The following is a 55,984-nucleotide window of genomic DNA, read 5'->3' as shown; positions in this document are numbered from 1 at the left end:
GCGCAGGGCGAAGCCGCCGAGGCCGCCGCCCGCGCCCGGCTTAGGTGGCGGCGTGATCTGCAGGACGAGGACGAGGTCGCCGTCTTCGGGGTTCCAGGTGAACTGCTCGCCGCCGAACCAGAGCTGGTCGCCGCCGATGCCGCCCATGTTGTACTGACCCCAGGTCCCGAGCTCCTCGTCATTCAACTGGAAGCTGAGTCGAAACGTTTTGCCATCCAGGGTTCCGAGGACGCCGCGGTCCATCAGGAGCTGGCTGATGCTCACGGGGCCGCTGAAGGCGCCGCGGGAGAACGTCTGGCGGTACTGGCCGTTCTCGTCGAAGCAGGTGGACTTGCCGCAGTCGGTGGTCCAGCCGACGTTGAGCACCGTGGCCGCCTGGACCTGCGAGGCCCCCAGCGTCATGGCCGCCATCGCGGCGGCGGCGATCAGAAACGTGCGCATACCCCGGCCCCATCCGTGGCGAATGTCGGGACACCTACGCAACAGAGAGTAGAGTCCACAAGCACTCGCCCCAGGGGCGCGATCAGCTCACCCGTGTTAGGGGAAAATTAACCATACCTAAGGTGGTAGGCCGTCCGACGCCGCAGCATCGCCCCCGCCGCGCCGAAGCCGAGGATCATCAGCGCCCAGGCGCCGGGTTCCGGGATGGCCGCCACGGACGGCTGGTTGATCGCCGGCTTGATCAGGGGCCGGCCCTGGACGATGTCGGTGAAGCCGCCGCCGTCCACGTCAGCCCCGCCGCCGCCCGCGGCCCAACCACCGCCGCCGCCGCCGCCGAAGCCGCCGCCGCCCGCGCCGGGCTTTTCCGGCACGACCAGATCGAGGCGCACCGTGAGGTCGCCGGCCGCCGCGTTCCAGGCCACCGCCTGGCCGCCCAGCGTCACGACGTCGCCGCCCAGCGCCGCCAGCGAAAACTTGCCCCAGCTGACCTCGGTCCCGTCCGCGAGGATGAAGGTCACCCTCACGGCGGTGTGGTCCACGGCGCCGGCGGTCACCGACTTGGCGATCTGCAGCTGGGAGACGTCGAACGTCCCGGCCCGCTGCGACGCCGAGAACGTCTGGGTGTAGCTCTTCTTGGCGCCGGCGAAGCAGCCGGCCGGACCGCAGAGGCTGGACGCTCCGACGGTCAGGAAGGTCGCGGCCTGCGCCGTGACAGGGGCCGCGGCGGCGAAGGCCGTGGCTGCGAGAAGCGCGATGGCTCCGGATCGATGCATTCAATAGCCCCACGAACGGAGTAGAGCCCCCGACCTGCCCCCAACCCGCCGGGAGGGGGTTTGGTTGCAGCGCGGCGCGCGCGTGGGATGATTTTTGTTCGGCGGCGCACACGCCGCCCGCTGCGCTGCAGCGGGCGGGCGCGGTCGAGACCTCAGCGTCGGGGGCTCAGCTCGCGGCGCGGGCGGCCGCGGCGGCGTCGCCGGCGTCGGCCTCGGCGCGGGCCTTGGCCATGTCCTTGGGCAGGGTGATGGCGGCCAGCAGGTAGTGCGCGCCGGCCCAGGCATAGATCAGCAGGTTCGACACCAGTCCGGCCCGCGTGCCCTCAGCCATGGCCGACTTGCAGGCCTCAGCCAGGGCGGGATCCGAGCCCTTGGGCGCCGTGCCGCCCGGGCAGGACGCGATGAATTCGCCGGCCATGCCCTTGGCCGCGAAGGCCGCGCGGGCGAACTGGTCGATGCACCAGCCGCAGAAGGGGGGCCCGAAGCCCAGCGCGATCAGGTTGAGCACGAACCACAGCAAGGCCACGGCCGTGGCGCGCATGCGGATGTCCATGACGTTCTGCACCACGCCGAGCGTGGGGCCCAGGTAGGTGTAGTGCAGGATCCCCGGGATCAGCAGGATGGCCCAGGCCAGCTGATAGTCGTCGCGGGTGTAGGCCAGGATGTAGAGGGGCGTCGCCAGGATCAGGCCGATCCCCGGCACCAGGGCGTACCAGCGGGCCGACCGCTTGGACGCCCAATCGGTCAAGAAGCCGCCCAGCAGGGTGCCGGCGCCGTTCGAAACCATGGCGATCACGCCGGTGGCCAGGCCCACGAGCGCCAGGCCCAGGCCGAACTCGCGGATGAAGTAGGGGGCCGCGTAGGCGCCGGTGCCGTAGCCGGCGAAGCTGGCGACGGTAATGCCGGCGGCCATGTGGAACATCCCCCACGAGCCGAACAGGCGCTTGGCCACCGCCAGCATCGAGGCCGGCTTGGCCGCGTCGTTGGGGGCGCCGGCCTCGGAGGCCTCGCGACCGAGGGCCCCCGGCGTTTCATCGCCCACCGCCGCTTGGGGCGACGACGCGCCCTGAGCCTTGGCGTCGGCCAGCTGGCGGTCGGCCCAGCCGCGGGGCGGTTCCTTGACGAAGAGCTTGATCGCGATGGCGATGAGGATGCCGGGCGCGCCCACGATCATGAAGGCGGCCTGCCAGGAGACCTCCTGGGCGATCCAGCCGCCGGCCACGGCCCCGAACCCGGCGCCCAGCGGAATCCCGAACGAATAGATCGAGAGCGCCGAGGCCCGCTTCTGGGGCTCGTAGTAGTCGCTGATCAGTGAGTGGGCCGGGGGCGTCAGCCCCGCCTCGCCCACGCCCACGCCCACCCGGTAGAGCAGCAGTTGCAGGTAGGTCGTCGCCGTCCCGCACAGCGCGGTGAAGCCGCACCAGATCACGATGGCGATCGAGATGATGTTGACGCGGTTGTACCGGTCGGCCAGCCGCGCGATCGGGATGCCCAGCGTGGTGTAAAGAAGCGCGAACGCCAGCCCAGTGAGCCAGCCCAGCTGGGTGTCGGTGAGCTGCAGGTCCTCTTTGATCGCCTGTCCGATCGTATTGATGATCGTGCGGTCGATGAAGTTGAAGGTGTAGGCGATCACCAGCAGACCCAGCACCGCACTGCGGTAGGCCGGCGTGAAGCTGGGCGCCCCGGTGGCGGGCGCCGTGGCGGGCGCGGCCGCGGGTTTCGACGACATGAGACTGGTTTCCCCCGGGGTGCGCGCCGCGCGTCTTGGTTGTTGCGCCGGAGGTTAGGCGGCGCCGGGCGCGTTGGGTAGGGGGACGGTGGGTGAACCGCGTGCGTGGGGAGGGGGCCAGTGGGCGCGGCGACGGCGGGCGGTGATGGGCGGCGTCGTCCATCGATGAATCGCGATATGTCGGGAAGGCGGCGGCGGGGCGTTGCGTGAGGGCCTAGCCTCAGCCGCACTTCGCGGGGAGGCGAGGCTTGGCGACTTACTATCTCTACCGTCTGCACCCGAACGGCCGCTTCGCCGGGCGCGACGAGCTGAAAGCCGAGGACGACGCCGAAGCCGTGGCCCTGGCCGAGCGGGCCCGGCGCGGGGAGGCGATGGAACTGTGGCAGGGGCCGCGGAAGGTGCGGGTGTTCGAGCGGGGGTGAGGGGCAGACTCGCGCTACCGGTCGTCTATGCGCCAGAAGCTGACACGGGCATCTGGGCCGAAAGCGGATCCTCCCAATGTCCGCGATGGGGGGAAAGCGAACCTCAGAGACCTTCGCGAGTGAGACGCGACATAGGGACTGGCTCCGGATCATGCCTACTGGCGTTGAGGCGAGTTGCCCCGGTCACGATCTCTCTTCGGACTTCGCAAGCGTCACGGCGTCAATTCCGCAATCGCCAGAAGTGGGCCGCGCTTATCTGCGCCCCCCAGTAGCGTACAACCCGCCAGCCTCAGTTTGCTTTCGCGCAAGAAGGATTGCAGCCGCGCTTCCGGATCTGCGGAAAAGTCGATCCCAAACCGCAAACCTTCGCCTGATTTCTCCATGTATCCGGCGGTGGCCTTTGATCCCCACTCCAAAGTCCGCGTCGCATAGAAGTCGGCGATCACCACACTCGTGGGGGCCATGTGGGCCCGGATGGCCTCCAAAGTATCCCGCACCTGGCGCGTGGTCAGGTACAGGGTGACGCCCTCCCAAAGGAAAATCGTCTTCCTTGTCTGATCGTATCCCGCTGCCCTGAGCGCATCGAGCCAATTAGGATCGGCAAAATCCACCTCCACGTAGCGAACCCGCGCCACATCGATACCGGCTGCCTTCAGACCTTCACGCTTCAACGCAAGATCGGCTGGGCGATCCAGTTCATAAATTGCCAGATCGCGATTGAGCAACGGCCCATAGGCCCGCGTATCGAGCCCCGCGCCGAGGAAGACGAACTGCTCAGCGCCTTCAAGACTATGCGCGATGGCGTCATCGATGGCGAGTGTTCGCATCACGACCATGCCGGCGACACCGGTGCGCTCGGGCGGCGAGACCACGGGATAGAGAAACGGCGTGCGACAGACCCAGCGCGTTAGCCAAAGCGGTAAACAAAAGAGCCAGAGCCCAAAGGTGCTATCATTTGGGATGTGTCCAGCAAGCCGCCGCGCGGCCTTGTCGCGTCGCAGACCGAACACGTCCATCGTCCATCGCGCGTTCAGGACTTCGACAGCCGTCCACGAAACGCCGAGCCTTCGGCTGACGCCAACTTGCCCTAGTCCGACAAGGATCACGCCAAGCAAGCTGAGAGGGAGCCAGACAATCTGCAGGGGGATGTACAAGAGGTAGGCGAGCAGTTTCACGTCGTTGGCCTCAGTTCACGATAGACCATGAAGCGGGCTAAGGGTCGCAGCTCGGCGTGACAATTACGAGCGTCGGCAACGGGTCGAAAGCGGTCCTTAGCTCCAAGCCCGCAAGCGGACGCTCCGAGTGTCAGCGATGAGTCATCAACGGTCGTACGGCCCGCCATCCCAGCGACCTTGAACGTACTAGAACGAACGGCGGCAGGTGTTGAGGTCTGACATCGTGGCGCCGTCGGGGCCTTGAAATCCAAGCGCCCGAGCTTGCTCCGCCCATCGGCCGCATCAAGGACGGCCCTGGCGGGCCGCCGCGGGCGCGGCCGCGCGGCGGCGCGGTCCTTGACCCGGCCGCTGGCGGAGCCGTTGGCTGCCCGTGGACTTAAGGCGATTTGTGCGCGGGGCGCCCGGCCCACGACCGGCTCGTAGCGGACAGGGCTTTGGGCTGCCACGGGCTGGTGCGTTGCCTTGGCTCGCCCCGTCCACCACCGGCTCTTGGGCCTGCGGTCTCGGCCGGCCCTCCCGCGGCGTCACGGGGGAGGTCGGGAGGATGGAGACGCGATGTCTATCCCGAGGGCTGCGAAGCCGTTGGAGCGTTGGGCGCGGCCGGCGTGGCCGCGCCCTCGGGCTTCAGTTCCAGCGTCCGGCCCCTTCGAGCCCCTCGGGTCCGTTCGTGTAGGAAACCACGCCGGTGCGGCCCTTCCACTCGCCCTTGGTGCCCGTGAGCAGGCCCCAGCAGTTGGCGCCCGTCTTTTCCGGGCGAGTCTGGCAGCTGAAGTTCTGTTCGTAGTTCTCGGACACGCAGATTCCTGACTGCGGGAATTGCGCGCCCGGAGGATTTCGCCAGGTCGCACATTTGGCGGCCACGCTGTCCTTGCGCCCGCTCGCGTAAGTGACCTCGGCGCGCGAGTTGGTCATCTGGACGCCCTGATAGTTCGCCCCCTCGGCCGGGACCCGGAGGCTGTCGATCGCCGTACCGGTCGTCTTGAAGGTGAAGTTCTCGGCCGCGTTCGCAGCGCAGGGCGCGATGGCGAGCGCCATCACGAAGGCTAGCGTTTTCATGGTTTTCCTTCCCACGGGCTGGCTGATTGAATTCTTGTGTTGCCGCCCAACGGTGAAGCTATGCCTCAGACCAGGATAGTCAATGCAATAGAATCCAGGGTGTACTCAGCGCTCTGATATCAAAAATATATAGGGTCGGACTCGTCCATCGACATTCTGAAGATGACCGTGGCGGGATATTTTCTTGAGAAAGTGTCCGGATTTCGCGTGTCTATACTAGGTTGATCCTAGCGGCCGTCCCAGAGTCCGGCTTCCTCGGGCGACTCAACGGCGGCCCTCGCGCACCGCCGGTGGCTCGCCCCCTTGCTCCTGGGGGGAGGACATGGGCCACCGGGGGGCGGCGGCGCGATGCCTGCTCCGCCACGCAGCCGTTCGCGCTTACCCCCGTCTATCTGTCTGAATGCGCGTCACACCGATGCCGCTACAGCACGCCTCGGGCGGATCAATGAACCTATCGCCCCAAATCCGAGAACCAGCATTGCCCAAGCTGCAGGTTCGGGGACAGCGCCTGTCTGAGTGAGAAATTGTCCGGATCTGGAGGTGTACGAGACGCCGGTCGGCAATGCCCCGAAACGGAACGTGGCGGTGTGGCCGAAGTCCGCGTTGTTGAGCACAGAGAGGCCCAGCGAGATCGAGAGGCTGCTCAAGCCCTTCGGGACACGAAATGAGCCCGCCATGCCCGTCGCGTCGAAGCGGCTGAGGCGCACGAGCGCAGGGTCCGATGTCGAGGACACGGGGCCAGAGCCCCCCGTAGCGAGCATGCGGTAACTCCAGCCGCCAATCCCGCCGAGGGCCAGACTGTAAAGCGCCTGACCTCTGCTACCGGTGAAGCTGCCGTCCACATCGTACGTGAAATCGATCCATTGCGGGCTGTCGGTCTGAGCATCGAACCTCAAGCTTTCGTTCATGCTTACGCCAGCCCCGGCGTTCCCGAAGGAGTCCGTCGTGAAGGCGACGGCCTTCAGCTGGCCCGTTCTTAGGTCACCCGAGGCCAGGGCATCGGCATAGCCGAAAAGGGTGCAGTGAGTGGCGCCGCCACAGGCGCCCAGGTAGCTGTAATCGACGTGCGCGCTGTTCGACGAGGCGACCGGTCCTGTCTGGCTCGGCGGGGCGACGGGACCAGGCCCGTTTGCACTCGACGAGTACGTAGCGCTAGCGGTGGTCGTGACATCTGCCATGGCGCTACCCGCGAAGCTGGTCGCAATCGCTGAGACGACCAGCCCAGCCAGCAATTTCTCCCTTGTCGCAAGATGTCGCGTCGCTCGAGCGACAGCATTCGGCTTCTTCATGATGGATGCCCCGGTCCGAAGATGACCGCGGTCGCCTTGTTTTCTGATCGTCATTGTGCCCCCCGGCCTGTCCGAGCGGGTTGTTGGACCCCGAACGGCCCACCACCCGCATGTTCTGGACGGGAGGTTCATGCGATGAACTTTCTCCGTCCATCGCCATTCGGGGGGTGCGCGAGGACCAGGAGCTTTTTGCGGGCCATCCTGACGGCCGCATAAGGGTCGGTGACTGGTAAGGGCCACCGGGGGCGGCGACACCACACCGACCCCCCGGGCGTCGCGGGTCGACTTTCCCGGGGACTGCGGCGTGCTAGGCTTTGCCTTGAAACAGGCGGAGACCGGATGTGCTCAGCGAACGACGTCGCGGCTTGCTTGTGCTGAATGGCCTGGGTCTCTTTGTCACCGCGCTGGCGGTCGGCTGGGCCTATTTCTTCTTTACGTTGGGCGCGATCGACCTGTGGCCGTTCGTCAGGGACGTGCCGGTCAGCATCGGCGGCGATCGCCGGGCGTGGAACATGGCCCATCTGGAGGCGATCACGAACGGCACCCTCCTGATCGCCATCGGCGCGGCGGGCGGCTATCTGCGATTGGGCGAGCGGGCGCAGGCGGTCCTCTTCTGGTCGGCGCTGGCCTTCGCCTGGCTCTTCACGTTGCCGGCCATCGCCAATGCGATCTTCGGGACGCGGGGGCTGGAGTTCGGCGGCGGCCCCTTCCCGGGCGACGTGACGATCAACAACATCATCTTCCTGTTCGGCTGGCCGGCGATGGTGGGCGTTCACCTGGCCGCCGTCCTGCTGGTGTGGGGCGCCTGGAGCCATCTGAGGCATCAAGGGAAGGGCGGGTCGTGAGCGCCTCGAAGATCGTCGTGCGGCGCATCCCCTTCGCGTTCGACGAACAGATCGACCCCGTCTGGCATCCGGCGCGACCCGAGTGGAGCCACATGGTCAACGGCGCCTCGCTGGCCATGCCCTATCTGGAGCCGTTTCTGATCCGGACGGTCACCGAGGCGCTGCGCCAGGTGAAGGACCCCTTGCTGGCCGCCGACGCGCGCGCCTTCATCGGCCAGGAGGGCGTCCACTTCCAGAACCACCGCCGCTACAACGAGATCCTGAAGCGCAGCTATCCGGAACTGGCCGGGGTCGAGGCCGAGATGGAGGCGGACTATGCCCGCTTCCAGGCGCGCAGCCTGCGCTGGCGGCTGGCCTACACCGCCGGGTTCGAGACCATGACCATGGGCATCACGGAGTGGCTGATCCATCAGCGCGCGCTGCTGTTCGGCGACGCCGACCGCTCCGTGGCCTCGCTGGTGCTCTGGCACATGGTGGAGGAGACCGAGCACAAGACCGTGGCGTTCGACCTCTATCAGCACCTCTGCGGCGGCTATTGGCCAAGGGTCTGGGGCACGCTGTTCGCCGCCTGGCACGTGGCGCGCGCCAGCCGCAAGGGCTATCGCGCGATGCTGAAGCGGGACGGGCGCTGGACGGACTGGAAGAGCCGGCGCGCCCTGTGGGCCATGGTCGGGCGGTTCGCGCGCCACGCCTCGCCGGCCATCCTGCGCTCGCTGTCGCCGAGCTATCACCCGAGCCGGGCGAGGGATCCGGACTGGGTGGATCGCTGGTTCGAGGCCTATCGGGGACTTCCCGAAGGGCGGATCCCGCTGCTGGACACCGCCGACCCCGAGATCCCCGCACGATTTTCGACCTGAGCGGGGAGCTTTTGGGGTTAGGAGACCTATCCCCATCACGGCGAACGTGAGCGTGTCCCCTTGAGCGGCTCTCCCGGCGAGGCGACGCCGGCGGTATGGCCCGCCGGCGCCGGACGCGTCACATCTTCATCGAGACTTCCAGGCCGAAGGTGCGCGGTTCGTTGAAGAAGCCGCCGAGGCCGGTCCGATCGCTCAGGAACTTCGCGAACACGTGTTCCTGGTTCAACAGGTTCCGCGACCAGATCGAGACGGTGGTGCGCCCCGGCCCCGTCGGCAGGTCGGCGATCGAGAGTCGCGCGTTGACCAGGAACGAGCTGTCGCCCTTCGGCTGACGGATCGTGACCGCCCGGGTTACCGGGTCGTACGCGACGTCGGTGTAGTTGGCGTAGTAGCCGTCGCCATAATTCCCATCCAGGTGGGCCACGAACCGGGCCTCGCCGAACGCCGGACGGCTGTAGTCGATGGAGAAGCTGGCGGCGTTCTCGGGCGTGTAGACCTGATAGATGGGGATCGGCACGGTGATGATCCGGCCGTTCGCCTGCGGGAAGGGGTTGAGCGTGTCGGGGATTTTCACCTTGTTGTACGCGTAGCTGCCCGACACGGTGAGTTCGTCGGTCACCGCGAAGGCGACGTCGGCCTCGAAGCCGCGCAGCTTGCCCTTGCCCGGCGCGTTGGTCGTTTCGGTGGTCGTACGCTGCGTCTGCAGCAGGGCGCCGGTGACCGGGTCGGTCTGCAGATACTGCGCGCTGAAGTCGAGCTGAATGTCCTTGTAGCGGCCGTCGTAGGCCGACACGTTGACGCGCACACGCCGGTCCATGAACTCGGCCTTCGCGCCGGCCTCGAACATCGCGACCGTCTCGGGGTCGAACGGCGCGTAGCGCAACGAACGGGAGTTGGCGCCGCCCGACTTGTAGCCCGTGCTGTACTTTCCGTAGACGAGGATGTCCTCCGAGACGTCGAAGGCCACGTTCAGGATCGGGTCGAACCGCTCCCAGGACTCGTCCAGCGGATTGGGCGAGGTGAGGCCGCCGATGATGCGGCCCGCCGAGCCCAGGGGGAAATTCACGTTGTTGATGGTGCGCATCCGGCCCTTCTTCTCGTCGCGCGTGAAGCGGCCGCCGGCGGTGATGTGCAGGGCGTCGTCCAGGAGCGGCGGGGTATAGGTCGCCTGGCCGAACGCACCATAGCTCTTGGTGGTCACTTCGCTGGCGCGGTCGATGCGCTGGGTCAGCGGGTCGATCGCCCGAGGCACGCCGTTGACGCCCACGGCGTCGGTGAAGGTGTTGGTCGCGAAGGCGCGCGCGTTGTCCGAAACCCTTTCGCGGTAGTACAGCGCGCCCAGCACGTACTTGATGCGGGGCAGGTCCCCGATGAGTTGCACCTCCTCGCTCGACTGCTGCTGCTTGAAGTAGGCGAGGCTGTAGCGCCCGTAGTCCTGGTTCAGGAAGGTCGCGCCCGTGCGGAACACGCCGGCCGACTGGGCCACCGAGCCGTTGTCCCACTGCGACTGGGTCAGGTCACGGTAGGACGTGATCGACTTGACCAGCGCATGGTCCGAGAGCTTCCAGTCCAGGGTCAGGCGATGGCCCTCGGTCCTTCCGATGCTCTCGCGTTGTGGGACCCCGAACGTGGCGTTCCTGATGCGCTTGGTGCTCGCCGTGTTGCCCGCCGCCGGGGCCAGAGCCGTCGGATAGGTGCTGGCCGCGAGAAACTGCTGATAGAGGGTCGTCGTCGCGTCATAGGCGGCGTCGTAAGCGTAATCGGCGGTGAAGTTCGCGACCGGCTCCCAGAGCAGGCGGGCGCGCAAAGCCCGCTTGTTGTAGCCGCCGAAGTCTTCCGCGGTGGCGAGCGGGTTCTTGACCCAGCCGTCACGCGCGGTGACGACGCCGTCCAGCTTGACCGAGATGTTGGCGACCCTCGGCAGATCCAGGTGCATTTCGCCCACGTAGCCGGCGAAGTTTGAGACGCCAGCCTTGGCCATGAGCCCGAACTCTCCGGTCGGCCTCTTGGTCGTGATGCTGACGGCGCCGCCTTCGGTGTTGCGACCGAACAGCGTGCCCTGCGGCCCCTTCAGCACCTCAATGCTCTCCACGTCGTAGAGCGCCGTCCCCAGACCTTGCGGGCGGCCGAGATAGACTCCGTCCACGTAGATGCCGACGCCCTGGTCCCGGGCAGGCTGGTTCGAGTCCGACAGGACCCCGATGCCGCGCACGTTCATGATCAGCGCGCCCGGCCGCGAGAAGAACGGGGCCACCTTCAGGGACGGTATCGCGCCGTCGCCCAGGTCGACGAGCGAGTAGACGTTGCGGTCTTCCAGGCCCTGCGACGTGAGAACCGAGATGGCGATCGGCGTATCCTGAAGGTTCTCGCTTCGCTTTTGCGCCGTGACCAGCAGCTCCTCGAGCGCAGGCCCCGCATCGCCGTCCGCCGCGTTGGCGTCGGCGGCCCGCGCGGGCGCGGCGGCCGTCAGGATCAGGGCTAAAGTGCTTGCAGAGGCCAGGTAGCCGTAAAGTCTCATGGTCATCCCCTCGATTTGAGGGGCAGGCGTAGCGACCGGTCTCGATCCTTTGGTGATGGTTCCCGGACGCCTGCACGAACTTGCCGCGACACACTCAAGCTTGTTTGACGGCAGGGGTGTGACGGGGGTCGCACCTGTCTGGTCGCGCGGGCCAGGCCGCCCCGATGGCCGTCAGGGAAGACGGGACAGAACCCGTTTTCGTGTGCGCGCGCTTAGCCGTCGCCCATGCGCCGCCGCCGCGGCCGAGCCCTGAGGGGCGGCGGCCGTGCGGCGGCGACGGGCGAGGCGGCGGGTGCGAGACCGCCTCGCCTAGAGCGCGTTGGGCGAACGCGGAAACCGGTTTCGCCCCAGAACGCACTCTAAATCAAAGGGCTCGAGCCTCCAGTCCTGGAGATCGATCCAAACCGGCGCAGGCTCTACCCCACCGGCTCCAGGGGCGGCTGGTTCAGCGCCTCGCGGTAGTTGCGGTGGAAGTGGTGCAGGGCCGGCTCGTTGCGGCCGAGGATGACCTCCTTGAGCTGGCCGCTCTCTGCGGTGCGCTGCTGCAGCGCGCCCATCACGTAGTCTTCCTGGGCGATGGTGCTCTTGAAGACCTCGAACGAGGCCTGGAGGCTGGGGCCGCGGCGGTCGTTGGAGGGATCGTAGACGGCGCGCGGATCGACGCCGGCCGCATCGCGGGCCGCGGCCTCGGCGGCGGTCTCGGGCGAGAAGTAGAAGCTGACCTTGGTGACCGAGCGGCCCGGATGGGCGGGGTCGGGGTAGATGCGGATCAGGGTGGCGCTCTCGCTGCTGCAGATCAGCTGGATGTTCGGGAACAGGTGGTAGAGCACGAAGGTGGCGCCCACCACGCTCCACTCGGACTCGGGCAGGGTGCGCAGGCGGTCGATGCCGCGGCTGGCGGTGACGAAGCGGTGGTGGCGGCCGAACTCCTTGAAGTGGAGGTTGTTGCCGTAGAACACGCGGCCCAGCGTGTCCTTGTGCAGCTTTCCGAAGTGGTAGGTCTCGCCGAAGGTGTCGTTGGCGAACTTCCAGTTGAGGTCGCCGGGGATGGGCGTGGCGCCGGCGAAGCCGTGGCGGGCCAGGTCGAACGAGGCCAGCTCGGCCGCCAGCTCGGCGCCCAGAAGTTCGTCGACATCCAGGTGGCCGTCGGCCTGGGGATGCACCCAGAGCAGGCCGTCGCGCTCGACCGCGGGCAGGGCGATGAGGCCGTGGCACGACTTGTCGATGGCGCCGAAGTGATCCTCGTTGGGGACGGCGAGGAGGTCGCCGGTGTTGGCGTAGCTCCAGTTGTGGAAGGGACAGAGGAAGACCGATTGCTTGCCGCGCGGTTCCGAGGCCACCTTCACCGCGCGGTGGCGGCAGGCGTTGAGGAAGGCGCGGAAGACGCCGTTCCTGTCGCGCGTGGCCAGGAGCGGCGTGCCGAAGTCGTCGAGCGTGAAGAACGCGCCCGGCTCGGGCAGGTCCTGCGACAGGCCGATCAGCTGGGGGTGGTTGCGGAAGAAGGCGTCCCACTCCCGGGCCGCCTGGTCGGGGCAGACATAGGCGGCGGTGGGCACGCGGTACTGGACGCCGGCGTCGACGTTCCGGCCCTCGTCGAGCTGCTGCATGAGCTCCTTGAGGATCTCGACCTGGAGTTCGTGTCTCATAGCGTGATCTCTCTGCTGACGGGCGGGACGGCGATGGCGCTGCGCACCAGGCGGAAGATGGCGGCGATGGCGGGCGAGGACCGGGCGTCGGGCGCCGCGCGGCGGCTGGAGACCCGGACGCCCTCGTTCACCAGCATCAGCATGGCGGCCAGATCGTCGGCGAGCGCGGGCGGCGCGCCGGCGGTCCGCAGGCTGGCCTGGAAGGCGTGCTGCACCCGGTCGAGGTGGCGGCTGGCGTGGGCGGCCAGGCCGTCGTCGACCCCGGCCATCTCGAGCGAGGTGTTCACCAGCATGCAGCCCCACTGGCGCAGTTCGCCCCGCCCGCCGAACAGGTCGCCCTCGAAGAAGCCCTGCAGCGCATCGAGCGGCGGCCTCTGGGCGCAGGACCGCTCGAGCAGGGCCAGCGTGCGCTCGGCGAACAGGTCGAGGCAGACGATGAACAGGCTGCGCTTGTCGGTGAAGGCGGCGTAGAAGCTGCTGCGCCCGATGCCCATCGCCTCCAGCAGGTCGGCGAGCGAGCTGGCCTGGTAGCCCTTGCGCCAGAACAGACGCAGGGCCCGGTCCACGGCCTTGGATCGATCGAACTCCGCGGGGCGCGCCATGACTTGCAGAGTGGACCGATCGGTCCAGAATGCAAGGCCGGCCGCCGGCCTTCGCCCGCCGCGTCGCCCAACAAGACGAGAGGACACGCCATGAAAGTCTACTTCGCCCCGAACTCGCGCGCCGTGCGGACGGTCTGGCTGCTGGAGGAGATCGGCCAGCCCTATGAACTGGAGCGCTTCCAGCTGGGGCAGAAGGAGATGCGCGGCCCGGAGTACACGCGGATCAATCCGAACGGTCGGGTCCCGACCCTGATCGACGGCGATACGACGATCTCGGAGAGCACGGCCATCGCCCAGTACCTGGGCGCCAAGTACGCGCCGCACCTGATCCGGGGCCCGGACTCGCCGAACTTCGCCATGTACCTACAGTGGCTGCACTATGCCGAAGGCATGATCATGCCGCCGATCAACAACTATGTGGTCGAGACGATCCTGCTGCCGCCCGACCGCCGCAACCCGGAGATGGCGGCCCGCGCCCTGAAGCTGCTGAACCGCACGCTCGACGCCGCCGAGGCGCACATGGCGGGGCGCGAGTACATGGCCGACGAGTTCACCGTGGCCGACACGATCACGGGCCACGCGATCATGATGGCGCGGCGGATGGGCGCCGACTTCGCAAACTGCCCCAACCTGTCGGCCTATGCCGACCGCCTACAGGAACGGCCGGCGTTCAAGGCCGCCGAGGCGGCCTGACGCCCCGGGACGTCGTCGCCGAAGCTGACCGGATGGTTGCGGGGCGCAAAGGCCTCAGCCGCCGGACTGCAGGGCGGTGAAGACGGCGAGCTGGGCGGCGAAGGCGCGCTGGAAGGCGGGGCGGGCTTCGGCGCGGGCGATGTAGGCGGCCAAGGTGGGGTGGCGGGCCAGCATCGCGGGGTCGGCGCGGCGCAGGACCGTGACCATCATCAGGTCGCCGGCGCTGAAGTCGCCGTCGAGCCAGGCCGAGTCGCCGAGATGGCGGGCGAGCTGCGTGAGGCGGACGTCGATACGTTCGTCCAGCAACGGCAGGCGATCGGCGAACCAGGGCCGGTCGCGCTCGACGAGGCCGGCCATGGAGCGCTCCACGATAGGCGGTTCGACCGTGCTGAGCGCCGCGAACATCCAGGTGACGGCGCGGGCGCGGCCGTGGGAGGCGTGGGGCAGGAGGCCCGGATGCTCCTGGGCGATGTGCAGCACGATGGCGCCCGACTCGAACAGGCTGAGGCCGTCCGACTCGTAGGTGGGGATCTGGCCGAAGGGGTGGAGCGCCAGGTGCGCCGGCCCCTTCATCTCGGCGAAGGTGACGAGCCGCACGTCGTAAGGCTGGCCCACCTCTTCGAAGGCCCAGCGGACGCCCATGTCGCGGGCCAGACCGCGGCCGCGGTCCGGCGAGGCCTGGAAGGCGGTGAGGGTGGGACGCATCGTGATGGTCTCTCGGCTCTGAGCGTTCGTAGCCCAAGGACGGGCGAGCGGCGCGCGTCACGACAACACCTTCGCGCGGTTTCGCGGTGACGACGGCCCGAGGGGCGCCTAGGGTTGAATGATTCCCCTGTGAGGCGAACGCCGCAGTCCGGGGGGGCGCGGGGGTAGATTGGGCCACTAGAGAGTGGTGAGTAGGGGGGAGGCGCGGGACTTGGCCAAGATGGCGACAAGGGACGCGTTCGAGGACATGGCGCAGGAGGGGCGCGGCGACGCCGGCGCGCTGGCGCTGGGGCTTCGCCATGGCGTGACCCGCGTGGGGCTGCGGGCGCTGGCGGCCAAGGCCGTGCATGTGGCCGCCGCGGCCCCCGAGCGAATGGTCGACATCTTCGACAATGCGGCGGCCGGGTGGCTGGGCGGGGCGGTGTTTCCGCCACGCACGCGGCTGCCGGACCCGCTGCCGATCACCGAGGGGTTCTGGCGCAACCTGTGGAACATCGCGGCGCCCGCCGTGGGCGCGGGCCGGCAGGGCTATGCGCAGCAGATGATGGAGATGGCCGGCGAGTTGGACCCCCGGATCAACTCGCGCATGGCGGCGGCGGCGCTGGCGCTGCCCGGCGTGGCCGAGGCGACGGCGGGGCCGATCCCGGGGCCATTCGACGTCGAGCGTCTCGCGCAGTTCCCGCCGGCGTCGCTGGGCTATGCCCTCAGTCAGGAGATCCTGCGGCCGGGCAGTCCGGCGGCGGACGCCTACTGGACCAGCGTGATTCCCTACCTGCGCCACATGCCGGCGCCGCTGAACCACATCAACGTCCAGGTGATCCAGTGCATGCCTCTGTGGGGGCTGGTGGCAGGATACTCGCTGCGGCCGCTGGACCGGGTGGCGATGGGCGGATTCCTGATGGGCCAGGTGGGGCACCACTATTCGGCGCTGGCCAGCGCGGTGACCCTGACCGCGGCGGCGGCGCGCCGGCCCGACAACATCGAGGTGGTGCTGGACTGCCTCTTCAAGGGCTGGACGCAGGGGCGCGAGACGCAGCTGCTGCTGGGTGTGGACTGGGAGTCGCTGTTCCACCTCCGGGTGGATCAGGCGAGGACGGCGCTGAAGGTCACGGCCTTCGACTCGCCTTACGCGCAGGCCCAGCGCGCCACGCTGATGTAACTCACGCTTCGCGAACGGCGGGACGGGTCGTTCGCGAACGGCCGGCGGCGGTTTGCGTATGGGCGGATGCGGGCGGCGCGGGGGTCGGCCAGGGTGGGGTCAACACCCCGACCGGAGCTTCTCCCCGATGCGACTTCCCCTGCTTCTCGCCCTCACCCTGTGCGCCGCGCCGTTCGCGGCGAGGGCGGCCGACACCGCCAGCCTGACCGTCACCTTCACGGGCCTGGAGCCCAGGGGCGCGGTCAACTTCGTGCTGGTGAACAGCGCCGAGGCCTATGGCGACAAGGCCGCGCCGGTGGCGGCGGACCGGATCGCGGTCACCGGGGACACGGCCAGCAAGACGTTCGAGGGTCTGGCCCCCGGCCGCTACGCCGTGAAGGCGTTCCACGACGTGAACGGCGATGGGAAGATGGGGACCAACCCCTTCGGCATCCCGACCGAGCCCTACGGCTTCTCGAACAACGCCAAGGCGGCCATGGGCCCGCCCAAGTGGGACGAGGCCGCCTTCCAGGTCAACGCCGGCGCCGGCGTCCAGACCATCTCGATGGCCCGGTGAGCGCCATGGATCGCCGCCAACTGCTGGGCGCCTTCTGCGCCACCGCCGCCGCCAGCCTGATCACCCCCGAGGTCGCCCGGGCCGCGCAACCCACCTGGTCGGCCGCGTTCGCCGATTTGGACGCCGACGTGCCGAGGACGCCGATGACCCTGGTGCGCGGCCGTGCGCCGGCGGGACTGGCGGGCTCGCTGTACCGCAACGGGCCGGGGAAGTTCCGGCGTCCTGGCGGGTCGGTCGAGCACTGGTTCGACGGTGATGGCCTGATGCGCGCCTACCGGATCGCGGACGGCCGCGCGACGGTGGAGGCCCGCTTCATCGACACGCCGAAGCGCCGCGCCGACATCGCGGCGAACGCGGTGGTCACGCCGGGCTTCGGCACGCCGGCGCGGCCCGGCGCCAAGGTGGGCGACAACGACGACGTCAACGCGGCCAACATCTCGGTGATGCGGGTGGGCGGCGAGTTGTGGGCGCTGTGGGAGGCGGGCTCGCCCATCGCGGTCGACCCGGCCGACCTGTCGACCAAGGGGGTGCGCACCCTGCGGGACGACCTGAAGCACATGCCGTTCCTGGCCCACCCCAGCCGGGGGCCGGATGGCGACGTGTGGAGCCTGGGCGTCAACGGCTCGAAGGCCATCGTCTGGCGGCTGGCGGCGGACGGGACCCTGAAGGAAGCCCGGATGCTGGACATGCCGCGGGCCAGCTACATCCACGACTTCGTCACCACGCCGCGCCACCTGGTGCTCTACCTGCAGCCGTGGGTGCAGGACCGGTTCACGACACCGTACGCCGACAGCTTCTCGTGGCGGCCCGAGATGGGCAGCCAGGTCCTGGTAGTGGACAAGGCGGACTTCTCCCGGCGGCGGGTCTACGAGCTGCCGCCGGCGTTCGCGTTCCACTTCGGCGGGGCGTGGGAGGACGCGGACGGCACGATCCGGTTCGACGGCTGCTTCAGCCCCGACCCCAGCTTCGCCCGCGAGAACGGCAGATCGCTGATGACCGGGACCTACAAACGCCAGGCGCCGCCCTTGCTGGGACTGGTGACCCTGCGCCCCGACGGCAAGGCCGGCGTCGAGTCGGTGGGCGTGGCGGCCGAGTTCCCGCGCAACGGCGCGCGAACGGCCGAGCCGCGGCGCTACACGATCCACGCGGCGGGCGATGCGCCGGACGTGCCGATGTTCAACGGGCTGGCCAGCCACGACTGGAAGACCGGCAGGGCCGACGCCTTCAACTTCGGCGCGGGCATGCTGATGGAGGAGGCGGTGTTCGTGGCCCGGCCGGGCGGCTCGGGCGAGCTGGACGGCTGGCTGCTGGCGCCAGCGGTGAACACCAAGGCGGGGGCGACCGAGCTGCACGCGTTCGATGCGCGCCGGATCGCGGACGGCCCGGTCTGCACCTGGCGCGCGCCGCTGACGCTGCCGGTGAGTCTGCACGGGACGTTCGTAGGCGCCTGAACGGCTTGCGGCCCCGCCTCATGGGGGAGGCGGGGCCGCGCTCCGACCGCCGGGGTCGCCCCGGCTGCACCGAGGCCGGGACGGGCGGATCCGGATCAGGCCATCGCGCGCCGCCCGCGGGCCGCGGCGCCGGCGAGGCCGAAGCCCAGGATCATCAGCGCCCAGGCGCCGGGCTCGGGGACGGCGCCGGCGGTGTCGCGGGTCAGCGTCAGGCTGAAGCCCGTGGAATCGTTCGAGTAGTTGCCGCCGTTGTTCAGGAAGAAGGCGAGCCATTCGCCCTGCTCCAGCTCGACCGAAGCCGACTTCGTGAAGGTGAGGTTCTGAGCCGACAGGAAGGTCAGAGGCCCGCCGACAAACTGCCCGCTCGCGTTTGTGCCGCCTGCGATGCCGACGCCCGTCGGCGAGTTGTCGAGGACATTGAAGCTGACGGTGTCGTGAAGGAGACGGCGGCGCGGGCGGCGGCCGACGCGGCCCGTCGGGAACTGGCGGCGGCGCTGGCCGTGCTGGCGCGCGAACGGGACGCCAAGACGCAGTTCATCCGCGCGGCCAGCCACGATCTGCAGCGGCCGCTGCAGGCCGCCGCCCTCTATCTGGATCGTGTGAAACCCGGCGGCCGTGCGGCCGAGCAGGCGCCGTCGATCGGCTCGGTGCGGCAGGCTCTGAACGCGGCCCGCGCGCTGGTGGCTGCGATGCTGGAGCACCTGAAGTTGGAGAGCGGCGCCGTTCGACCGCAGGTGACGCGCGTCACGGCCGGCGAGGTCTTCGACCGGGTGCTGCTGACCCAGGGTCCGGCGGCCGCCCTGGCGGGCATCGGGATTTCCGTGGCAGGGCGCGGCCTGAGCCTCAGGGCCGATCCGATCCTGCTTGCGCGGGCGCTGGAGAACCTGGTGGCGAACGCCATCCGGCATTCCGGCGGGCGCCGGATCGTGATGGGCGCGCGCCTGCGCGGTGACGAGGTGGCGCTCATGGTGGTGGACGACGGCCGCGGCCTGGCGCCCGGCGACGAGGCGCGGATCTTCAGCCCGTTCCAGCAAGGCGCCCATGTGGGCGACACCGGCGGCTTCGGCCTGGGCCTGTCGTCGACATGGGGTCTGATGGCGCTCATGGAGGGGACCTGCGGCGTACAGCCGGGGCTGACCCGTGGGGCGGCGTTCTATATTCGGCTGCCGGCCGATCGGGCCGATCCTGTCGCGGGCGTCCGATGCGCGGCCTGATCTGTGACGACCACCCTCTGATGCGCCAGGCGCTGGCGGCGACCATGCGCGACCGCTGGCCGGGCGTGATCATCGACGAGGCCAGTGACTATCCGCAGGCCTGGGCGGCGGCCGAGGCGCGGCCGGATTTCTGCCTACTGGACCTGGACATGCCCGGCGCCGAGCCGGCCGAAGGCCTACGCGCTCTTAGGGCGAGGGCGCCGGGCGCGGTGGTGCTCGTGGTGACGGGGTTGACCGATCCAGCGCTGCTTGCGGCGGTCGCCGGCTGCGGCGTGACCGCGGTTCTGTCCAAGAACACCGATGCGGCGGTGCTGCTGGAGGCCATTCGCGAGGGCATCCCGCAGCTTCAGGAGCACGAGGCGCGTACGCTGCCGCCGCGCCAGCAGGAGGTGCTGGGCGGGCTCTCAAGGGGGCTGACCAACAAGGAGATCGCCATCGAACTCGGCATCTCGCCCGCCACCGTGAAGATTCACGTCTCGCGCCTGATCAGCTGGCTGGGCGCCGCTAACCGCACCGACGCCGTCGCGCGGGCGCAGCGGGGACGGGTGATCTAGCCAGCGGCCGTCCTGCGCCAGCCGCACCAGCAGCTCGCGGAGTGCGCGCCCTTCTCCCGCGAGGGAGAAGGGCGCGGACAGGCTTAGCTGACCGTGTCTTCGCGGATGGTCTTGCGGGCCATCCAGAAGCAGACGAACGCCACCATCCCGAAGCAGGAGGAGATGATGAGGGCCCAGCGGACGCCTTGGGCGGCGCCCAGGCCCAGGCCGTTGTTCAGGTAATCCGAGAGGATGCCCACAGCGAGCGGGCCGAGGCCCAGACCGACCAGGTTGATGATGAAGAGCAGGATGGCCGCGGCGGTGGCGCGCATGTGCGGCGGCACGACCGACTGGCCGGTGCCGTAGACCGGGCCGTACCAGAGGGTGCCCAGGAAGGCGTTGATCGCCAGGATGAAGAGGGCGATGGCCGCCGAGTCGATGGTGACCGCGACGATGTAGACCGGGATCGTGACCAGGCTGGCGATGGCCGGCGCCACCATGTAGGCGCGCAGGTCCTTGCGGCCGAATTTGTCGGCGATCCAGCCGCCGACCCAGGAGCCGATGGCCCCGGCCGTGCCGCTGATGAGACCCAGCGCCAGCCCCAGGAATCCCACCGACTTGAGGCCGAAGTCGTCGGCCAGGGCCGCGATCTCGGCAGGGTGATTGCGCAGGAAGAACGAGGCGGTGAAGGGCGCGTGGCCGTAGCCGATGAAGGCCTTGATGGCGGCGGCGAAGGCGATGAACCAGAAGGTGGGCCGCTTGGCGAGGTAGGCCATGGTCTGGCTGAAGGTCGCGGTCGAGGCCATGCGAACCTTCTCGGCCTGGGCCGAGAGCAGGCGCCGCGGCTCCTTCAGCGTGAAGAAGGCCAGGGCCGCGAAGATGAGCCCGGGAGCGCCGGCCACCAGGAAGGCGGTCCGCCAGCCGTAGGCGTCGGCCACGATGCCGCCCATGACGAGGCCGATGAGGCCGCCGATCGGCGTGCCCATCGAGTAGAAGGCCAGCGCCGAAGCGCGCTTCTCCTTGGGGGCGTAGTCGGCGATCAGCGAGTGGGCCGGAGGCGTGCAGCCCGCTTCGCCCACGCCGACGCCGATCCGGTAGATGATCAGCTGCCAGAAGTTGCCGGCGGTGGCGCACAGCGCGGTGAACCCGCTCCACACCGCCACGGCGGTGCCGATGATGTAGGGGCGGTTCTTGCGCTCGGCCATCCGCGCGATCGGGATCCCGAGGAACGTGTAGAAGACCGCGAATGCGAGGCCGCTCATCAGGCCCAGTTGCCAGTCGGCGAGGCCCAGGTCGTTCTTGATCGGCTCGGCCAGGATGTTGATGACTTGGCGGTCGAGGAAGTTGACGACGTAGATGCCCAGCAGCAGGAACATCGCGTAGCGCGTGTAGCCCGCCGAATAGGGCGTCCCGGCCGAAGCTTCGGGGACGGCGGGTTTCGCAGCGGACGTGGCGTCGGGCGAAACGGCTTCGGTCATGGGGGCGCGTCCTCGTTCAGCAGCTGTTGTTCTTATGATTGGTGCGACTAGATGGCGCCCGGCCCCCCGCCGCAACAGTTCAAGTGTTTCAGGTCCGCAGCAAGGAGTCGGCGATGCAATTGGTGATCGGCACGAAGAAGTGGTCGACCTGGTCGATGCGACCGTGGCTGGCGCTGAGGCGCGCCAGCCTGCCCTTCGAGGAGGTGCTGGTCGAGCTGCGCCAGGAAAACAACATGAGCGAGGCGGCGATCCGGAAACATTCGCCCTCCGGACTGGTGCCCTGCCTGAAGGATGGCGACCTCGTGGTCGTGGATTCGCTGGCGATCTGCGAGTACGCGGCCGAGAAGGCGCCGCAGCTGTGGCCCAGGGACCCCGCGGCGCGGGCGCTGGCCCGTTCGGCGGCGGCCGAGATGCACTCGGGGTTCGCCTCGTTGCGCGGCGAGTGCCCCATGGCGCTGGACGTCGAGCCCCGGCCTGTCGACATCTCGCCGGCGACCCAGGCCAACGTGCGCCGGATCGTGTCGCTGTGGACGGGGATGCTGGACCGCTTCGGCGGGCCGTTCCTGGCCGGCGACTGGTCGATCGCCGACGCCTTCTACACGCCGGTGGCGTCGCGGTTCCGGACCTATGGAATCAGGCTCAGCGACTACGGCGACGACGGCCGCTGCGGCGAGTACAGCGCGCGTCTGCTGGAGCAGCCCGAGTTCCTGGAGTGGGAAGCCGCGTCCAAGTGAGACGCTATGCTGCGCTGATGCGGGCGGTGAACGTCGGCGGCCAGGGGGCGCTGCCGATGGCGCAGCTGCGCGCGATGCTGGCCGAGCTGGGCTTCGACGATCCCCAGACCCTGCTGGCCAGCGGCAACGCCCTGGTGGGCTCGACGCTGACGCCGGCCGAGATCGAGAGGGTGTTCGAGGCCGGGATCGAGAAGACCTTCGCGTTCAAGACCGACGTCTTGGTGCGCGACGTGGACCAGCTGAAGTCGGTCATGGCGTCCAACCCGTTCCCCGAGTTTGCACGGGAGCGGCCATCGACCTTCATCGTCTACTTCCTGCGCGGGGAGGCGGACGGCGACCTCGCGGACCTGAAGCCGTTCTGCGTGTTCGGCGAGGAGGTCGCGGCGGGGCCGGGGTGTCTCTACCTCTGCTATCCGGAGGGCTCTGGGACCTCGAAGCTGTCGGGCGCCGTGATCGAGCGGAAGCTCAAGGTGCGCGGGACGGGCCGCAACTGGAACACGGTGGGCAAACTGGCGGCGAAGCTGGGCGGGTAGAGCTGACCTAGGTCGCGAACTGGTCGTCGAGGTAGCGCAGGTCGGGGGCGTCGCCGGTGTTGGCGGTGGCCTCAAGGCCCAGCCAGCGGCGCATTTGGGGGCTCAGCGAGGCTTGCGTCTCGGCCGAGAGGGCGGCGTTCCAGTTGACCTGCTGACGCAGGAACGGGCGCGTGTAGTAGCCGAACAGCAGGGCGCGATCCTGGTCGGCCGTGATGTTGGCGCCCGACGTGTGCCAGATGCGGCCTTCCATCACGATGATCGACCCGGCCTTGGCCTCGAAGGGCTTGAGGCGCCGGTTGGCGTCGGCTGGGACGTTGGCGCGGGTCTGCCAGTGGTGGCTGCCGGGGATGAACAGGGTGGCGCCGTTCTCGAACGTGACGTCGGTCAGGCACCAGATGACGTTGAGCGCCCAGGGCTGAACCCAGGGCTCGGGCACGACGAGCGACTGATCCGAATGCAGCGCCATGGATCTCGAGCCCGGGCGGGCGATGTTGGCGGTGAAGTTGGAGATCAGGAAGTCGCGGCCCAGCAACGAGCGGACCATCTCGACGGCGGTGGGGTGGGCGATCAGCTCGCGGAAGATCGCGTCCAGCTCCATCAGGAAGAAGACGCGCACGTTGCTTTCATTGGGATCCAAAACCGGCATGTAGGTGTCGACGCCGCGCCGACGGCTCTCGTCGGCCGCGGCCCAGAGGCGGTCCAGGGCCTGGCGGGCGGCGGCGGGGTCGAGGACGCCCGGGATCACGCACCAGCCGTCGTCGTGCAGCTGGGCCTTGGCGGCGGCGAGGGGGTCTTGCATGGCGGCGACCTCTCACGACGGACGGAACGGCCCGCAGGCTGCGGCGGCCGTCCCCGCGTCAGTCAAGCGGTGCGCGCCAGGCGGTTCAGGTCGGCCGCTATTCCAGATACATCGCCCGCAGCTTTGCGACGTCTGCGGGGCTGACGCCCAGCGCCTTGTCGAGATAGGCGTCGACGGAACCCCAGCGGCTTTCCACCTCGGAGAGGGCGACGTCCAGCAGAGCCCGGCGCTGGCTGTCGTAGAGCGGGCGGGGGGTCTTGTAGTTCGGGTCCTGCTGGTAGCCGGCGAACATGGCCGCGGCCGGATTGGCGCCGGCGGTCGCGGGATCGATGCGGGGCATCTCGAACTCGGGCCGCCGGTAGGTCGTCGACAGGTGGTAGTCGGCGATGATCGTCTCGCGCGAGACGCCCAGGGCCGAGAGCACCATGGCGGTGGCGAAGCCGGTGCGGTCCTGGCCGGCCGAGCAGTTGTAGGCGACCGCTCCGTCGCCTTCGAGCAGCTCCTGGAACAGGATCCTGAGCTGGGGCGCCAGAAGTTCGGGCATACGGCGGTAGACGGCGTGCATCCGATCATCGCCCGACGGGGCGGCGGCGCCCGGCAGCGTGAGGCTGGTCATCGTGTAGCCGACGGCGGCGTAGCGGACGCCGGCGATGCGGCTGGGGGCGAGGGCGCGCTCCTCGCTGGAGCGCAGGTCGACCATGTCGGCGAGGCCCAGGGCCTTGATCATCATGAGGTCGGCGTCGGTGAGCATGGCAGTGGCGCCCGAGCGGTAGATCCGCCCCCAGCGCACGGACTTGCCATCCGCGCCGGGATAGCCCCCCAGGTCGCGGAAGTTGGAGCCTTGCTGGAGCGGCAGCGCGCGCTCGGCCACGCGGGTGACCTTGCCGTCGCCGCCATCGCGCAGGAGGAAGAAGGGACGCGCGTCGGCAGGCGCGACGTACTCGGCGCGGCCGTCACGGCGGCTGGCGGCGACGAGCGTCGCCGCGGAGAGCGGCGCGTCGGCTGTCGGGGCGACATAGACATCGACGGGGTCGGGATCGGTCCAGGTGATGACCACCCGGCCCTCGGCGCGCTCGGCCTTCTGGGCGGTGATCGCGTTGGCCGGACCTGCGGCCAGCAGCAGCGCCAGGACGGTCAGGGCGGGATGTTTCATGGGCGGCGGCCTCTTCGGGAGTTCGAAGACGCTTAGGCGTGCGCGATGAGAGCGCAGCGACGGTTTCGTGATGCCCGCGTTAAGGCGCCCGAAGTTGGTGGGGCCTGGTGCGGTCAGACGCCGCCAGGTCCCGTGCGGACCTCGACGTCGCGGGGGCCCACCGGCTCGCCGCATTCCGAGCACGCGAGCACGGGATGGAAGTCGCAACCGCAGGCGCGGTGGCGGTGGAGCAGGGGCGGACCTTGCTCACCGGCGTAGTGGGTGTCGCCCCAGTGTACGATGGCCATGATCACCGGGTGCAGGCTCAGGCCCTTATCGGTGAGGCGGTACTCGTGGCGGACCGGGTTCTGCTGATACTCGTCGCGGCGCAGGACGCCCTCGTCCACCAGATGCTTCAGGCGGTCGGCGATGATGCTGCGCGAGATGCGCAGGCGGCGCTCGAAGTCGTCGAAGCGGCGGATCCCCAGGAAGCAATCGCGCAGGATCATCAGCGTCCATCGGTCGCCGATGACCGAGACCGAGCGGGCCACCGAGCACGGCTGGTCGGCGAGCTGGCTCCACTTCATTCGAACACTCCGAGGTTTGCGCAAGGGTGCGCTTGACTGGGTTCGGATTCAAGACGAACGTGGGTTCAAATTTAGAACGGAGGGGGCGCAGATGGCCGAGGACGCGAAAGCCGCGCGGGGTGTCTGCCTGGTGGTGGGGGTTGGCGACGGCCTCGGCTCGGCGCTGGCCAAGGCGTTCGCCGCCGAGGGCCACACGGTGTGCATGACCCGCCGCGCCCGCAACCTTGCCGACCTGAAGACGGTGGAGGCCCAGATCCGAGCGGCGGGCGGCGTGGCGCACGCCTATGGGGTCGACGCCCGGTCGGAGGACGAGATGGCGGCGCTGTTCGAGACCATCGAGCGGGAGGTAGGACCGCTGGAGGTGGTGGTCTTCAACATCGGCGCGAACGTGCGCTTCGGCATCCGCGAGACGACGGCGCGGGTGTTCACCAAGGTCTGGGAGATGGCCTGTTTCGCAGGCTTCCTGGCCGGGCGCGAGGCGGCCAGGGTGATGGTCCCGCGGGGGCGGGGCACGATCCTGTTCACCGGCGCCACGGCGAGCGTCCGGGGACGCGACGGGTTCGCGGCGTTCGCTTCGGCCAAGCATGGCCTGCGGGCCGTCGCCCAGAGCATGGCGCGCGAGCTGGGGCCCCTGGGAATCCACGTGGCGCATGTGGTGATCGACGGCGCCGTGGACGGCGTGTTCATCCGCAGCAACCGCGACGACGTCGACGACCTGTTGGCCGATGACGCGATCCTGCGGCCGGAGGATATCGCGAAGAGTTACGTGGCGCTCAGCCAGCAGCCGCGCTCGGCATGGACGCACGAGCTGGACGTGCGGCCCTGGAAAGAAGCCTGGTGAGGGGAACGACCATGGGAAAGACCATCGACTTCATCTTCGATTTCGGAAGCCCGAACGGCTACCTGGCCTGGAAGGTGCTGCCGGGCATCGCGGCGCGGACCGGGGCCACGCTGAACCTGATCCCCTGCCTGCTGGGCGGGATCTTCAAGGCCACCAACAACCGCTCGCCCATGGAGGCGTTCGGCGAGGTGAAGGGCAAGCTGGCCTACGAGGGCCTCGAGACGAAGCGCTTCGTCCAGAAGCACGGCCTGTCGAAGTACCGCCAGAACCCGCATTTCCCGGTCAATACGCTGCTCATCATGCGCGGCCTGATCGCCGCGCGGCGGATGGGCGTCGGCGAGGCCTATCTGGAAGCCGTTCTGAAGGCGATGTGGGAGGACGGCCAGAAGATGGACGACCCGGCCGTCGTCGCCCAGGTGCTGACGGCCGCAGGCCTCGACGCCCAGGCGCTGCTGGCGGCGACGCAGGACCCGGAGGTGAAGGCCGAGCTGGTCGCCAACACCGAGGCCGCCGTGGCCCGGGGCGTGTTCGGAGTCCCGACCTACTTCGTCGACGGCGAGATGTTCTTCGGCAAGGACCGCCTGGACCAGGTGGAAGAGGAGGCCGCGAGGGCGGTCTAGGCGCCGTCGCGTCACTCGCGTCACAGTCTTTGGAGGGCGACGGAGGGCGGACGATGGACATGGGCTCGGCGCGGGCGTTCGGACCTGACGCGATTGTGGACGCCGAGGCGTTCATCCATCCCAGCGCGCAGATCTATGGCAAGGTCAGCGTGGCGGCGGGCGCCTCGATCTGGCCCAACGTGGTGGTGCGCGCGGAGTCGCAGGAGGTGGTCATCGGTCGCCGGACCAACATCCAGGACTTCGTGATGGTCCACGTCGGGAACGGGACCGGCACGATCATCAGCGAGGACTGCTCCATCACCCACCATGTGACCCTGCACGGGTGCCGGATCGGCGACCGGGTGTTGGTGGGGATCGGGGCCACGATCATGGACGGCTGCGTGATCGGCGAGAATTCGATCGTCGCCGGCCAGACCTTCCTGAAGGAAGGCACGGTCATCCCTCCCAACTCGATCGTGATGGGGGCGCCCGGCAAGGCGGTGAAGGTGCGCAACAGCGCGGCGGCCAACGCCTTCAATGCCTGGATGTACCGAGAGAACGCCGCCGCCTATGTCCGCGGCGAGCACAGGCTGTGGGCCAGCGCGTCATTTTCGGAGGCGGCGCGTATCGAGCGTGGCCGGCTGGCGGCCCTCTACGACGGCGGCTAGAAGCGGCGGACTGGGGCCGCCCCTGGCGGTCGATGCCAGGCGAAGCGCCCGCACCGCGTGCGTCGAAGCGTCGCGGCGACCTCGTACCGCGTTCACCGCTCGTAAGGATCGCGCTGTTTACCGTGTTTTCCTGCGCTTGAATGCGCGAAGGGGGACCGCGTGACCATCCGCTCTGCCGACGACGTGGAGGGCGTGATCGCCTTTGTCGCCGCGCAAACCAGCGACGTCATTCTCCGCGCGAGCGCCGCGGGCGAGATCACCTATATCTCGCCGACCGTGCGCCGCTACGGCTACGAACCCGAGGACCTGATCGGCGGGGCCATCGGAATCCTCGTTCACCCGGACGACGCCCCCAGCCTGAACGCCAACAATCGCGCTCTGTTGCGCGGCGAGATCGATCCCAGCCTGTACCGCGAGCACCGTTACCGCACCGCCGACGGCGACTGGGTCTGGCTCGAGGGCAACCCCCACCTGGTCTTCGACGACAAGGGCCAGGTGGTCGAGATCGTGAACATCTTCCGGGATGTCACCCGGCGCAAGCAGCTGGAGGCGGCGGCCCAGGCCGAGGCGGAGCAGTTCGGAACCGCCTTTCGCGACGCGCCGATCGGGATGTCGCTCGTGGGCCTGGATGGGGCGTTCCTGCGGATCAACGAAGCCTTCTGTCGGATGGTCGGCTACAGCGAGGCCGAGCTGCTGGCGCTGGACTTCCAGAGCATCACCCATCCCGCCGACCTCGACGCCGACCTGAAGCAGCTGGCGCAACTGATCTCCGGCGAGATCGCCAGCTACCGGCTGGACAAGCGCTATATCCGCAAGGACGGCGTTGAGGTCTGGGCGCAGTTGTCTGTGTCGCTGGTTCGCGGCCCGGACGGGGAGCCGAGGCACCTCGTCTCTCAGGTGCAGGACCTGACCGAACGACGCGCCGCCGAGGAGGCGCTGCGGATCAGCGAGGCGCGCTACCGCCTGCTGGCCGAGGCCAGCGAGGATGTGACCGTTCAGCTCGATCTGCAGGGGGGGATCACCTACGTTTCGCCGGCGGCGAGGATGTACGGCTACGAGCCCGACGATCTGGTCGGGCGCGCCATGAGCGAGCTTCTGCACGCCGATGACCTGGAACAGGTGCGCGCCAACTTTGCGCTCGCCGCCGTTGGGGGCGTGGCTACGCCGCAGCAGCGGTTGGTCCGCATCAGGAGCGCTGCGGGCGAATGGGTGTGGATGGAAGGCAATCCCCGCGCCGTCCGCAATGAGCGGGGCGAAGCCACAGGCATTGTGACGACGTTGCGCAACGTCACCGAGCGCCGGGAGCAGGGCGCCCTGTTCGAAGCCGCCTTCGAGAACGCGGCCATGGGCAAGACCATGGTCGACATGGGCGGCTATATCCTGCGGGTGAACGCGGCGGCGTGCCGAATGATGGGCTACGCCCGCGACGAGTTCCAGGCGCTGCACCTGGACGCGTTGATCCACCCTGAAGAATACGGGAACGATGACTCCCGCGCGGCTCAGCTCGTCGCCGGCGAGATCGACAGCTACGAAAGCGTGCGACGCTATCGCAAGGCCAGTGGCGACTATGTCTGGGTCCGCATGACCGTGGGCCTGGTCCGTCACGCCGACGGGCGGGCCAAACATTTCATCGCGGAACTCCAGGACCTGACCGAGCGCCACGCCGCCGAGATGGCCCTGAAGGCGAGCGAGGCCCGCTACCGCCTGATCGCCGACAGCATCACCGACGTGATCATGGAGATCGGCGCGGACCAGAGGATCACATACGTCAGCCCTTCCGTGAGCTTCCTGGGTTACCAGCCCGAGGAGCTGATCGGCACGCCGTTGCACGCCTGGGTGCATCCGGAAGACCGGACGACGTTCGAAGGCGCCGCCGCCGCCCGCGAGACTGTCACGCCGATCTCGACGGACGCCCAGCAGTTCCGTCTGCGCACCGCCTCCGGCGCGTGGGCCTGGATGGAGGGCGCCCCGCGAACCGTGACCGACGACGCCGGCCGTTCGGTGACCGTCACCACGCTGCGTAACGTCACCCAGCGCCGCGAGCAGGAGGCGCTGTTCGAAACCGCATTCCAGCGCGCCGCCCTGGGCAGGAGCATCGTCGAACTGGACGGCCGCACCCTCCGCGCCAACCAAGCCGTCTGCCGCATCCTCGGCTATACCGAGGAAGAGATCACGGGGCTGGAATCGAAGGACCTGCTGCACCCCGACGACGTCGGGGCAAGCGGGGAGCAGTCCGAGCGGCTGATGGCCGGCGAGATCGAGAGCTACGACAGCGACCGCCGCCTGAAGCGCGCCGACGGCGTCTACGTCTGGGTGCGGATGACGGTGGCGCTGGTGCGGTTCGCCGATGGGACGCCCAAGCACTTCGTGATCGAGCTGGAGGATTTGACCGAGCGCCATGCGGCGGAGGCGGCGCTGAAGGCCAGCGAGGAGCGGTACCGCCTGATCGCCGAGAACACGTCTGACATGATCATCATGACGGACCTGTCGGGGAAGGCGACCTATGTCAGCCAGGCCGTTCGCCAGGCGGGCTACCGCCCCGAGGATATCGAGGGCCGGAGCTTCGCCGAGAGCGTCCACCCCGACGACCTGCCGCGCCTTTCCACCGCGTTCCAGAGCCTGGCCAAGGGCGGAAAGCATGAACGGGTGCGCTGGCGCGGCCGCGACCTGGTCTCCGGGGGCTGGGTCTGGCTGGAATCGAATCCGAGCCTGGTGCGCGATCCCGTGAGCGGCGAGGTGACCGGCTTCCTGGACGTGATCCGAAACGTCCAGCCGCAGGTCGAGCAGGAAGAGGCGCTCAACAAGGCGACCACGGCCCTGCAGCAGAGCGAGGCGCGCTATCGCCTGATCGGCGAGAACACCTCGGACATCATCGTGATGGCGCAGGCCAACGGGCGCATCGACTACATCAGCCCGTCGGTGAGCAGCATCGGCTATACGCCCGAGGACCTGATCGGGACGGCGTTCGTCAAGCAGATGCACCCGGAAGACCTGGCGCTGGTGTGGCCCGCGCTGAAGGACCTGCCGCCTGGCGCGACGGCGCCCCGCATGCGCTGGCGCGCGCAGCACAAGATCACCAAGGACTGGGTGTGGCTGGAGTCGCAGCCCACGATGCTGAAGGATCCGGAGACGGGCGGGCCGGCGGGCTTCCTGGACGTGGTGCGCGACGTCACCCGCCAGGTGGAGCAGGAAGAGGCGCTGGCCCAGGCCCGCGCCGAAGCCGAGGCGGCTGCGGCGGCCAAGAGCCAGTTCCTGGCCAACATGAGCCATGAGATCCGCACGCCGCTGACCGCCGTCCTGGGGTTCACCAGCCTGCTGGCCGAACTGCCCGAGCTGCCCGCCGCGGCGGAAGGCTACGTCGACCGTATCGCCGGCGCGGGCAAGGGCCTGCTGGCGATCGTCAACGACATCCTCGACTTCTCGAAGCTGGAGGCCGGGAAGTTCGAGATCCGGCCTCGGCCGACCGACGTGGCGGCGCTGTGCGAGGAGACGCTGCTGATGTTCGCCAACCAGGCGGAGGCGAAGGGGCTCACGTTGTCGTTCGAGCTCGGCGAGGGCCTGCCCAAGACGGCGATGCTGGACGGCGACCGGCTGCGCCAGACCCTGATCAACCTGATCGGCAACGGCATCAAGTTCACCGAGACCGGGGGCGTCACGCTGGCGGTCGCGCCGTCGGCGCGCGACGAGATCCGCATCGAAGTCCGCGACACCGGACCGGGCCTCGACGCCGAGGCGCAGGCGCGGCTGTTCCAGCGTTTCAGTCAGATCGACAGCTCGATGACCCGACGCCACGGCGGCACGGGACTGGGCCTGGCGATCTGCAAGGGCGTTGCCGAGGCTATGGGCGGCGAGATCGGCGTCGCCAGCACGCCGGGCGAGGGCGCGGTGTTCCACATGCTGCTGCCGGCCCCGGCGGTGGATGCCCCGCAGGAACACGCGCGCGACGACGCGCCGCTGACGATCGACGGCACGCGGGTGTTCCTGGTCGACGACAACGCCACGAACCGCGAACTGGCCCGGCGGATCCTCGAGGCCGCCGGCGCCGAGGTGCACGAGGCCGGCGACGGCGTCGAAGCGGTCGAGCGCCTCGCCGTGCTGCCGGTGGACGTGGTGCTCATGGACCTGCGGATGCCGCGGCTGGATGGTCGCGGCGCCCTGGCGCGGCTCAGGGTCGAGCCGGGTCCCAACCAGGGCGTGCCCGTCCTGGCGTTCACGGCGGACGCCGACCTGGCCGGCGAGCACGACCTGGATGGCTTTGACGGACTGGTGCGCAAGCCGCTACAGCCGCTTGAGATGTACGCAACTATCGCGGCGGTCACCCAGTGGCTGCCGGACGACGAGAACATGTCCTATGCAGCGCATTGAATCGCGGCCGCGTCGGGTGCTTGTGGCCGAGGACGACCCCTTCCTGCTGGAGCTGATCACGACGCGCCTGGCGATCGCCGGCTTCGATCCGCGGCCGGCCAAGGACGGGAATGTCGCACTGCAGCGGCTGGCCGAGTTCCGGCCCGAGGCCATGGTGCTGGACATCAACATGCCGATGCTGGACGGCTTCGGCGTGCTTGAATACATGCGCGCGCAGAGCCTCACCGAGAAGACGCCGACGCTGGTTCTGACGGCGCGCAACAGTCCCGAGGACGTCACCAGGGCCATCCGGCTGGGCGCGCGCGACTACCTGTCGAAGCCGTTCAAGGACGAGCAGCTGATCGCCCGTGTGGGCCGGCTGCTGGCCCGCAATCGCACTGCCTCGGCGGGGCCGCCTAAGTGACCGGAACCTGCAGCCGGCACGTGACGCCGGCGGGGTCATAGGTGATTTCGGCCGGCGCCCCCAGTTCGCTGGCCAGTCCCGCGAGCAGACGGGCGCCGAAGCCGGATGAGGTGGGGGCTGTGACCGCCGGTCCGCCTCGTTCGCGCCACAGCAATTCCATCGCCCGGTTCCCAGACGGCGACCAGACCAGCTCGACGTGGCCCTCGGACGACGAGAGCGCGCCGTACTTCACCGCATTGGTCGCCAGCTCGTGCAACGCCATCGAGAGCGCCAGGGCCACGTTCGGGGCGAGTCGGCGGGCGGGGCCGCTGATGGTGATCCGGGACCCGGGAGGGTCGTCGTACGGGCGCAGCGCCTCGGATGCGATCTCACGCAGGTCGGCGCTCTTCCAGTTCTCCCGGGTAAGGACGTTGTGGGCGGCCGACAGAGCCAGCAGGCGCTCGGTCAGGCGTTCGCGGGCGTCTCGCGTGACCATCCCGTCGCGCAGGGTCTGGTGGACCAGCGACTGGATCGTCGCCAGCGTATTCTTCACCCGGTGGTTCAGCTCGTTGATCAGCAGCCGCTGGCGCTCGGCGGCCTGTCGCTCGACCCGGGCGCGGGCCAGGGCGGACCAGGTGCGGGCGGCCACGTCCTCCATCAGCGCCGCATCCTCGCGGGTCCAGGCGCGGGGCCGGGGTTCGTGGGCGTAGAAAAGCGCATCCAACCGGCCGTCGCGAACCAGCGCGACCACAATCAGGCCTCGGACCTGGATGGCCTGGTACGCCGCGTAGTATTCGCTGGTGCGGGGATCGACCATCACGTAATCGACCGCCAGATCGATGCCGCGCCGCATATAGCTCATCAGGGTGGGACCGAAGTCGTCCAGCAGGAACCTGGAGCCGGCCAGGCTGGACACCCCTGGCGCCGTCCAGTCGCCGCGGACATGGACCACTCCGTCGTCGCCGATTTCGGCGTAGCCCATGCGGGCCACGTTCAGACGCTCGCCCATCATCCGCGAGGCGGTGGAGAGGATCTCGTCCGGATCGTCGATCAGGCGCAGCGTGTCGGCGAGCGTCAGCAGATAGGCGCGGCGGCGCTCCAGCTCTGCGAGGCGGGCGCGGTCCGCGCGGATGCGCGCCTCGGCGGCCTTGGCCTCAGTGATGTCGGTGACGACGCCCAGAAGCCCGCTGGGCCTGCCGTCCTCGTCGGACTGCACCGCCGAGCGCACCCGCAGCCAGCGCTCCTGGCGGGTGCCGGGACGGGTGATGCGGTACTCGATCTCGTACGGCGCTCCGGACTGGATGGCCCGGGTGACGGCGGCGATGGCGGCGGCGCGATCGTCCGGATGGATGTGGTCCAGCATGTCGCGCCAAGTCAGGCCCTGGTCCCGCGGAAGGCCGGAGATCTCGGAGGCGCGGGGCGACATTTCGATGACGTCGGTGGCCATGTTCCAGCGCCAGTCGCCGAAGCCCGAGGTGGCCAGCGCAAGCTCCAGCCGCTCAGCGTATTCGGCCTCGCGGGCCATGCGACGGCGGCGCTCGGTGATGTCGCGGAAGCTGATTCCCAGGCCGACTTCGAGCGGGAAGGCCTTCAGGCTGAACCAGCGGCCGTCCCGGACCTCGGAGGGTGTCTCGATCTCGACCTCTTCGCGGCTGAGCATAGCGCGCTCGACGAACGCTCGCATTGCGGCGTCGTCGCCCAGGGCCATCCCATCCCAGGCTATGCGGCCCAACGCCGTCTCGCGGCCGAGGCCGTAGTGGGCTTCGGCGGCGGGGTTGATGTAGACGACGCGGTACTCGAAATCCAAGACAACGAAACCGTCGCCAAACCGGTCGAGGATCTCTGCGATCTGGCGGCTCTGGCCGGCGACATCACGGTTGGTCGGGTCAGGAATGGCGCGTCCCCGGAAGCCCACTGCAGTCCAGGAACGATGTTGAGCGCAGCCGTAGCCCGCGACAAGGAGGTTCGGGAGGGCGATGTCACTTGGTCGCGACCTGATCCTGCGCCCGACGCACTACGCCCGGCCTTCCGGTGACCGGGCCCTCGGTGCTCAGGCCAGCTCGTGCAGGTCGGTGCCCAGGCTCATCTCGAAGTCCTGCAGGGTGTCCATGAGCTGGATCGCGTGCGCGGCCAGCGGCTTGCCGCGCGGAAACTGGTAGCGCCAGTAGGTGGCGATGTGGCTGACGAGGCCGCAGCCGTCGCCCAGCGACAGAAACATTTCGGGAGACTTCAGCAGGAAGTCGCGGAAGGCCAGCGCATTGCCTTCCATGGTCAGCTGGTTGAACACCTCGTCATAGACGTTGAGGTGGTTCATCACCGACTTCACCTGCCGTTCCATCTTCTGGCGCAGGCGGTTCTTGAGCTGCTCCAGTTCCTGGGCGGTCTCGGAATCGATCGGGCCGACGACCCGCACGCGCCCAAGTTCCGCGAAGACGTCGCGAAGGTTGCCCCAAAGAGTGTTCAGGACCCACTTGTAGTAGAGGAAGCCCTTCCAGGCGAAGATCCCCTCCTTGTAGTTCTCCCGCTCCAGGCGGAGCGTCAGCCGCAACGGTTCCAGGCGGGCGTCGGTCTGGGCCGACAGCAGGGCTTCGACCAGCCGGGCGATGTTGGCCTCCTGCCCATCTGAGTCGCGGTAGGCGAGTTCGATGAGCTTGGCGATCTCAGAGCCCACGAAGCGCTGCATCTTGGCCAGGTCGGGGGCCGAGATCTCGAAGTGGGTCGGGCTGATGTCGAACGACCGGCGTTTCATATGCTCGCGCAGCAGGAACGGGTCGAGCGAGGGCAGTTCGTCGATGGCCTCGAGCACCGCCACGTCACGGGCGAATTCGGGGTAGTCGCCGCGCAGTTCCTCGAAGATGTCGAGCCAGCCCGTCTCGGAGACGAACAGCGAGCGGCCGCCAAGTCCAAGGTCCGAGCGCTCGAAGGGGATGATCAGCTTGGTGGCGGTATAGCGGACGCGGTCGAACGCCTCGCGCTCGGACTCGCGGAGGCGGTGGCGCACGATGACGGCGCCGTTGAGGCTCTGGGCAATGAAGAACGGGGACTTCTCGTGCTCGGGATTACCCGCGTTGCGCATCGCGAGGGCGGCCAGATTGAGGACGCGACTGGTCGACGCCGTCTTTTCAAGACCGCGCAGGCTACGGTACGTGCGGTCGGTTCCCTTGCCCAAAGCCTTATCCCCGGCGTCGTTGGCGCTCCGGGGAGGGATCACCAGCGACGCGAACGACACTCAGCTGTGCCGTCTGTAAACTCCGTTAATCAAACGTGCGATTCGAGGTTTGTGCGCGCTCTGGTGGCTGACGGGTCGGGTTTGATTACTCAAAATGGGTCTGCTGACGGGTTCTGCGCATCCAGAGAGTTCAGTTGAGGGAACCGCGTTCGGCCCGCCCCGGCCTTGCGTTGCGCGAGCTTCCCGAACAGGGTTCCGGAGCTTTCGAGTTGGGGATTCTGAGACGATGAGGATGCGGGGGAACGCCGTCGTGGCCGCGGTGGCTGGGGGGCTGTTGGCCGGAGGCGTGGCCGTCGCGCAGGACCAGCCGGCCTTCCCGTCTTCGCTCGACCGCGAGCCCCTGCTGGCCTGGCTGCAGCGCGAAACGGACATCGCGCCCGAGCGGGTGGTGGCGGTGACGCCGCAGGCGCTGACGTCGGTGGTTTCGACCTTCCCGGCCACCGCCGTGCAGGGCCCGCGCGTGGTGATCCGCGCCGAGGCGCTGAGCGCGGACACCTATGCGCGCACCGGCGCGCTCTCGTGGCACGTGTCGCTGAGCGCCGACTGTGACGGCCATCGCGTGCGTCTGGGCGAGACCACGGGTTATCCGCAGCGCAACCTGCTGGGCGAGCGGCGGCAGCTGCGCCCGGCCGAGACCGAGTGGCGTGCGCCCGAGCGGGGCACGGCGCTGGACAACGCCTGGCGCGCCGCCTGCGACGCGCAGTTCAAGGGCCCGTTCGGCGGCAGGACCCTGAAGGTCGCCATGGAGACGCCCGCGACGCCTTCGCCCGCCACGGCCGAGCCGCCGGCCCGCAAGGCCGAAGCGCCGCCGACCCGGAACCCCGAGCCGAAGATCGGCGCGGCTCCGCAGAAGGCCGGTGGGCTGGTGGCGCAGATCGGGGCATCGCCGTCGGACGCCGACGCGCGTGGCCTGCTGAAGGCGCTGGGCGGCAGGCTGGGCGGTCGCGCCGCTTGGGTCGAGAAGGCCGACGTGGGCGGACGCACCTGGTACCGCGCCGTGGTTGGCGGTTTCGCCGACGCCGCCGACGCCAACGGCTTCTGCGCGGGCCTGAAGGCGGCGGGCAGGGGCTGCTTCGTGCGCGTGGCGAGCCGGTAGCCGACGCCGGGCGGGCGCCACTCCTGATTAGAACCGCTTAGCGTTTTCCCCTTTTAGTTGTATCACGGTGCGCGCTGAGCGCGCATCTGGCGAAGATGTCCGTCGGGGCGTCGGCTGTGGCCGTGAAATGGCCACAGCGACACTGTTCACTGCACCGCGTGGGCGATCGGAGTCGCCCGGAGGGCGAATGCTGGCAGGGCTACGACACTTCCTGATGAACCCCTGGATGGGACCGATCGGCATGGCGGTCTCGATCGCGCTCGCCGTGGCGTTGGTGGTGTCGACGAGCCTTTGGCAGGGCGAGCGGGCCGAGTACGAGGCCCGCATCGCCGAGCTTTCGCGCGCGTCAGAGCGGGCGCAGTCTGGCCTGCGCGCCGAACTGACCGCGTGTCATCGGGCCGATCAGGAGCGCGAGGCCATGGAGGCCGAGTTCGCCAAGCGTGGCGCGACGCCCGACAAGATGCGGGCCGCCGCCCTGCTGGCGGCTCAGCCCGAGGGCATCGACGCCTGCGCGCGCATGGAGAGCGCCGACCGGGCGGTGCTGTCGAACCTGAAGCCATGAACGCCGCCGCGCTGAGGGCGCCTATCCTTTTCGCCGCGACCGCCCTGGCGATGACCGGCTGTCAGACCGTGGGCAAGCCCAAGACCGCCCCGCCGCCGCCGGCCGCCGCCCCTGTCGCGCCGGCGCCCCCGACGATCCTGGTTATGCCGTCGAAGCCTCCCCCGCCGCCGCCGCCGAGGAGCTGCGTGCCGCGCAACCTGCCGCCGCCGCCGCGCTACCCCGACACCGACGCTGCGCTGCGCTCCTCTCCGGGCGCCGCCGACCGCTATCAGCTGATGGCGGCCGGCCGGATCCTGCGTCAGCAGCGGCTGGAGGACCTTGAGCGCGTCGTCCAGAACTGCCGCTAGACCGCCAGGCCCACGGTCACCGAGCCCGTGTAGCCGGCCGTCGGGTCGCCCGTGAGGGACGGGGTCATGGCGGCGATCTGGGCGGAGGTGTTGTCGCCAAAAACGTTGTCGCTGGCGGTGCTGGTCTGGGTGAAGCGCTGCGCGCTCTGGCCGTAGCCCCCGGCCGCGTAGACCGCCTGGCAGACCGCGGCGGGTATCGCGAATTGCGAGACGAGGCTGCGGTTCGCATACGCTGTCGCCGTGGCCAGGCTGCGGAACACCTCGAAGTGGATGTGCGGGTAGCGACCGGCGTAGCAGCCCGGGACGATCGTCGTGAAGGTGGCCTGGCCGTTGGCGTTGGTCGTCTGGACGCCGCGCAGGTAGTTCTGCTGCGGCAGGTCGTAGATCGAGTACTGGCCCAAGGCGTCAGCGTGCCAGATGTAGATGGCGTAGTCGGCCAGCGCGGCGCACGCGCTGTTCACGTTCACCAGGTTGATGGTCAGAGTCAGAGGCACCCCGGCTGCCGTGCCCGACAGGCCGGCGAAGCTGGTGCGGATGTCGCTGCGCAGCACGCCCGAGGTGTTCAGGATGTTGGAGAGGACGCCGTTGGCCATGTTCGAGCCGTCGGCCGGATAGGGGCCGTTGGTCTCGGTGGGTGTGCTGGCGCAGGTGGTCGATCCTGTCGTGCCCGTGCCAGTCGTGCCCGTGCCCGTGGTGGTGGTGGTGGTGGTGGTGGTCGTCGTCGCACTGGAGGTGGCGGTGGTCCCGCTGTCGCCCGACCCGCCGCAGCCTTGTAACATCAGCGCGCCGCCGCCCGCCGCCATGAGGCCCAGAAGCTGTCGGCGTCGCATTATCTGAAGGTCGAAGAGGAGCCCGCGGTCGTGGTCGTCGTGCATGCAGTGTTCCCGTCACAGCGTTTCGTAAGAACTGCACTATGTGACCACGGATAGGCGGGCGTATTGCAGCGAGGTGTCGGCGCCGTGCCGGGCGCTGAAACGAAAGCGGCCCGGGATCGCTCCCGGGCCGTTCGCACGATGAACAGTTGGGCCGATCAGTACCGGTACTGAACTTCCAAGGTGTAGGTGCGCGGCAGGATGTAGGAGACAGTCTGGTTCACCCGGTTGAACAGCGGGTGGTTCACATTATTGCCCACCGAATTGTTGCTGATCCGGGTGCCCGAGATGCCGGCGGATCCGCGCTGATCGAACACGTTCTTGATCGAGCCGATGATCGCGAACTTGTCGTCCTTTTCCCGGAACACGGCGCGGAAGTCGGTCGTGCCGTAAGACTTGGCCTTGTTGTAGTAGGCGTTGAAGACCGAATAGTAGGTCGAATCCCGCCACACGTAGCTGCTCGACACCGAGAACGTGCCGGGGTCGAGCGTCCAGGTGTAGTTCGCGTTGATCGTGAACCGGTGCGGCGTCGAGGACGGCAGGCGGGAGCCCGAGATGTCCTGGTTGACGTTTACCAGCAGCGAGCAGGCAGTGGCGCCCGTGCCGGTCGGCGAACGGCCGGGGATGCAGGCGTTGGCGGCCTGGGCCGAGGCCGGCGCGATCTTGGCGCCGGGCTGCAGGGCCAGCGGATCATCCGGATCCGGCGAGAACACGCCCTCTTTGATCTTGGCGTTCAGGTAGGAGTAGTTCGCCAGGATCTGCAGGCCGTCGATCGGCTGCCAGGTGGTTTCCAGCTCCAGACCGTAGTTCTCGGCCTTGGGCACGTTCACGAACCGGGTCTGGTTCGCGCCGAGCGTCTCGTTGAAGAACGACAGCGGGATCTGGATGTCCTGGTAGTCGTAGTAGAAGGCCGAGGCGTTCAGCTGGAAGCGCCCGCCGAAGGTCTTCTTCAGGCCCACTTCGAAGGCGTCGATCATTTCCTTCTCGGTCGTGACGAACGTCTGGAGCGTCGTCGTTCCCGAGTCGAAGCCGCCGGCCTTATAGCCGCGGGAGTACTTCCCGTAGACCAGGGTGTCGGCGTCCGGCTTCCAGTCGACGCCCAGGGTGCCGGTCACCGCGCTCCAGTCGTAGTTCAGGAGGCGATGGCGCAGGCCCGTCGTGGCGTCGGTGTAGATGCCCGCCACGCCGCCTACGACGGCTGCGTCGGTGACCTGCACCCCGTTGATGGTGCTGAAGCCGGGGGAGGCCGCCGCCGTGATGTCCACCGGCCGGCCGTTGACGCGCGAGACCGGGCACGACGCGGTGTAGAGGCAGAACAGGCGCGCGCCCTCGAACGAGGTCTTTTCATCGTAGGTGTAGCGGAGGCCGGCCGTGACCTTGAACGCGTCGTTGATCTGCCAGTCGATCTGGCCAAAGGCGGCATAGGACTGGTTCTTGTTTTCGGACTCGCCCACGGCATAGCGGCGGAGCGGGTTCGGCGCGGCTGCCGCGGTGGACAGCGGGTTGGTCGCGCTGAACAGGACCGGTGTCTCGAAGCGCGCATCATCCGGGAAGCGGGCGTCCGAAAGCCGGTAGTTCGACCCTTCGCGGAACTGATAGACGCCGAACAGCCACTGGACCGGCCCCTCGTGGGTCGAGGCGATGTTCAGTTCGTTCGAGAACCACCAGACCTCTTCCTGGTACTGGTTGTGCTGCCTCGGGAAGTAGAGCGCGTTGACGGTGGTCGCCGGGGCCAGCGGGTTCTGCAGCGGCAGGAAGAACGGCGCCTGCCGCGGCGTGCCGTCCAGGTCGGTCTGCAGACGATAGTCGTAGTAGGTCTGGCCGGTGATGTACTTCACATCGAAGTTGTCGGCGTGGAACACGACCTGCAGGGTGGTCGTGGTGCTCTCTAGGTTGATGAAGTTCCCGTCGTCGGTGTTGTAGCAGAACTGGCAGGTGTTGCCCGGCAGCAGGCTGGAGCCGATGCCGAAGTTGGCCGCGTTGGGCGTCAGCGGCGCCTGCAGCGGCACGTCGGTGACACGGCTGCCGTACGCGGCCGTCGTGCGGCCGCCGGGGCCGCGGCCCAGGGTGTGCCACTCGGTGGTCGAGTGCTTCAGCCACCATTCGACCTTGCCGTCGGCGAAGTTGCCGTCGAGCTGGCCTTCGACGGTCCAGACGGCGCCCCGGTTGCCTTCGTCCGGCAGGTTCGGATTGAGGTTTTCGAAGACCCCCTTGCCGTTATGGCCCCACGAGCCGGCGAGGCGGCCGCGGACGCCGCCGAACAGCGGGCCCGAGATGGCGCCTTCCAGCGTCTTGGCGTCGTAGTTGCCGTAGCTGGCGCGCGTCTCGCCGTAGAAGTCGTCGGTGGGCCGCTTGGAGACGATGTTCAGCGCGCCGCCGATGGCGTTCTTGCCGTAGAGCGTGCCCTGCGGGCCCCGCAGCACCTCAGTGCGCTCGAGGAACAGGGTCGACTGCGCGAAGGCCGTCACCGAGGAGGTGTAGAAGCCATCGTTGTACATGGCCACGCCGCCCTCGGTGGAGCGGTTGTTCGAGAAGCGGCCGATGCCGCGCAGCGACGCGCGGTCGTTGTTGGTGGAGTAGGCCAGGCCCGGCGTGAAGTTGGTGAGGTCCTGAACCGAGTTGATGCCGACCAGCTCGCGGCGCTCGTCGGTGAAGGCCGAGATGGCGACGGGCACGTCCTGCAGGGACTGCTCGCGCTTTTCGGCGGTGACCACCAGCTCTTCGATTTCCGTGGCCTGAGCAAAGGCCTCGCTGGAGAACGCTGTTAGCGCAAAGGCGCATGACAGCAGTATGCTCTTTCTCGATCCCATCTGGACGTATTCCCCCAAGCCCGTTTGAACAGCGCTCGTAGATGGCGCTTGAATTCGAATGTCCGGCATGGCGGACGCCGCGTCAATAAGCGTGCAACCTCAAGGAAACCGATTTCGGTCGAGACGGAATTGAAGCCGCGGTTCGCGGAACGGGCGGCACAAGTGGTTTACGGCGTACGGGGTCGGAGGGCTTCTTCAGGAGGCGGTATGGCGTAGGGCGCGTCGCCGGGGCACTCTGGGGCGCGGAGGACGGATGGCGAGCTACAGGCGGCGGCTGGAACAGGATCTGGACGGCTGGATCTCCCGCGGGCTGGTTCCCGCGGAGAACCGCGCCGCGATCCTGCAGGGCGTTCGTGAGGGACGCCGGCTGGACGCGGCGACGGCGCTTGCGATCATCGGCGCTCTGATGGCCGGCGTGGCGGTGATCGCCTTCGTGGCCGCCAACTGGGGGGCGATACCGCGGCTGGCGCGGTTCGGAATGATCCTGGCGGCGTTCGGCGCCGCGGGCGGCGCGGCGGCCTGGGCCAGCGCGCGGGGGCGCCCCATCGCAGCGCAGGCCCTGCTGAGCGTCGCGGCCCTCATCTTCGCCGCCGCCATCGGCCTGACGGGACAGATCTTCGATATCACCGGCCAGCCCGCGACGGCGCTTCGGTCCGCGGGCCTGGCGGCGGCGTTGCTGGCGCTGGCCGGACGTTCGCCGTGGGCCGGGGTCGTGGCGCTGCTGATGCTGGCGCTGGGCGACTTCACCGACGGGCAGATGTTCGGGCGCGACAAGATCCTGTTCGGCTGGCTGGTGCTGGCGGCGCCGCTGGGGGCGGCGGCCGCGATCGTCTGCCGGTCGCAGGCCCTGGCGCACGCGGCGGGGCTGGCCGCCATCGTCGCGGTAATGACCTTCGATCCGCTGGTCCGCGGCCACGCCGAGACCCTGTTCCTGGCCGCGGCCGGCGTCCTGGCGGCCGGCGCGGCGGCGGCGCGCTGGGGTCGTGAGCGCTTCGAAGGGCCGGCGGGCGTGCTCTACGGTTGGCTGGCCTGGGGCGCGCTGTTCTGGTTCGGCGCAGCGGGGTTCGACGAGACTCTGCGCGGGGTGACCCACTCAGTGGCGTGGCTGGCGCTCGCGGGCGCGGCGGTGGGGCTGGGGCGGCATGATCGGCACGCGGGCGTGACGTCCGCCGGGGTCGTGGGCCTGTTCGCGGGGGGCGCGACACTGCTGTTCAACCTGGGGGTCGGGCTGATGACCTCGGCGGCGGTGTTCGCGGGCGCAGCGCTGATCGCGTTGGGCGTCGCGTTCGTGCTGCGGCGGAGGACGGCGCCGTGAGGTTGCCGTCCATCCCGGCTCGGATCGTAACCGCCGTGGTCTTGCTGACCCTCGGGCTGGTCGGACTGGTCGTGCGCGAAGGCGTGGCGCGGGCAGGCGGGCAGGAGGTGCGCCTGGCGATCACCGGCTACGACCCGCGCAGCCTGCTGACCGGCCACTACGTGCAGTTCCAACTGGTCGACAAGATCCCGCCGCAGCAGATGTGCGTCTGGAAGGGCTCCCGCCTGGAAGCGGCCCCGGGCCAGCTGTGGCTGGCGGCGCGGCGCGACGGTTCGGCGCACCGGCTCGTGGCGGCGGCTCCCAGCCGGGCCGCAGCGCTGCGGCTGGGCGATGTCGCGATGCGTGGGGCGGCCCTCTGCTACGGCATGCGCCCCCTGACGATCGGTGATCGCGAGGTTCCGGAGACCGTCTCGGCCACCCTCGACATCGGCGTCGACCGCATCCACCTGGACCAGGGGGAAGCCCAGCGCCTTGAAACGGCTCTGCGCGGCCGCGACGGCGAACCGCCGCCATCCTGGGCCGTGGTCTCGGTTGGTCAGGACGGCAAGGCCCGGCTGAAGGGCGTGATCGTCGGCGACCGGCGCGTGGACTTGAGCTGGTTCTGAACGACCCCGCCGCCTTGGGGGGTTAGGGCCTTACTCCGCCAGGTCCACCGCGTCGGGCCTGCGGCCCTCGGATTCCGCCTTGCGGGCGCCGGCGAGGATGCCGGGGAGCGAGTAGTTGCCCTCGTGGCAGGCGTACTCATAGACCGGGCCCTTGGCGGCGTTGAGCGGCATCTCGGCCTTCCAGACCTGCTTGTAGACCGTGGGATCGTCCACCTCGAAGGCGTAGAGAATCTGGTCGGCGGAGACGCGGGTGAAGCGCTCGGTCACCCTCGCGTCGGGCGACAGGAACAGGCTGGCGCCGAAGTAGGGCCGCAGGGACTCGCCCGGATTGAAGCCCGTCGTCTCCACGACCAGGGTGTCGCCCTCCCACCGGCCGATGCTTTCGCCCATCCAGTTGCGGATGTGGGTGGGCGAGCGGGTCTTGTCGGCGAGGCGGATGATGCGGGCGTCGTGGTTCATCTCGACCACGATGACCACGTGGTCCTTCGCCTGCTGCAGCTGGTAGTGGTTGTTGTACAGCACGTTCATCATCGGCGGGCCGGCGGTGGAGCCGAAGCCCAGGATGCAGCGCTCGCCCAGGGGGCGGGCCTCGGGGCCGTCGAAGGTGTTGCGGGCCTTGTTCAGGGTGTCCTGGTAGAGCTTGTAGCCCTCGGGCTTGTAGGGAAGCCTGCCATCGGCCGGGTCGATCAGCCACGAGGTGCGCACCTCGCCCCTGATGCGGCCCATGCGCGTGCCGGGATCGGTCCAGAAGGCGTTGTAGCCCCCGGGATCCTGGCCGGCCTTGGGCGCCGGGGCGTTCGGATCGGTGGGCCTGGACTGGGCTTCCATCATGCGCGCCCGGCCGCTCTCCATCGCCTTGGCCTGCGCCTCGGTGATGGTCAGGGTCTTGAATTGCGGGCCGCGCTCCAGGCTGGTCAGCGAGGCGTTGGACCAGACGCCCTCGAGATCGGGCTGGCCGAAGGCGTTGCGCGGGGCCTTGTAGTCGGCCGCTGTCGCCGCGAACGCGGTGGCCGCGAGGAGGCCGGCGAGAAAGAGGGTGCGCATGCTCAGGCCTTCTTATCGGTGAGGGCGGCGTAGACCGCCTTGGGAGAGATGTCGCGGACGGCCGGCGTGCCGCGGCCCGGGATCGAACCCTCGATGTTCTGGATCATGCCGACGAAGACGATGTCGTTGGTGGGATCGATCCAGAACCAGGTGCCGAACGCGCCGCCCCACCAGTAGCTGTCCTGGCCGTGAGGCAGGCCACTCTCGGCCGGGCGCTCATGGACGGCGAAGTCCATGCCGAAGCCCAGGCCCTTCTGGACCGGACCATAGAGGTCGATGCCGACGCCGGGCCTGAGGACCGACTTGCGCATCAGCTTGACGGTCCCGAGCTTCAACACCCGCGCGCCGTCCAGCTCGCCGCCGTTCAGCAGGGCCTGGCAGAAGCGGAAGTAGTCGGGGGCTGTGGAGTAGAGGCCGCCCGATCCGGCGAGGAAGCGCGGCTTGGCGGTGGCCCGTCGCATCTCGCCGGGCATCCGGGCGATCTTGCCATCCACGTAGTTGTGCACGGCCACGAGGCGGTCGACCTTGGCCGGATCGACCCAGAACTGGGTGTCGGTCATCTTCAGCGGCGTGAAGATATGCTTCTGGAAGTAGTCGGCGAGATCCATCCCCGACAGCTTTTCAACGACATAGCCCTGGATATTCACGCAAGGCCCATAGGCCCAGTCCGTGCCGGGCTGGCTGACCAGCGGCAGCTTGGCCAGCTTGTCGATCATGCCCTGAAGATCGGTCTCGGCCAGATTGACGCCTTCGTAGACCGAGCTCACGCCGAAGCCGGCGGTGTGGCTCATCAGCTGGGCCATGGTCATCGGGCTGGCCTGGGCCACGTCGCCCGCCGGGGTCCTGACCTTGAGGCCGGCGAACTGGGGCACGAACTTCGAGACGGGATCGTCGAGCTTCCACTTGCCCTGCTCGTAGAGCTGCATCATGGCCACGCCGGTGATCGGCTTGGTCATCGAGGCGATGCGGAAGATCGAGTCCGTCGCCAACGGGGTCGGCGCCGAGGCGTCCTGCTTCCCGTAGGCGTCGAGGTTCACGACCTTGCCCTTGCGGGCCAGCAGGGTGACGACGCCGGCCAGCTTCTGCTGATCGACCAGCGCATGCATCTCGGCGTTCAGAGCCGCGACGCCCGCGGCGGAGAAGCCGGCCGAGGCCGGCGGCTGCACGGCGATCTTCGCCCAGGCGGGCAGGGCGGCGAAGCCCGCGGCGCCCGCGACGCCCAGCAAAAGGTTGCGGCGGTCCAGCATGTCGTCCTCCCCGGAGCCGGCGTCCGTCTGTGCGGACGCTCCAGGCCCAGCATTCCCTGTCTTCGAATACTCGACCAGCCGTTTTGCCGGGATGTTTCTGACGCTACGGTGGCGGGCGAACAATGCGGGGGAATCGCGGGTGGCAGGGATCAGGACGGCCGAGGCGCCGGCGGCGAAGAAGCCGCTGTGGACGCAGCTCTACCTGCAGGTCCTGGTCGCGATCGCCCTGGGGGCGGTCATCGGCCACTTCTGGCCAGCGACCGGCGAGGCGCTCAAGCCTCTGGGCGACGCCTTCATCAAGCTGGTGAAGATGATCATCGCCCCGGTGATCTTCCTGACCGTGGTCACCGGCATCGCCGGCATGCGCGACATCGGCAAAGTGGGCGGGGTGGCGGCGAAGGCCTTCGCCTACTTCATCACGGTCTCCAGCTTTGCGCTGGTGGTCGGCCTGATCGTCGCCAACCTGCTGCAGCCCGGCGCGGGCATGAACATCGATCCCGCCACCCTCGATGCCGAGGCGGTCAAGGGCTACGCCGCCAAGTCGCATGACATGACCATCGTGGGCTTCCTGATGGACATCATCCCCGCCACGGTCGCCGGCGCCTTCGTGGACGGCAACATCCTGCAGGTGCTGTTCTTCTCGATCCCGTTCGGCGTGGCGCTGGCCATGATCGGCGAGCGCGGCCAGCCGGCGCTGGACGTTCTGAACGCGGTGGCCGAAGCGTTCTTCCGGCTGGTGGCGATCTTCATGCGCGCGGCGCCGATCGGCGCGTTCGGCGCGTTCGCCTTCACCATCGGCAAGTACGGGATCGAAAGCATCCAGAACCTGCTGATCCTGGTGGCCACCTTCTACGGCACCTCGATCCTGTTCGTGCTGGTGGTGCTGGGCTCGATCGCGGCGCTGAACGGCTTCTCGATCCTCAAGCTGCTTCGCTACCTGAAGGAGGAACTCTGGCTGGTTCTGGGCACCAGCTCCTCGGAGGCGGCCCTGCCAAGCCTGATGGAGAAGCTGGAGCGGGCGGGCGCGGCCAAGGCGGTGGTCGGACTGGTCGTGCCCACCGGCTACAGCTTCAACCTGGACGGCACCAACATCTACATGACCTTGGCGGCGCTGTTCATCGCCCAGGCGCTGGGGATCCAGCTGTCGCTCGAGGAGCAACTGCTGCTGCTGGGGGTGGCGATGCTGAGCTCGAAGGGGGCGGCCGGCGTGACCGGCGCAGGGTTCATCACGCTGGCGGCGACCCTGCAGGTGGTGCCCAGCGTCCCGGTGGCCGGGATGGCGCTGATCCTGGGCGTCGACCGGTTCATGAGCGAGTGCCGCGCGCTGACCAACTTCGTGGGCAACGCGGTGGCGACGCTGGTGGTGTCGCGATGGGAAGGGCAGCTGGATCGCGAAAAGCTCGCGGCGGTGCTGAACGCCGCGCCGGGCGAGCTGGCGGCGAGACCCGTCGAGGCCGATGCGGACTGATCAGGCGGTCTTGAGCGCCTGGGGCGTGGTCGCGGCGTGGCCGACACAGCGCTTGATGGTCGCCATCAGCCCGGAGACCAGGATGGGCTTCGACACGAAGTCGTTGAATCCCAGGGCGACATATTCGGCGGGGCGACGGGAATAGACGTCCGCGGTCAGCGCGATCACCGGCGTGGTGCGTTCGGGGCCGGAAGAGGCGCGAAGCTGTTCGATGACTTCGATGCCGGTCATGCCCGGCATGTGGATGTCGAGCAGCATGATGTCGAAGGCCTCGACGGCCAGCCGCTCGAGCGCGTCCTTGCCGCTGCACGCCATCACCGCCTGGTGCCCGAAGGCGCCCAGGATCTCCTGCACGACGCGCAGGTTCATCGGATCGTCATCGACGTGCAGGACCTTGAGGCTCCTGCCGCCGTCACCCGGGTGGGACACGGGCTGGCTCCGAGGGGCGACGCTTAGGGGGAAAGCGCCCGACAACGCCTCAGATTTGAGGCCCGGAGTTTAAGGTAAGGCTATCGGATGTGCTGAATCCGGCTTTACCACGACGATTGACGGGGCATGGCTCAGGAATCCCCGCCTCGCCGTTCAGATCATGCCCGACGCGGCCATGATGATCGCGACCGCCGAGGCGCACAGCGCCATCGTTTCGGGAAGCCTGGACCAGCGGATGGCGTAGCGAACGCGCATTCAGACCTCGGGGGCGGGATGCCTGTTGGGGCTCGCCACCCGGACCACCGCACTCAGGGGGGAGGGATGGGTTGCGGCAAAGGGTCGGGGCTGGGGCGGCCGCCGGCCTTCGGTCCGGGTGACGAGGTCTCGTAAATCCAGTTGTTGAAAGTTTAGTAAATACTGGATTCATCACTGTCAAGCGCCGGCCACTCGCCTGTCAGGGATAATCCGTTCGGCTGATGCGGCCTGTGGTGACGCGGCGCCATCGTGGGCCTCTCAAGTGACCAAGGGGTGCTTCCATGAACTTCAAGACTACGCTCGTCGCCGCAGGCCTTTCCGCCATCGTTCTCGGGCCTGGGCCCGCCGCCGCGGCGACGGTCGTCAACGCCACGCGGATCGAGATCACCAGTGCGATCCCGGACTGGATCCAGATCGCCGAAGTGTTCGCCTTCGAGTTTGGGTCGCTTGACAATGTCGCGTCCGCCGCCGAAGGCGGCACGGCCAGCGCCACAAGCTCGGGATTTGGCGGCCCTGCCCACGGCGCGATCGACGGCAACGCCAGCCCTTCCTACGGCAGCCACTTCTATCACTCGGGATCGCCCGGCGGCGGTGAGAAGCTGACGATCAACCTGGGTCGCACCGCGACCCTCGACAGCCTGCGGATCGTCGGACGCAATGACCTGCGCGGTCGTGACTTTTGGAATGTCTCGGTCTTCGACGCGGCGGATACGGTCCTGTTCTCTGGCCAGCTGGATGCTCGAACGACCGCGAACTTCGACGCCGTCGCTAAGTTCGATGCGCCGTCCGTGGGCGGCATCCCCGAGCCATCCACCTGGGCGATGATGATCCTGGGCTTCGGCGCCGCGGGGGCTGCCATGCGCTCGCGCCGACGGGTCGCCGTGGTCTGAGGCCTCGCTCGGCGGGCCCGCGCTGTCGCCGGTCTCAGCGCGGGGCCGGCGCGCTGGCGAGGCGCATCATCAGCTTCACCAGCTCGGCCTGGCGGGAGACCCCAGTCTTGTCGAAGATCCTGGCCAGCTGGAAGCGCACGGTGTTGACGCTGAGCCCGAACTTCTCGGCCGCCTCGGCCAGCGTCAGGCCTTCGAAAATGGCGGCGGCCAGGCGTACCTCGGCGGCGGTGAGTCCGAACAGGTCCCGCAACTCGCCGTCGGGCGCATCGACCGGCGACTCCAGGTCGGTCACGCTCACCAGGACGGGCGCCGTGGCTCGGAAGACGGCGCCCTCGTCCAGGGGCAGGGGCGCCGTCCGCAGCGCCAGCGCCGGTCCGCCATCGCTGCGCGGCACGCTCATCGACCCGCCGGTACGGGCGGCGTCGCGATTGGCAGCCAGCCCCACGAGCCGCTCAAACCGCCGTGCGGCGTCGCCGTCATGGGGCGTCAGACGCCCGTTCAGGACGGTCAACCCCAGCCGTCCCCGCAAGATCTTCTCAGCGGCGCGGTTGGCGAAGATCAGCGTGCACGCGGCGTCCACGAGAAACAGCGGATGCGCTGAGTTGTGGAGCGCTTCCGACAGGCTTCGGACCACCCCGAGCGGGCCTGCCAGCCGCCGGCCGATGGCGTAGGCCCGCACCATGTGCGGCTGCAGCCGCGCGGCGAGATCCAGATCGTCGGACTCGAAGGCGTCGCCGGTCCGACGACCGATGTTGATGGTGCTGGCCACCGACCCTTCGTTGCCCAGCCGGATGAAAAGCGCCCGGTCGACGTCTTGGGGGCGCATGAAATCGTTGTAGTATTCGGATGCGTGATAGGCGTCGCGGTCGAGGCAGTCCTCATCGGTCTGGATCCGCTGGGTCAGCGTGAGAGCCACGCCCGGATTGGCGTCATCGGACTTGAAGATGTTCAACGCGCCGAAGTGCTGGGCGTAGGCGTCCACCCACGCGGGATCCGAGCGGTAGAGGATCGCCTCGACCCCCGCGCCGGTGGACATGTCGATGCGCGTCAGGCAGCCGCGGAGACCTCCGACCGACTCCGAGAGACGCTCCATGACGTCGACCCAAAGGTTGGGATCGTAGGCGGAGGCGTAGATGCGCTGGATCAGGTCTTCCTCGGACTTCAGGTTCGCGCCCATGCTTTGGACTCCTGTCGGCCGCATTCTCCGCGGTTCATCGACCCAGCTTAGCCGCACGCGCGCGGGCGACATCATCCATTTGGATTAAGCCGTCATCCAAACGGACTAATGCCGCGGGCTGGTCAGCCCTGGTCAGGCCGGGGCGGCGTCTCCAGCGGGGCGGTGATCCGGCAGATCACGCCCTCGGGCTCGAACAGCAGTTCGGCGACGCCGTTGAGGTCGGCGCGGACGCCCTGCGACAGGAGGCGCGAGCCGAAGCCGCGGCGCTTGGGCGCGGCCACCGGCGGACCCCCGAACTCGCGCCACTCCAGCTCGAACAGCACACGGTCATCCTCGCGGCGTGTCCGCCAGGTCAAGGCGACTCCGCCGACGTCGCCCGACAGTCCGCCGTACTTGGTGGCGTTGGTGGCCAGCTCGTGCAGCGCCATCGACAGCGCGATGGCCGCGCGGGCGGTCACGCGGACTTCGGGGCCCGAGACGGTGATGCGGGTCTCGTCGAAGGGCGCCAGTCCGACCTGGGCGATCTCGCGCATGCCGGCGCCTTCCCAGTTCTCGCGGGTCAGGATGTCGTGGGCGGCGGATAGCGAGACGAGGCGCGCGGTGAAGATCTCGCTCATCTCGGCGGGGTTACGCTCGCTGCGCAGGGTCTGGCGGGCGATGGACTGCACGGCGGCCAGGGTGTTCTTCACACGGTGGTTCAGCTCGTTGATGAGCAGAGTGCGGCGTTCCTCGGCCCGCTTGCGCTCGTCGATGTCGATGGCGGCCGACAGCGTCTTGACGATGCGGCCGTTGGCGTTGCGTTCGAACACCACGGCGCGGTCCAGAATCCAGCGGTACGTCCCGTCGGGCCGCAGTACGCGCAGCTCGAACTCCGACACCTCGCCGTCCGGGCGCTGGGCGAGGTAGGCGAGGCGGCGGCCCACATGATGGAAGTCGTCGGGGTGGATGAGGCGGCGGACGAGGTCGCCGCCGCCGGCGATGAGTTCTTCGACCGTATGCCCGTAGACCGCCTCGGTGTTGCCGCCCACCCAGATCGACGATCCGGTCTCGAAGTCGAAGAGGTAGTTGGCGCTGGGGGTGACCGAGTTGACCCGCGCCAGCTGTTCCCGGTTCGCACGCGCGACCCGGTCGAGAGTCTGTGCGTCCGTGAGGTCGTAGAGGCTGACGACGACGCCGGTGACGCCCATGTTCCCGGCGGCGCGGGGCGCGACCTGAAGACGGAGATGGCGAACCTCTCCGGCGCGGTCGTCCAGGGTGAGTTCGAAAATGGTTTGCTCGCCCTGCAGGGCCTTGGCCATGGGCTCGCGCAGGGCATCCATCAGCGGGGGATGGACGACGCTCTCAGCCGCCTCGTCCGCTGCAGGCGCAGGCTTGAGCAGCCATCTCTGGAAGGCCGGGTTGGCGTAGTCGAGGACACCCTCGGCGTTCATCACCAGCGCGCCCCACGGCGCGGCGTCGGTCATCCGATAGAGGCTGGCCCGGTCGATAGGCGCGCGCCCCATCTGCGCCTCGAGCTCTGCGACCCGGGCGGCGAGCCGCGCATTCTCCGCCTTCAAGTCCTCTGACAGATCCACAAGTCCCGGAAAGCAATGTTCCAATTGCCCGCCAGGGTAGCGTGGGTCGCCAGGACTAGCGAGCGATGTTCCTGCGACTTATTCGCTGGGAGCCCGCGCGCCAGAGGAGGACGCTCGTGCGCTGCGGAGCCGCGCCGCCGGGACCCGCCGTCCCGGTGAGCGTGCGGGCCGAGTGCGCCGTATCCGGCTAGCAGGGGTAGCGGCGCTCGATCGTCACGCGACGGCCGATGTAGGGATCGTAGACGCGTTCCCGCGTGATGCAGGTGCGCTCGCGGTAGCGATAGGGCCGATCGTAGGGATCGTAGGCGCCATAGCCGCCGGAGTAGCGATCATAGCGCGGATCGTAGCGGTAGCCGTTGTCATAGTAGTAGCCGCCGCGGTCACGTCGGTTGCCGCCATTCGACAGCGCCGCGCCCAGGGCGAGGCCCGCCACGCCGCCCAGGATGGCGGCGGCGACTTCGTCATCCCCGCCACCGCGATGATGGCGATAATGACGGCGGTCGGCGAAGGCCGGGCCGGCGGTCGCCAGGACGGCGCCCGCCGCGATGACGCCGGCCATGCCCGAGGTGAGGATCTTGCGCATATGTGCCTCCTGATCGGGGGCCAGTTAACGCGCGCGCGCCATGAACCGTGGCTGAACGCCGATGTCAGCCGTCGGCGCCGGAGACTCCCGAAGCCTCCGCAGGGGCGAGGGGCAGGTCGAAGGTCACACGCGTCCCGACGCCCACCGTCGAGTCCAGCTTCAGCGCCCCGCCGTGCTGCCGGACCAGTTCGGCCGAGAGCGACAGGCCCAGGCCCGTGCCGCGGCGGCGGCTCTCGGCGTCCCCGGCCTGGGCGTAGGCGCGGCCCACCCTGGGAAGATCCGCCGGCGAGATGCCGCGTCCCTGGTCGGCCACATGGATCACGAGCCGATCGCCCACGATCTCGCCCGAAACGGTGACGCTGCTGTCGGGGTCCGAGAACTTGATCCCGTTCGAGACCAGGTTGATGAGCACCTGCTTGACCGCACGGGGATCGGCCCAGACGTCAGGCCAGGGTCCCGGGACAGATGCGACGGTGACCCCCGACTCCAGGGCCAGGCCTCGGACCAGACGAAGGGCCTGTTCGACGACCTCGCCGCTGGCGATGCGCGCCGAGACCAGCTCCATACGGCCGGCTTCGAGGCGGGCGGTGTCGAGCAGGTCGGTGACCAGGTCGGCGAGGTGCGAGCCGGCCAGTTCGATCGACTGGGCGTAATCGACGTACTTGGGGCTCCCCAGCGGGCCGTGCGTCTGCCGGGACATCAGGCTTGAGAACCCCACGACCGAAGTGAGCGGCGAGCGCAGCTCATGGGTCATGGTGGCCAGCAGCAGCGAGCGGGCCGCCATGGCGTCCTCGGCGGCCTTGCGGGCCTCGGTGGCCTCCTGGAGCAGGGCGTCGCGGGCGGCCATGACGCTGGCCACGATGATCGGACCCAGGGCGACCAGCATCACGCCCAGACGCAGGGACAGCATCGCGAGCGGCGTCTCCAGCGACAGGCCGAAGGCCTGCGGGTTCGTACCGATCACCAGCAGCGTCCACACGGCGAAGGTGAGGTTCAGAAGCGCCGCGGCGGCGCGGCCATAGGTGAGCGCGCACCACAGCAGGGTGGGGACGGCGAACGCCAGCGCGCCCGGCCCGCCCATCAGCGGCGTGACGGCGAGGCTCAGCAGATACGCCAGCAAGGGCGCCGCCTCCGCCGGGCGCACGCGCGCGATCCGGCGGGACCACTCCGCCGGCTGCAGGCGGCTCGGCGCCGTCAGCATGACCGGCAGTATGATCATGTAGTTGGCGAGCTCGGTGGCGGCCCAGAAGAAGAAGACGCCGGGCGAAGCCGCCCCCCGGAACAGGAAGGGGTGCGCCGTCGCGCCGGCGATCCCGACCGCGATCGACGCCAGCGCCACCATCACGATGACCGAGATCACCGAGGTGGGCCGCTTCAACGCGACATCGTCGGCCTGAAGCCGCGAAAGCAACAGGAAGCCCACGATCACGCCAGAGAGGTTGATGCCTGTCAGGGTCAGGGTGCGCACAAGGGCGCTGCCCGTTGCGACATCGGCCACCACGTAGGCGACCAAGGCGGCCAGCCAGCCGGCGGGGGTCGCGAGCCGGGGCCAGCGGACAAAGAGCCCCAGCAGCACGGCATTCGCGGGCCAGAAGGCGCTGAGGAGGCCGACCGGGCGCAGCACAATACCTAGAAGAGCCGCGGCCAGTACGGCGGCCGCCACGACGAGGGGGCCGGCGACCCGGGCCCGCAAGGGGCCGGAAGCCGATCGATCAGCGACCGAGACAATCTGGCCGGTGCTCATGACCCCACTGCCACTTGGCGGATCTGTTGGGCGGCGAACAAATCAGCGCGGCGCGTGGGGATCAACCCGCCAAGAGGTCCCCTGCGACAAACTGTACCTTACGCGCCCTAGCGGCGCCGCCCGGCGCTCGCGGCGCGGACTGGCTTGAACTCGGACGAGGCGTTCCAATCGGGCCAGGCGGTGGAGTTGGCAAGGTCGCGTCCCGCCTCGAACGCCAGGTTCACGTCGTCGGCCGCGCCCCGGTAGTCCTGATCGGCGGCCCACACGTCGCAGGTCTGGTGGTAGCATCGGGCGGTGTAGTCCTCGACCCACTTGTCGCCGGCGGCCTTGCCGCCCGAGACGAGGTCCGCGCCGCCGCTCATGCCCATGAAGAGCACAGTGGGCACGCCGCGCTTGGCGACCGAGAAGTGGTCGGCGCGGTAGAAGAGGGCGCGCTCCGGCCGCGGGTCGGGGGTGATCGTGCGGCCGTGCCGGGCGGCGACACCGGCCAGATGGGCCTCCAGCTCGTTCTGCCCCGAGCCCACCAGCACCACGTCCTTTGCCGGGCCCGCGGTCTGCAGGACATCGAAGGTGTAGTTGGCGACCATCTTGGCGAGCGAGGCCTCGGCCTGCTGGGCGTAGTACTCGCTGCCCAGGAGGCCGCGCTCCTCGGCGGTCCAGGCGGCGAAGAGAATGGTGCGCTCGGGAGGCGGCCCGGCCTTGAACGCGCGCGCGGTCTCGATCACGCCGGCGACGCCCACGGCGTCGTCGACGGCGCCCGGGCGGATCGTCTTGCCGGTCGGATCGGCGGGATCGACGCCGTAGGCATCCCAGTGGGCGGCGTAGAGGATCGTCTCGTCCGGCCGCTTGGCGCCGGGCAGCGCGGCCAGCACGTTCTGGCTCTTCAACTGCGTGACCGTGTTGCGATAGTCGGCCGAGAACGTGGTGCCCTTGAGCGGAACGGGCGTGAAGGCGGCGGTTCTGGCGCGGGCCTTCTCGGCTTCGAAGTCGAGGCCGGCGTCCTTGAACAATTGAACCGTGAGATCGCGCTGGATCCAGCCCTGCAACAGCAGCTTGTCCTTGGCCGGGTCCTTGCGCACGACGTCGAAACTCTCGCCGTTGGGCGCCACCACGGTGTTCCAGCCGTAGGCTGCGCCGGCCGTCTCGTGGACGATAAGCATGCCGAGGGCGCCCCGACGGGCGGCCTCCTCGTACTTGTAGACCCAGCGTGCGTAGTAGGTCGCCGCCTTGCCGCCGAACTTCCCTGAGACCGGGTCGAGCGAGGTCGCCTCGAAGTCGGGGTCGTTGATGAGGACGATCGCGATCTTGCCCTTGAGATCGACGCCCTTGAAATCGTCCCAGCCGCGTTCCGGCGCGGTGACGCCATAGCCCACGAAGACCATGGGGGCGGCGCGGATCGCCACACGCTCGACCGGACGCTGGGTCTCGATGCGCAGATCCTTCTGGGTCGCCAGCGACGTGGATCTGCCGTTGACGGTGAGGGTGTAGGTCCCGCCCGGCTCGGTCTGGAAGCGGCGCAGGGGCACGTCCTGCGTCCAGCCGCCCCTGTCGCCGGCCGGCTTCAGGCCCAGCGCCTGGAACTGACTGACGATGAAGTCGATGGTGCGGGGCTCGCCCGGGCCGCCCGGACCACGTCCGGCATAGGGCTCGGACGCGAGCTCGCGGGTGATGTCGGACAACCGCTGCGCGGAGATCGCCTGCGCCTGCGCAGAGCCTGCGCCAAAGATCAGCAGCGAGAGGACTGGAGCGATAAAGGGACGCGTCATATTTCTCGTATAGTGTGTAACGAGGCTGGCCGCCTGGGGTTTGACGCGGTGGCTGACGTCTAAGGCTTGCAGGGGCTGTCGCCGCGAGGCACATGCACCGGAGAGTTAGGGTGCGACCGATGGGAATCTTCGACGACGCGACGCGCAAACTGGCCGGCGACAGTTTCGGCCGGCATGTAAAGCCCGAGGGGCTGGCGGGCCCGTTCGAGATCTACGAGGGCTATGACGAAAACCCGCTGAGCCGCCTGCGGCGCCTCAGCCGCTCGGCCCGTCGCAGCCTGCAGGCGGCGATGGACCGCGAAGCCCTCGCGATGGGCGCGATCGGCCTCGCGGTCGGGGTCGCGATCGGCGCGGCGCTGATGCATCGGCGCAGCCGCCGCTAAGCCGCAAACTTCGGGCCGCTATGTCGGGCGTCCGACGTTCCTCCTGAAAAAGAGACGCTTGCGGCTTGGCCGTAGGCGCCTAACCGCCAGAGCTGCGTTTAGCCCCCAAGGCGCGCGGCCGACGCTGCGACGCCGCGGCGTCCCTGCCTGGCGGAGAGCAATATGACCGACATCCCGACGAACAGCACAACGCCCACCGGCCGCAGCGCCCAGGCGAAGGACCTCATTGGCCAGGCCGGCCAGACCCTGAAGGCCGAGGCGCAGAGCTTCGCACACGTGGCGCAGGACCGCGTGCAGGCCGAAGCGCGGCGCGGAACCCAGGTGGCGACGAAGACCCTGGGCGATTTCGCCAACGCGGTCCGCCGCGCGGGCGATGACCTGGACCAGAACGACCAGACTCCGGCCTCGCGGCTGGTGCGCCAGGCGGCGGACGGGCTGGAAAGCCTATCGCGCAACCTTGCCGACAAGGAGCCCGGCGACCTGATGAACGCCGTGCGCGACTTCGGCCGCAAGAACCCGGCGGCCTTTATCGGCGGCGCGGTTCTCGTGGGGCTGGCGATCGGGAGATTTGCCCGGGCCAGCGAGCCCGACTCGTCCAGCGGCCTGGGCGACGCAGACCTGACGCTGGCCGGCGCCGACATGCTGGACAGATCGCCGACGGCGGCCTTTGGCGGCGGTCTCGCCGCGCCACCGGTTGAGGACGCCAGCGGGTTCAAGGCTTCCGACATCGATGCCGACCCGGCGCTTGCCGCCGAGGACGGGACCGCGGGGCTGGGCGAGACCTATCCCACGACGACGCCTCCCGT

General features: G+C 68.9%; 52 protein-coding genes (2 of these 52 running past the window's edge). 25 read left to right on the top strand and 27 right to left on the bottom strand.

Going from position 1 to position 55,984, the window contains the following annotated elements:
* The 3 genes from EPN98_RS23880 to EPN98_RS23870 form a co-directional block, all read right to left on the bottom strand.
* On the bottom strand, positions 1-441 hold the 5' portion of the coding sequence (locus EPN98_RS23880) for a PEPxxWA-CTERM sorting domain-containing protein (RefSeq protein WP_293365483.1). It extends 183 nt beyond the left edge of the window; only the first 441 of its 624 coding nucleotides appear in the window; its start codon is at positions 439-441; its stop codon lies beyond the left edge, outside the window.
* 107 nt (positions 442-548) lie between these two features.
* Positions 549-1,214, bottom strand: a complete 666-nt coding sequence (locus EPN98_RS23875) for a PEPxxWA-CTERM sorting domain-containing protein (RefSeq protein WP_293365481.1) — start codon at positions 1,212-1,214, stop codon at positions 549-551.
* Between the two features lie 166 nt (positions 1,215-1,380).
* Positions 1,381-2,943 carry an MFS transporter gene (locus tag EPN98_RS23870; protein WP_293365480.1) on the bottom strand — a complete coding sequence of 521 codons (1,563 nt, stop codon included), beginning with the start codon at positions 2,941-2,943 and terminating at the stop codon, positions 1,381-1,383.
* A 248-nt stretch (positions 2,944-3,191) separates the two neighbouring features.
* Here EPN98_RS23870 and EPN98_RS23865 point away from each other — a divergent pair, with 248 nt between their 5' ends.
* Entirely contained in the window at positions 3,192-3,365 is a 174-nt protein-coding gene (locus EPN98_RS23865; RefSeq protein ID WP_293365478.1) for a hypothetical protein, read from the top strand.
* 212 nt (positions 3,366-3,577) lie between these two features.
* Here the strand turns inward: EPN98_RS23865 and EPN98_RS23860 are convergent, their stop codons facing one another.
* The 3 genes from EPN98_RS23860 to EPN98_RS23850 form a co-directional block, all read right to left on the bottom strand.
* Positions 3,578-4,540, bottom strand: a complete 963-nt coding sequence (locus EPN98_RS23860; protein WP_293365477.1) for a class I SAM-dependent methyltransferase — start codon at positions 4,538-4,540, stop codon at positions 3,578-3,580.
* 624 nt (positions 4,541-5,164) lie between these two features.
* Positions 5,165-5,596 carry a hypothetical protein gene (locus tag EPN98_RS23855; RefSeq protein WP_293365475.1) on the bottom strand — a complete coding sequence of 144 codons (432 nt, stop codon included), beginning with the start codon at positions 5,594-5,596 and terminating at the stop codon, positions 5,165-5,167.
* A 407-nt stretch (positions 5,597-6,003) separates the two neighbouring features.
* Complete coding sequence (locus EPN98_RS23850; RefSeq protein WP_293365474.1) at positions 6,004-6,939, bottom strand: PEPxxWA-CTERM sorting domain-containing protein; 936 nt, start codon at positions 6,937-6,939, stop codon at positions 6,004-6,006.
* 287 nt (positions 6,940-7,226) lie between these two features.
* On the opposite strand from EPN98_RS23850, the gene EPN98_RS23845 reads away from it, so the two are divergent.
* Both EPN98_RS23845 and EPN98_RS23840 read left to right on the top strand, forming a co-directional pair.
* The gene (locus EPN98_RS23845) at positions 7,227-7,730 is read left to right on the top strand and encodes a hypothetical protein (protein ID WP_293365473.1); all 504 of its coding nucleotides are present in this window, start codon (positions 7,227-7,229) and stop codon (positions 7,728-7,730) included.
* On the top strand, positions 7,727-8,587 hold the full coding sequence (locus tag EPN98_RS23840) for a metal-dependent hydrolase (protein WP_293365472.1): 861 nt from the start codon (positions 7,727-7,729) through the stop codon (positions 8,585-8,587). Before EPN98_RS23845 ends, EPN98_RS23840 begins: the two co-directional genes overlap by 4 nt.
* 118 nt (positions 8,588-8,705) lie before the next feature.
* Here the strand turns inward: EPN98_RS23840 and EPN98_RS23835 are convergent, their stop codons facing one another.
* From EPN98_RS23835 to EPN98_RS23825, 3 genes are all read right to left on the bottom strand, one after another.
* Positions 8,706-11,105: a TonB-dependent receptor gene (locus EPN98_RS23835; protein ID WP_293365471.1), complete on the bottom strand. Its 2,400-nt coding sequence runs from the start codon at positions 11,103-11,105 to the stop codon at positions 8,706-8,708.
* A gap of 416 nt (positions 11,106-11,521) precedes the next feature.
* Entirely contained in the window at positions 11,522-12,751 is a 1,230-nt protein-coding gene (locus tag EPN98_RS23830) for an aromatic ring-hydroxylating dioxygenase subunit alpha (RefSeq protein WP_293365470.1), read from the bottom strand.
* Positions 12,748-13,353 carry a TetR/AcrR family transcriptional regulator gene (locus EPN98_RS23825; RefSeq protein ID WP_293365468.1) on the bottom strand — a complete coding sequence of 202 codons (606 nt, stop codon included), beginning with the start codon at positions 13,351-13,353 and terminating at the stop codon, positions 12,748-12,750. Before EPN98_RS23825 ends, EPN98_RS23830 begins: the two co-directional genes overlap by 4 nt.
* Positions 13,354-13,443: 90 nt before the next feature.
* Here EPN98_RS23825 and EPN98_RS23820 point away from each other — a divergent pair, with 90 nt between their 5' ends.
* On the top strand, positions 13,444-14,046 hold the full coding sequence (locus tag EPN98_RS23820) for a glutathione S-transferase family protein (protein ID WP_293365467.1): 603 nt from the start codon (positions 13,444-13,446) through the stop codon (positions 14,044-14,046).
* 54 nt (positions 14,047-14,100) lie between these two features.
* On the opposite strand, the gene EPN98_RS23815 is transcribed toward EPN98_RS23820, so the two are convergent.
* Entirely contained in the window at positions 14,101-14,751 is a 651-nt protein-coding gene (locus EPN98_RS23815; RefSeq protein ID WP_293365466.1) for a glutathione S-transferase family protein, read from the bottom strand.
* Between the two features lie 220 nt (positions 14,752-14,971).
* Here EPN98_RS23815 and EPN98_RS23810 point away from each other — a divergent pair, with 220 nt between their 5' ends.
* The 3 genes from EPN98_RS23810 (at position 14,972) to EPN98_RS23800 (ending at position 17,917) form a co-directional block, all read left to right on the top strand.
* Positions 14,972-15,910, top strand: coding sequence for a hypothetical protein (locus EPN98_RS23810; protein WP_293365465.1), 939 nt, complete (start codon positions 14,972-14,974; stop codon positions 15,908-15,910).
* A 127-nt stretch (positions 15,911-16,037) separates the two neighbouring features.
* On the top strand, positions 16,038-16,466 hold the full coding sequence (locus EPN98_RS23805) for a DUF2141 domain-containing protein (RefSeq protein WP_293365464.1): 429 nt from the start codon (positions 16,038-16,040) through the stop codon (positions 16,464-16,466).
* A gap of 5 nt (positions 16,467-16,471) precedes the next feature.
* Positions 16,472-17,917, top strand: a complete 1,446-nt coding sequence (locus tag EPN98_RS23800; protein WP_293365463.1) for a carotenoid oxygenase family protein — start codon at positions 16,472-16,474, stop codon at positions 17,915-17,917.
* Between the two features lie 95 nt (positions 17,918-18,012).
* Here EPN98_RS23800 and EPN98_RS23795 read toward each other — a convergent pair whose 3' ends face one another.
* On the bottom strand, positions 18,013-18,471 hold the full coding sequence (locus EPN98_RS23795) for a PEPxxWA-CTERM sorting domain-containing protein (protein WP_293365461.1): 459 nt from the start codon (positions 18,469-18,471) through the stop codon (positions 18,013-18,015).
* On the opposite strand from EPN98_RS23795, the gene EPN98_RS23790 reads away from it, so the two are divergent.
* Together EPN98_RS23790 and EPN98_RS23785 are read left to right on the top strand one after the other, a co-directional pair.
* Positions 18,418-19,131, top strand: coding sequence for a HAMP domain-containing sensor histidine kinase (locus EPN98_RS23790; RefSeq protein WP_293365459.1), 714 nt, complete (start codon positions 18,418-18,420; stop codon positions 19,129-19,131). The genes EPN98_RS23795 and EPN98_RS23790 overlap by 54 nt on opposite strands.
* Positions 19,119-19,685, top strand: coding sequence for a response regulator transcription factor (locus EPN98_RS23785; protein WP_293365458.1), 567 nt, complete (start codon positions 19,119-19,121; stop codon positions 19,683-19,685). Before EPN98_RS23790 ends, EPN98_RS23785 begins: the two co-directional genes overlap by 13 nt.
* An 83-nt stretch (positions 19,686-19,768) precedes the next feature.
* On the opposite strand, the gene EPN98_RS23780 is transcribed toward EPN98_RS23785, so the two are convergent.
* Entirely contained in the window at positions 19,769-21,142 is a 1,374-nt protein-coding gene (locus EPN98_RS23780; protein ID WP_293365457.1) for an MFS transporter, read from the bottom strand.
* Positions 21,143-21,255: 113 nt separating this feature from the next.
* On the opposite strand from EPN98_RS23780, the gene EPN98_RS23775 reads away from it, so the two are divergent.
* Entirely contained in the window at positions 21,256-21,876 is a 621-nt protein-coding gene (locus EPN98_RS23775) for a glutathione S-transferase family protein (RefSeq protein WP_293365455.1), read from the top strand.
* Complete coding sequence (locus tag EPN98_RS23770; RefSeq protein ID WP_293365453.1) at positions 21,873-22,409, top strand: DUF1697 domain-containing protein; 537 nt, start codon at positions 21,873-21,875, stop codon at positions 22,407-22,409. The genes EPN98_RS23775 and EPN98_RS23770 overlap by 4 nt, the downstream gene beginning before the upstream one ends.
* A 7-nt stretch (positions 22,410-22,416) precedes the next feature.
* Here the strand turns inward: EPN98_RS23770 and EPN98_RS23765 are convergent, their stop codons facing one another.
* The 3 genes from EPN98_RS23765 to EPN98_RS23755 form a co-directional block, all read right to left on the bottom strand.
* Positions 22,417-23,208 (bottom strand): phytanoyl-CoA dioxygenase family protein, encoded by a 792-nt coding sequence (locus tag EPN98_RS23765; RefSeq protein WP_293365451.1) that lies wholly within the window; start codon positions 23,206-23,208, stop codon positions 22,417-22,419.
* Between the two features lie 97 nt (positions 23,209-23,305).
* A complete protein-coding gene (locus tag EPN98_RS23760) occupies positions 23,306-24,361 on the bottom strand; it encodes a tyrosine-protein phosphatase (RefSeq protein ID WP_293365450.1) in 1,056 nt (351 codons plus the stop codon).
* 113 nt (positions 24,362-24,474) lie between these two features.
* The gene (locus EPN98_RS23755; protein ID WP_293365449.1) at positions 24,475-24,927 is read right to left on the bottom strand and encodes a helix-turn-helix domain-containing protein; all 453 of its coding nucleotides are present in this window, start codon (positions 24,925-24,927) and stop codon (positions 24,475-24,477) included.
* Between the two features lie 91 nt (positions 24,928-25,018).
* On the opposite strand from EPN98_RS23755, the gene EPN98_RS23750 reads away from it, so the two are divergent.
* The 5 genes from EPN98_RS23750 to EPN98_RS23730 all read left to right on the top strand — a co-directional run bounded on the left by EPN98_RS23750 (position 25,019) and on the right by EPN98_RS23730 (position 31,803).
* Positions 25,019-25,768 (top strand): SDR family NAD(P)-dependent oxidoreductase, encoded by a 750-nt coding sequence (locus EPN98_RS23750; RefSeq protein WP_293365448.1) that lies wholly within the window; start codon positions 25,019-25,021, stop codon positions 25,766-25,768.
* An 11-nt stretch (positions 25,769-25,779) separates the two neighbouring features.
* Positions 25,780-26,388 (top strand): 2-hydroxychromene-2-carboxylate isomerase, encoded by a 609-nt coding sequence (locus EPN98_RS23745; protein ID WP_293365447.1) that lies wholly within the window; start codon positions 25,780-25,782, stop codon positions 26,386-26,388.
* A 53-nt stretch (positions 26,389-26,441) separates the two neighbouring features.
* Complete coding sequence (locus EPN98_RS23740) at positions 26,442-27,035, top strand: gamma carbonic anhydrase family protein (RefSeq protein WP_293365446.1); 594 nt, start codon at positions 26,442-26,444, stop codon at positions 27,033-27,035.
* Positions 27,036-27,194: 159 nt separating this feature from the next.
* The gene (locus EPN98_RS23735; protein WP_293365444.1) at positions 27,195-31,400 is read left to right on the top strand and encodes a PAS domain S-box protein; all 4,206 of its coding nucleotides are present in this window, start codon (positions 27,195-27,197) and stop codon (positions 31,398-31,400) included.
* Positions 31,387-31,803, top strand: a complete 417-nt coding sequence (locus tag EPN98_RS23730; RefSeq protein WP_293365443.1) for a response regulator — start codon at positions 31,387-31,389, stop codon at positions 31,801-31,803. Before EPN98_RS23735 ends, EPN98_RS23730 begins: the two co-directional genes overlap by 14 nt.
* Here the strand turns inward: EPN98_RS23730 and EPN98_RS23725 are convergent.
* Positions 31,796-33,697, bottom strand: a complete 1,902-nt coding sequence (locus tag EPN98_RS23725) for an HWE histidine kinase domain-containing protein (RefSeq protein WP_293365442.1) — start codon at positions 33,695-33,697, stop codon at positions 31,796-31,798. The genes EPN98_RS23730 and EPN98_RS23725 overlap by 8 nt on opposite strands.
* Positions 33,698-33,832: 135 nt before the next feature.
* On the bottom strand, positions 33,833-34,951 hold the full coding sequence (locus tag EPN98_RS23720; protein ID WP_293365441.1) for a hypothetical protein: 1,119 nt from the start codon (positions 34,949-34,951) through the stop codon (positions 33,833-33,835).
* A gap of 292 nt (positions 34,952-35,243) precedes the next feature.
* Between EPN98_RS23720 and EPN98_RS23715 the strand changes: the two genes are divergently transcribed.
* The 3 genes from EPN98_RS23715 to EPN98_RS23705 all read left to right on the top strand — a co-directional run bounded on the left by EPN98_RS23715 (position 35,244) and on the right by EPN98_RS23705 (position 37,016).
* A complete protein-coding gene (locus EPN98_RS23715; RefSeq protein WP_293365440.1) occupies positions 35,244-36,107 on the top strand; it encodes an SPOR domain-containing protein in 864 nt (287 codons plus the stop codon).
* A 187-nt stretch (positions 36,108-36,294) separates the two neighbouring features.
* Positions 36,295-36,669, top strand: coding sequence for a hypothetical protein (locus EPN98_RS23710; protein WP_293365439.1), 375 nt, complete (start codon positions 36,295-36,297; stop codon positions 36,667-36,669).
* Positions 36,666-37,016 (top strand): hypothetical protein, encoded by a 351-nt coding sequence (locus tag EPN98_RS23705; RefSeq protein ID WP_293365438.1) that lies wholly within the window; start codon positions 36,666-36,668, stop codon positions 37,014-37,016. The genes EPN98_RS23710 and EPN98_RS23705 overlap by 4 nt, the downstream gene beginning before the upstream one ends.
* Here EPN98_RS23705 and EPN98_RS23700 read toward each other — a convergent pair.
* Together EPN98_RS23700 and EPN98_RS23695 are read right to left on the bottom strand one after the other, a co-directional pair.
* Complete coding sequence (locus EPN98_RS23700; RefSeq protein ID WP_293365437.1) at positions 37,013-37,891, bottom strand: intradiol ring-cleavage dioxygenase; 879 nt, start codon at positions 37,889-37,891, stop codon at positions 37,013-37,015. The genes EPN98_RS23705 and EPN98_RS23700 overlap by 4 nt on opposite strands.
* A 155-nt stretch (positions 37,892-38,046) precedes the next feature.
* Complete coding sequence (locus EPN98_RS23695) at positions 38,047-40,698, bottom strand: TonB-dependent receptor (protein ID WP_293365436.1); 2,652 nt, start codon at positions 40,696-40,698, stop codon at positions 38,047-38,049.
* A gap of 253 nt (positions 40,699-40,951) precedes the next feature.
* Between EPN98_RS23695 and EPN98_RS23690 the strand changes: the two genes are divergently transcribed.
* Together EPN98_RS23690 and EPN98_RS23685 are read left to right on the top strand one after the other, a co-directional pair.
* Entirely contained in the window at positions 40,952-42,013 is a 1,062-nt protein-coding gene (locus EPN98_RS23690; RefSeq protein WP_293365435.1) for a DUF2157 domain-containing protein, read from the top strand.
* Positions 42,010-42,618, top strand: a complete 609-nt coding sequence (locus EPN98_RS23685) for a GDYXXLXY domain-containing protein (protein ID WP_293365434.1) — start codon at positions 42,010-42,012, stop codon at positions 42,616-42,618. The genes EPN98_RS23690 and EPN98_RS23685 overlap by 4 nt, the downstream gene beginning before the upstream one ends.
* Before the next feature lie 30 nt (positions 42,619-42,648).
* Here the strand turns inward: EPN98_RS23685 and EPN98_RS23680 are convergent, their stop codons facing one another.
* A complete protein-coding gene (locus EPN98_RS23680; protein ID WP_293365433.1) occupies positions 42,649-43,662 on the bottom strand; it encodes a hypothetical protein in 1,014 nt (337 codons plus the stop codon).
* A 2-nt stretch (positions 43,663-43,664) separates the two neighbouring features.
* Entirely contained in the window at positions 43,665-44,909 is a 1,245-nt protein-coding gene (locus EPN98_RS23675) for a serine hydrolase domain-containing protein (RefSeq protein ID WP_293365432.1), read from the bottom strand.
* A 139-nt stretch (positions 44,910-45,048) separates the two neighbouring features.
* On the opposite strand from EPN98_RS23675, the gene EPN98_RS23670 reads away from it, so the two are divergent.
* Entirely contained in the window at positions 45,049-46,377 is a 1,329-nt protein-coding gene (locus EPN98_RS23670; RefSeq protein ID WP_293365431.1) for a dicarboxylate/amino acid:cation symporter, read from the top strand.
* Here EPN98_RS23670 and EPN98_RS23665 read toward each other — a convergent pair whose 3' ends face one another.
* Entirely contained in the window at positions 46,378-46,806 is a 429-nt protein-coding gene (locus EPN98_RS23665; RefSeq protein ID WP_293365430.1) for a response regulator, read from the bottom strand.
* A gap of 536 nt (positions 46,807-47,342) precedes the next feature.
* Here EPN98_RS23665 and EPN98_RS23660 point away from each other — a divergent pair.
* Complete coding sequence (locus tag EPN98_RS23660; RefSeq protein WP_293365429.1) at positions 47,343-47,951, top strand: PEPxxWA-CTERM sorting domain-containing protein; 609 nt, start codon at positions 47,343-47,345, stop codon at positions 47,949-47,951.
* Between the two features lie 34 nt (positions 47,952-47,985).
* On the opposite strand, the gene EPN98_RS23655 is transcribed toward EPN98_RS23660, so the two are convergent.
* The 5 genes from EPN98_RS23655 to EPN98_RS23635 form a co-directional block, all read right to left on the bottom strand.
* The gene (locus EPN98_RS23655; protein WP_293365428.1) at positions 47,986-49,128 is read right to left on the bottom strand and encodes a helix-turn-helix transcriptional regulator; all 1,143 of its coding nucleotides are present in this window, start codon (positions 49,126-49,128) and stop codon (positions 47,986-47,988) included.
* 122 nt (positions 49,129-49,250) lie between these two features.
* Positions 49,251-50,684, bottom strand: coding sequence for an HWE histidine kinase domain-containing protein (locus EPN98_RS23650; RefSeq protein WP_293365427.1), 1,434 nt, complete (start codon positions 50,682-50,684; stop codon positions 49,251-49,253).
* Between the two features lie 205 nt (positions 50,685-50,889).
* The gene (locus EPN98_RS23645; RefSeq protein WP_293365426.1) at positions 50,890-51,285 is read right to left on the bottom strand and encodes a hypothetical protein; all 396 of its coding nucleotides are present in this window, start codon (positions 51,283-51,285) and stop codon (positions 50,890-50,892) included.
* A gap of 64 nt (positions 51,286-51,349) precedes the next feature.
* Positions 51,350-53,029, bottom strand: a complete 1,680-nt coding sequence (locus tag EPN98_RS23640) for a sensor histidine kinase (RefSeq protein WP_293365425.1) — start codon at positions 53,027-53,029, stop codon at positions 51,350-51,352.
* A gap of 107 nt (positions 53,030-53,136) precedes the next feature.
* Entirely contained in the window at positions 53,137-54,795 is a 1,659-nt protein-coding gene (locus tag EPN98_RS23635) for a M28 family metallopeptidase (protein ID WP_293365424.1), read from the bottom strand.
* Positions 54,796-54,914: 119 nt separating this feature from the next.
* On the opposite strand from EPN98_RS23635, the gene EPN98_RS23630 reads away from it, so the two are divergent.
* Both EPN98_RS23630 and EPN98_RS23625 read left to right on the top strand, forming a co-directional pair.
* Positions 54,915-55,178: a hypothetical protein gene (locus EPN98_RS23630; protein ID WP_293365423.1), complete on the top strand. Its 264-nt coding sequence runs from the start codon at positions 54,915-54,917 to the stop codon at positions 55,176-55,178.
* A gap of 162 nt (positions 55,179-55,340) precedes the next feature.
* Positions 55,341-55,984 carry the 5' portion of a hypothetical protein gene (locus tag EPN98_RS23625; RefSeq protein WP_293365422.1) on the top strand. Its footprint extends 13 nt past the window's final position, so the window shows 644 of its 657 coding nt (coding positions 1-644); the start codon lies at positions 55,341-55,343; the stop codon falls past the right edge of the window.

Origin of the sequence: Phenylobacterium sp. (assembly GCF_004299445.1) — a bacterium.
In the GTDB taxonomy this organism is placed as follows: Bacteria; Pseudomonadota; Alphaproteobacteria; order Caulobacterales; family Caulobacteraceae; genus Phenylobacterium.
Note: the sequence above shows the minus strand (reverse complement) of the source record. Positions and strands in the feature narration are given on the sequence as shown.

Excerpts from the sequence above, each read along its gene's own strand:
- EPN98_RS23855 (WP_293365475.1), bottom strand. The coding sequence starts at position 5,596 with ATGAAAACGCTAGCCTTCGTGATGGCGCTCGCCATCGCGCCCTGCGCT.
- EPN98_RS23715 (WP_293365440.1), top strand. The coding sequence starts at position 35,244 with ATGCGGGGGAACGCCGTCGTGGCCGCGGTGGCTGGGGGGCTGTTGGCC.
- EPN98_RS23785 (WP_293365458.1), top strand. The coding sequence starts at position 19,119 with ATGCGCGGCCTGATCTGTGACGACCACCCTCTGATGCGCCAGGCGCTG.
- EPN98_RS23740 (WP_293365446.1), top strand. The coding sequence starts at position 26,442 with ATGGACATGGGCTCGGCGCGGGCGTTCGGACCTGACGCGATTGTGGAC.
- EPN98_RS23675 (WP_293365432.1), bottom strand. The coding sequence starts at position 44,909 with ATGCTGGACCGCCGCAACCTTTTGCTGGGCGTCGCGGGCGCCGCGGGC.
- EPN98_RS23825 (WP_293365468.1), bottom strand. The coding sequence starts at position 13,353 with ATGGCGCGCCCCGCGGAGTTCGATCGATCCAAGGCCGTGGACCGGGCC.
- EPN98_RS23815 (WP_293365466.1), bottom strand. The coding sequence starts at position 14,751 with ATGCGTCCCACCCTCACCGCCTTCCAGGCCTCGCCGGACCGCGGCCGC.
- EPN98_RS23850 (WP_293365474.1), bottom strand. The coding sequence starts at position 6,939 with ATGACGATCAGAAAACAAGGCGACCGCGGTCATCTTCGGACCGGGGCA.
- EPN98_RS23875 (WP_293365481.1), bottom strand. The coding sequence starts at position 1,214 with ATGCATCGATCCGGAGCCATCGCGCTTCTCGCAGCCACGGCCTTCGCC.
- EPN98_RS23830 (WP_293365470.1), bottom strand. The coding sequence starts at position 12,751 with ATGAGACACGAACTCCAGGTCGAGATCCTCAAGGAGCTCATGCAGCAG.
- EPN98_RS23655 (WP_293365428.1), bottom strand. The coding sequence starts at position 49,128 with ATGGGCGCGAACCTGAAGTCCGAGGAAGACCTGATCCAGCGCATCTAC.
- EPN98_RS23775 (WP_293365455.1), top strand. The coding sequence starts at position 21,256 with ATGCAATTGGTGATCGGCACGAAGAAGTGGTCGACCTGGTCGATGCGA.
- EPN98_RS23635 (WP_293365424.1), bottom strand. The coding sequence starts at position 54,795 with ATGACGCGTCCCTTTATCGCTCCAGTCCTCTCGCTGCTGATCTTTGGC.
- EPN98_RS23750 (WP_293365448.1), top strand. The coding sequence starts at position 25,019 with ATGGCCGAGGACGCGAAAGCCGCGCGGGGTGTCTGCCTGGTGGTGGGG.
- EPN98_RS23710 (WP_293365439.1), top strand. The coding sequence starts at position 36,295 with ATGCTGGCAGGGCTACGACACTTCCTGATGAACCCCTGGATGGGACCG.
- EPN98_RS23660 (WP_293365429.1), top strand. The coding sequence starts at position 47,343 with ATGAACTTCAAGACTACGCTCGTCGCCGCAGGCCTTTCCGCCATCGTT.
- EPN98_RS23780 (WP_293365457.1), bottom strand. The coding sequence starts at position 21,142 with ATGACCGAAGCCGTTTCGCCCGACGCCACGTCCGCTGCGAAACCCGCC.
- EPN98_RS23680 (WP_293365433.1), bottom strand. The coding sequence starts at position 43,662 with ATGCGCACCCTCTTTCTCGCCGGCCTCCTCGCGGCCACCGCGTTCGCG.
- EPN98_RS23870 (WP_293365480.1), bottom strand. The coding sequence starts at position 2,943 with ATGTCGTCGAAACCCGCGGCCGCGCCCGCCACGGCGCCCGCCACCGGG.
- EPN98_RS23630 (WP_293365423.1), top strand. The coding sequence starts at position 54,915 with ATGGGAATCTTCGACGACGCGACGCGCAAACTGGCCGGCGACAGTTTC.
- EPN98_RS23820 (WP_293365467.1), top strand. The coding sequence starts at position 13,444 with ATGAAAGTCTACTTCGCCCCGAACTCGCGCGCCGTGCGGACGGTCTGG.
- EPN98_RS23765 (WP_293365451.1), bottom strand. The coding sequence starts at position 23,208 with ATGCAAGACCCCCTCGCCGCCGCCAAGGCCCAGCTGCACGACGACGGC.
- EPN98_RS23695 (WP_293365436.1), bottom strand. The coding sequence starts at position 40,698 with ATGGGATCGAGAAAGAGCATACTGCTGTCATGCGCCTTTGCGCTAACA.
- EPN98_RS23700 (WP_293365437.1), bottom strand. The coding sequence starts at position 37,891 with ATGCACGACGACCACGACCGCGGGCTCCTCTTCGACCTTCAGATAATG.
- EPN98_RS23745 (WP_293365447.1), top strand. The coding sequence starts at position 25,780 with ATGGGAAAGACCATCGACTTCATCTTCGATTTCGGAAGCCCGAACGGC.
- EPN98_RS23800 (WP_293365463.1), top strand. The coding sequence starts at position 16,472 with ATGGATCGCCGCCAACTGCTGGGCGCCTTCTGCGCCACCGCCGCCGCC.
- EPN98_RS23755 (WP_293365449.1), bottom strand. The coding sequence starts at position 24,927 with ATGAAGTGGAGCCAGCTCGCCGACCAGCCGTGCTCGGTGGCCCGCTCG.
- EPN98_RS23640 (WP_293365425.1), bottom strand. The coding sequence starts at position 53,029 with ATGAGCACCGGCCAGATTGTCTCGGTCGCTGATCGATCGGCTTCCGGC.
- EPN98_RS23810 (WP_293365465.1), top strand. The coding sequence starts at position 14,972 with ATGGCGACAAGGGACGCGTTCGAGGACATGGCGCAGGAGGGGCGCGGC.
- EPN98_RS23730 (WP_293365443.1), top strand. The coding sequence starts at position 31,387 with ATGCAGCGCATTGAATCGCGGCCGCGTCGGGTGCTTGTGGCCGAGGAC.
- EPN98_RS23805 (WP_293365464.1), top strand. The coding sequence starts at position 16,038 with ATGCGACTTCCCCTGCTTCTCGCCCTCACCCTGTGCGCCGCGCCGTTC.
- EPN98_RS23645 (WP_293365426.1), bottom strand. The coding sequence starts at position 51,285 with ATGCGCAAGATCCTCACCTCGGGCATGGCCGGCGTCATCGCGGCGGGC.
- EPN98_RS23705 (WP_293365438.1), top strand. The coding sequence starts at position 36,666 with ATGAACGCCGCCGCGCTGAGGGCGCCTATCCTTTTCGCCGCGACCGCC.
- EPN98_RS23835 (WP_293365471.1), bottom strand. The coding sequence starts at position 11,105 with ATGAGACTTTACGGCTACCTGGCCTCTGCAAGCACTTTAGCCCTGATC.
- EPN98_RS23760 (WP_293365450.1), bottom strand. The coding sequence starts at position 24,361 with ATGAAACATCCCGCCCTGACCGTCCTGGCGCTGCTGCTGGCCGCAGGT.
- EPN98_RS23690 (WP_293365435.1), top strand. The coding sequence starts at position 40,952 with ATGGCGAGCTACAGGCGGCGGCTGGAACAGGATCTGGACGGCTGGATC.